We start from the raw sequence: 54,437 nt of genomic DNA on the forward strand, positions 1-54,437 counted from the left end.
ACGTGCCTGGCCGCACGTCATGGCTGAGATCGAGGCCCCATATTGGACTCAGACAGATGAAGCGAACCAAGAAAACCAGTTCGCACTGTATAGGAGCCCGATAGCCACAATGGAGACCCGTATCGCCGCCCTCGCCGCCGCCATCGTCCTTGGCGTTGCTCCGATCTCGTCCGCCATGGCTTTCGAAAGGCCGTCCCGTTACACCGCCTTCTCGCCCTCCGACGTCGAAACGACCGGTTCGCTCGAGTTTCGCAGCGTCGCCCCCCTGCGAAACCCCTACAGCTGTCCGATGAGCTCGGCCGCCGAGGGCAACGCCAACCAGCAGAACTTCCCCACCCAGCAGTACGGCCAGACCTCGGGCGGAAACCGCTGCTGATCGGACACCCCAACCCGACCGGACACCCCGAGGAAACCCCCATGCTGCTGAAAGGCTTCTCCTACGCCATGATCGCCGCCTTCGCCGGCGGACTCGTCTTCACCCTCGTCGGCTCGGCCCAGACCTTTCTCAACCTCTGAGCCGTTCCCGACCGACAAGATCTCACACCGACCCGCCCGGCCTCCGCCGTGGCGGGTCGCGNCCTCGTCGGCTCGGCCCAGACCTTTCTCAACCTCTGAGCCGTTCCCGACCGACAAGATCTCACACCGACCCGCCCGGCCTCCGCCGTGGCGGGTCGCGCCATGCGCGCCCGGGGGCGACCATGTCCGACCCCCTCGTCGTCCTCCCGATGCCGCCCGCCCGGGAACACAACGACCGCCGGGACGTCACATCCGGTCACAGCGGGACCGGAACGGGCAACACAGAGCGATGGCGCACAGGGCGGAACAAGACGGCGGCCAAGATGAGGGACAAGACGAGGCGGGCACCGCGAAGGACCTGCATCCGCGCAAGTTCGACCTGCTCAACCTCACCCTAGTCGACGTGAATGGCGGGCTGCGGCCCTATCTCAACGTCTTCCTGCTGGTGCACCGCGAATGGAGCGCGACCACGGTCGGCCTCGTGATGACCCTGGCGGGGCTCGTCGGCGTCGGCCTGCAGGCCCCCCTCGGGGCCGTCATCGACCGCGCGCGCGACAAGCGCTGGGCCATCGTGGCCGCTCTGATGGCGGCCTCCGCCGGGGCGGTGGTCATTGCCCTCTGGCCGCAATTCTGGCCGGTGCTCCTCGCCTTCACGGTCCTGACCGCGGCGGGCAGCAGCTTCACCCCGACCATCGCGGGCCTCACCCTCGGCATCTTCCCGAACGCGCGCCTGTCGCGCCGGATGGGCCGCAACAGCGCCTGGTACCGGGCCGGCAACGTCGTCATCGCCGTCCTGATCGCGCTGGTCGGTTACGGCTTTCCCGACCGGGCGGTGTTCTTCCTCGTGCCGGCCCTGTCGTTCGCGGCCGCCGCGGCGGTCCTGTCAATTCCCCGGGACATCGTCGGGCGGGAGCTCGCCGAGGGGGTGAAGCCGAAGCCGCGCTCGGGGGCCGCCTTCAAGGTGCTCCTCGGCAATCGCCCGCTCCTCGTCTTCGCCGCCGCGATCTTCCTGTTCCAGCTCGCCAACGGGCCGATGGCTTCCCTGGTCGCGCAGAAGATCTCCCTGGTCCACGAGACCTGGTCGGCCGCCATCACCTCGACGACCATCGTGGCGGCGCAGGCGGTGATGCTGCCCATGGCCATCCTGGTCGGGCGCTTCGCCGACGGCTGGGGCCGGAAACCGATCCTCCTGTTCGCCTTCGCGATGCTGCCGGTGCGCGCGCTGCTCTACACCCTGTCGGACGACGCGATCTGGCTCTTCGCGGTGCAGGGCCTGGAGGGCGTCAGCACCGGCCTCTACAGCGCCATCAAGCCCCTGGTGATCGCCGACCTCATGGAGGACAAGGCCCGCTACAACCTCGCCTCGGGGGTGATCGCCACGGTCCAGGGCGTCGCCATCGCCCTCTCGAACGTGCTGGCCGGGAGCATCGTCGATTGGAGCGGCTTCACGGCGGCGTTCCTCGTCTCGGCGGCCATCGGCATCGGTTCGGCGCTCCTCCTCACGCGCATGCCGGAGCCTTCGGCGGAGCGGGCCTGAGAAGGTCCCGGCCGCCGCAGGCGATGCGCAGGCCCACGGGACCCGATCCCCGGAGCCGCCGCGTCAGTACGCCCCGGGTCCTGTGGCGAGGCCCGCGAGGGTGAAAAGGTCGACGGAGAGCTTGGCGCCGACGACGAGGGCATCGGGGATGTTCTTTGGGTAGGCGGGGAAGCGGGTCTGGTCGGGGTTGATGATGTACTGGAGGTTGGGGGTGAGGCGGACGGCGGGGGTGACCTGGATGCCGTAGTTGAGCTCCATCATGATCTGCTGGCGGGGCAGGGCGCGGTCGAGGCCGAGGGTGCCCTGGACGGCGGCGATGTTGGACAGGGCCAGGGGCGAGAAGCGCTGGGTGTTGACGACGAAGCCCAGGGTGTCGAAGGGCCGGCCCGCGAAGGTGCCGGTCTGGAGGGCGCCGATCTCGAGGAAGTAGTCCTCGACGAGGCGCCCGGAGGTGCCCGCCATGGCCACGCCGAACAGGGTCAGACCCTGGACGGCGCCGGGATCGGGGCGCCAGACCATCTGGTCGAAGCGCGCATAGACGCCCGAGCGTCCGAAGCGGGTGGCGGGGGCGAGGCCGGTGAGGACGGCGCGCTGGCCGGTGATGTCGCGCACGGGGTCGGCGTAGTCGGAGGCGTCGTACCATCCGCCGATGCCGTAGTTGCGGGGCAGGGGGTCGTTGGCGAAGGTGGTGGAGTAGCCGAGCTCGAACGGCAGGATCGCGCCGGTGGCGCCGCGGGTGGAGAGGTCGAGGCCGTTGTCGCCGGGCTGCTGGTGGCGGGGATTGACCTCGTAGACGCCGGCATGGACGAAGACCCGGTCGGTGAGCCAGGCCTTGGCGTGGGCGCCCCAGCTGGAGACGGGCCAGAAGGTGAAGTTCGAGGTCTTGAAGACGAAGGTCGGGTTTCCGCAGGCGGAATTGGACTGGAAGTTGCAATAGAGCGGCGAGTTGAGGAAGGCGATGTTGGCCACGAGGCGGCCGAACTCGACCACGAGGCGGTCGTCGAGGAGCTTCTGCTCGTAGCTGAGCAGGGTGAGGCGGGTGGTCTGTCCGCCGCCGTAGATCTCCTGGACGGAGGTGTTGTTGCCGATGAAGTCGCCCGCGAGGTTGTCGCCGTGGCGGTTGGTGACGGCGATGTGGAGGGCGCCTCCGGCGAGGCCGGCGATGCGGTCGAGGTCGGCATCGATGCCGAAGAACAGCTGCCCGGCATAGGCGCTGCCCTGGCGGATGCCGCCGACGGGATTGGCGGCGGCCTGGCCGGTGTAGTTGGCGCTGAGGGTGAGGCCGTGGCCGAGGTCGAACACGCCGGTGGGAAGGGTGGCGGGCGTCGCGCTCTGGCCCAGGGTGTCCGCCGCCCCGGCCGCGCTCTGCGCTCCGGTGATGTCCTGGCCGTCGGGACGGGGCGGCAATCGGCCCGGAGAGCGCAGCGCCGGGCGCTGAACCGTGTCGGGAACGCCGAACCCGGCGGCGGCCGCATCCTGCGCCTGTGCCTGCGGTCCGAGCATCAGCGTTACCAGTCCCAGGCCGATGGCAGCCGTCTTCAATCCCGTGCCCATCTGTCGTCCCCTCATGGTCCGTGGTGTTCGCGTGGCCGGTCTTGGTGCCGGGTTGGGTGGTCGTAGTCCGATCGTTCGCAGCCCCGGCGCGGGTTCCTCCCCCACGGAGGGGGGACGGCCGGGCTCAGGCGGCGCGCGTCTTGAGCAGGCCGACGAGCAGCCCGGTGACGAGGGTGCCGACCACCAGGGCGATCAGGGCGCCGGGGACGTTGGTCACCGCGTTGGGGATCGGCAGGACGAAGAGGCCGCCATGGGGCACCTTCAGTTCGACCCCGAGGCTGAGCGCCACGGCGCCGGCCAGCGCCGAGCCCGCCACCATGGCGGGGATCACCCGCAGGGGATCGGCCGCCGCGAAGGGAATCGCCCCCTCGGTGATGAAGGCGGCGCCGAGCACCGCGGCCGCGCCGCCGGCTTCGCGCTCGGCCTGCGAGAAGCGTCCGGGGAACAGGCGGGTGGCGAGCGCGATCCCCAGGGGGGGCGTCATCCCGCCGATCATCACGGCGGCCATGGGCGCGGTGATGCCCGATGCGATCAGCGCGGCGGCGGAGGCATAGGCGGCCTTGTTGACCGGGCCGCCCATATCCACCGCCATCATGCCGCCGAGCACCAGACCGAGCACGACGGCGCTCGCCCCCTGCATGCTGCGCAGCCAGTCCGTGAGCGCCGCCAGGATGGCCGCCACGGGCACGCCGACGACGTAGACCATGAGCAGGCCGGTGACGGCGGTGGCCAGCAGCGGCAGGATCAGGACCGGCTTCAGGCCCTCCAGGTTCCGGTGCAGGCGGATGTGCCGGTTGAGGAAGGCGGTGGTGGTGCCGGCGATGAAGCCCGCCGCGATGCCGCCGAGGAAGCCCGCCTGCAGGTTGGCGGCGAGCATGCCGCCGATCATCCCCGGCGCGATGCCGGGCCGGTCTGCGATGGAGAAGGCGATGTAGCCGGCCAGCACCGGAACGATCAGCGCGAAGGCCGCCTTGGCGCCGATCTCCCCCAGGGCGAAGCCCAGGGTGCCGGCGTGGTCGGGCTTCATCGCGTCGATGCCGCCGACGGCGAAGGCCAGGGCGATGAGCAAGCCGCCCGCCACCACGAAGGGCAGCATGAACGAGACGCCGGTCATCAGGTGCTTGTAGGCGCCCGCCTTCTTCTCCTCCGCCGCCGCCGGACGGGCCGACCCGTCCGCCGCGGTGGTCCCCGCGTCGGGCTGGCGCTGCGCCTCGGCGAAGGCCGTGGCCAGCAAGCCCTTGCCGTCGCGGATCGCCGCCTTGGTGTTGGTGGCGTAGAGCCGCTTGCCGGCGAAGCGCGTCCGGTCGACCCCGGTATCGGCGGCGATCAGCACGAGGTCGGCCGCCGCGATCTCCTCGGCGGTCAGGGCGTCGCGGGCGCCCACCGACCCCTGCGTCTCGACCCGGACGGCGTAGCCGAGGGCCTCGGCCGCCGCCTGGATGCCCTCGGCGGCCATGAAGGTATGGGCGATGCCGGTGGGGCAGGAGGTGATGGCGACGATCCGCCGGCGTTCGCTCGGCGCCCCGTCCGTCGCCGCGGCCGCCTCGCCCGCCCCCCCGAGGAACCGGTCGAGCACCGCGTGGGCGTCGGTGAGCACGTCCTCGATGCGGATCCGGGCCCGGCGCATGGCCCCGAAGCGCCCCTCGTCGAGGTCGCCCTCGCCCACCAGCAGCACCGCGTCGGCCCGGGCGATGGCGCCGGCGCTCAGGGCGGTGCCGGGCACGCCCTTGCCGCGCAGTTCCAGGTCCAGGGGCTGGTTGCGCCGGCCCGCCGCCTCGCGCAGGGCCTCGCCGGCCAGCACCGCGTGCAGGCCGAGATCCCCACCGCCCACCACTGCGAGCACCTGCGTCATGGCTTCCTCCCCATGGTTTCCTCACCTTGCGGCGCGTCCCGGCCCGCCGGTGCGTCGTCGTGCTGCGTCGAAGGTCCGTGCCTCAGGCCGAGGCCGTGAGGGGCTCCACCCGTACCGCCGCGCCGAGGGCCACGACCGTGTCGCGGGCGGGCAGGTTGGCGCCCGCAAGCCCGAGCTTGCCGGCCGCGAAGGCCAGGGCGAGCCGGGCGGTGGCGGTCCGGTCCAGGCCCGCCTGCAGGCCCGCGACGAGGCCGGCCACGAGGGCGTCGCCCGCGCCCACCGTGCTGGTCACCCGGGTCGCGGGCGGATGGGCCAGGTCCGTGCCGTCTGCGCTGGCGAACAGCGCCCCCTCGGCACCGAGCGAGACCACCACCAGGGGGATGCCGCGGGCCACCAGGCCCCGGGCCGCCGCCGCCACCCCGGCCAGATCCGGCAGGGACCGCCCGGCCCACTCCTCGAGCTCGTGCCGGTTGGGCTTGACCGCGAAGGGCAGGGCCGCGGCCGGGGCGGCCAGGGCCGCCGCCAGGGCGGGGCCGGAGGCGTCGAGGACGAGGCGGGCGCCCAGCGGCCGCAGCTCGGCGGCGATCTCCGCGTAGATCGGCGGGGCCACGCCGCCCGGCAGGCTGCCGGCCAGCACCACCAGGGTGCCGGGCTCCACGGCCTCGCGCAGCATCGCCCGGACGGCGGTGAGGCTGCCGGCCTCGACGGCGAGCCCCGGCAGGTTGATGTCGGTGGTGTCGCCGCCGGTGCCGTCGACCAGCTTCAGGTTGGTCCGGGTCTCGCCCGGGATCCGGACGAAGCGATCCGCAATGCCCTTGGCCGCGAGCAGGGCCTCGAACGGCCCGGCATTGTCCTGCCCGAGCAGGCCGGCGGCGGCCACCGGCACACCCCAGTCGGCAAGGCAGGCGGCGACGTTGACGCCCTTGCCGCCCGCATCTGAGCGGGTGCTGCGCGCCCGGTGGACGTGGCCGGGCCGGAGGACGTCGAGGATCACGGTCCGGTCGAGGGCCGGGTTGAGGGTGAGGGTGACCACGCGGGTCATGCGGGCTCTCCGTCGAGGAGGACGGCCAGGGCCCGGACCGCGGCCGCGTCCTCCTGGGCGCAGGCCCGGGCGGCCAGGGCCCGCAGCGCGCCCATCTCGCTCGCCCGCAGGCGCGCCTCCACGGAGGCCACGTCGCGCGGGGTCATCGACAATTCGTCGACCCCGAGGCCGGCGAGCAGGCAGGCGCCGAACGGATCGCCGGCGATGCCGCCGCAGACGCCGACCCAGCGCTTGTGCCGGGCGGCGCCCTCGCAGGTCAGGTGGATCAGGCGCAGCACTGCCGGATGCAGGGAATCGGCCTCCGGCGCGAGCTCGGTGTTCTGGCGGTCGATGGCCAGGGCGTACTGCGTCAGGTCGTTGGTGCCGATCGAGAAGAAATCGCAGTGCCGGGCCAGGGCGTCGGCCTGGATCGCGGCGGCCGGCACCTCGATCATGATGCCGAGCGGCAGTTCCGGCGCGTCGAGTTCGGCCCGGATGCGGTCGCAATGGGCCCGGAGCGCGAGCACCTCCGGCACCGAGGTGATCATCGGGAACATGATCGACAGGGGGGCCCCCTTGCCGGTGGCCGCATCGGCGGGAATTCCGTCCCTCGCCGCCCGGTAGAGGGCCCGCAGCTGCGGTTCCATCAGGTCGGGCCGGCGCAGGAGCAGCCGGGCGCCGCGCACGCCCAGGAAGGGGTTCTCCTCCCGGGGCAGGTGCAGGTGGGCCACCTGCTTGTCGCCGCCGATGTCGAGGGCGCGCACGATGAGGGGACGGCCGGCGAGGGCGTCCAGCATCGCCCGGTAGGTGGCGTACTGGTCGTCCTCGGTGGGCGTGTCGCCACGCTCGAGGAACAGGAACTCGGTGCGCATCAGGCCCACGCCCTCCGCGCCCTGGTCCAGGGCGAAGGGCACCTGCTCGGGATTGTTGACGTTGGCCCCGATGGCGACCGCGTGCCCGTCCCGGGTGCGGGCGGGCAGAGCGCGCGCGCGGGCCTCCTCCTCGGCCTTGGCGCGCTGGCGCGCGCTCCAGTCCCGGGCGGAGGCGAGGTCGGCGGCGCTCGGATCGAGGTAGAGCCGGCCGGTGCCGCCGTCGAGGATCGCGGGGGTGTGGTTCTCTAGGGCGAGCAGGGCGGGGCCGCCCGCCACCAGGGCGGGAATGCCGAGGGTGCGGGCGAGGATCGCGGTGTGCGAGGTCGGGCCGCCCTGGGCCGTGGCGAGGCCGATCACCCGGGTGGGATCGAGGCCCGCGGTGTCGGACGGAGCGAGATCGGGGGCGATGAGGATGCAGGGTACGTCCGGCAGGTCGTGGCCGCTCTTGAGCGACGGGTCGATCTGCGCCAGCACCCGCCGGCCGACGTCGCGCAGGTCCGCCGCGCGGGCGGCCAGCACGGGATTGCCCAGGGCCGAGAGCCGGCCGGCCATCCGCTCCACCGCCTGGTTCCAGGCGAAGGCGACCCCGTGGCCCTCCACCATCAGCTGGCAGGCCAGGGTGATCAGGTCCGTGTCCGGGATGAGCTCGCCCTGGGCCCGGAAGATGCCCGCATCGGTCTTGCCGAGGCGGCGTTCGGTGTCGTCCGCCAGCGCCCGGAGCTGGCCCTCGGTGGCGGCGAGGGCGGCGTGCAGGCGGTCGCCGCCCGACGTCAGGGGCTCGGGCTCGTCCCGGACCGTGACCTCCGTCTGGCTCAGCACGTGGATGGGGCCGATGGTGAGGCCGGGGCTCGCGCCGAGGCCCGCCAGCACCCGCGGCGTATCGGCGGGATTCCAGCCGGCCACCGGGCCGGCCGCCCGGGCGGCGGCGTCCGCCGCGGCCTTGGCGGCGGCCTTCTCCCCCGCGCTCAGGCCCGTCACCGCCGCGCAGATCCGGGCGAGGGCGCCGGCCTCGTCGTCGCCCTCCGCCGAGATCGTCACCCCGTCGCCGCAGCGCAGGCCGAGCTGGAGCAGGGCGATCAGGTTCTTGGCGTCGGCCACCTCGGCGCCGTGGCGCACCTGGATCCGGGCGGGACAGTTGCGGGCCGTCTCGACCCAGTGGGCGGCCGGGCGGGCGTGGAGGCCGGTGGGATAGTCGACGGTCCAGTCGAAGCGCTGCCTGAGGTCGCCGGCCGGGCCGGCCGCGCCGGGGGCGGGCGCGTCCTCGGTGAGGGCCGCGGCGATCTCCTCCTTGCGGGTGGTAATGCGCAGGGCGGCGAGGCGCACCTCGTCCTGGATGAGCCGGGTGAGGCGGCGCAGGATAGTGATGTGGGTGTCCGACTGCGCCGCAATTGCGACCACCAGGTGGGCGACCTGGCCGTCGTGCCATTCGATCCCGCCCGGAACCTGCAGGACCGCCAGCCCGCTGGCGCGGACGTGGTGACGGTCGTCGACCATGCCGTGCGGGATGACCACGCCGTGGCCTAGATAGGTGTTCGCTACGCCCTCGCGCCGCAGCATACTGGCCTCGTAGGGCGCATCGATGCAGCCGGACGCGACGAGGAGCTGGGCCGCCGCGCGGATCGCCGCTTCCTTGCTGGCCGGGGCCGCGCCCAGCTGGATCAGCAGGCGCGGAGGTAGGATCGGCGTCGGCGCGAGCATGGCGTGCTCCTCCCGGAAAAACGGTTGTTGAAATGCTCGTTGGCACTATGAAAACGTTTTCACAATCGGTGTCAACGCGATTCGGCGCAATAATGCCGTATCGCCGCTTGCCGATGGTGGGACGGGATGCCAGAACGACGTCATGACGCTGAAAACGTTCTCCGCCAGATGAGTGCCAGTATTCGTGACGTGGCGCGCGCCGCCGGTGTCTCGACGGCCACGGTCTCCCGAGCTCTCGGTCGAGGGCCGGTCAGCGACGTCCTGCGCCAGCAGGTCGAGGCAGCGGTTCGGGCGACCGGATATCGCCCGAATCTGTCCGCGCGCCGCCTGCGCTCGCAATCGACGCAGACCATCGGCTTGATCGTCGCCGATATCCGCAATCCGTTCTTCACGGCGGTGAGCCGGGCGGTGGAGGACGCGGCCTACGCCGCCGGCATGCGGGTGATCCTGTGCAACACCGACGAGGATCCGGAGCGCGAGCGCCTGTACCTCCGGCTGATGGAGGAGGAGCGCGTCACCGGCGTGATCTTCGCGCCCACGCGCGGAACGGCGGAATCGCTCAAGGCCGACAGCCTCGACGTGCCGGTGGTTTTCATCGACCGCACCGGCCCGGCGGGGACCTACGACAGCGTCGTCCTCGACAACGCGGCGGCCACCGGCGCCCTGGTCGATCATCTCTGGGAGCGCGGCTATCGCCGGATCGGGGGGCTGTTCGGCTCGACCAGTTCCACCGCGCAGGAGCGGCAGGCCGCCTACGAGGCGGCGCTCCGGCATCGCGGCGCCGAGCCCCTGGCCCGCGTGGCGCCGCCCACCGCGGAGGCGGCCGAGGCCACGCTCACCCGCTGGCTGGCCGAGCCGGACCGGCCCGACGCGCTGATCCTGTCGAACGGCCTGACGCTGATGGGCGCGGTGCGCGCCGCGCGCACGCTCGCCCTCGCGGTCCCGGACCAGCTCGGCCTCGCGGGCTTCGACAACGACCCCTGGACCGACCTGGTGGAGCCCGGTCTCACGGTGATCGAGCAGCCGGTGGCGCAGATCGGCGCCCAGGCGATGGCCCTGCTGTTCGACCGGCTGAAGGCGCCGGGCGAGGCCGTCCGCAAGGTCACCCTGAGTGGCCGGCTGGTGGTCCGGGGGTCGTCGGGGCGCGGCTAGCTCCGCGCCCGCCGCAGGGGGCCCGAGGCGTCGCCGGCCCGGTCTCGCCCCGGCGCCGGATCCGTCGCGGGGCGGACTCAGCGCAGGGTCGGCGACTCGCCGGGCTGCAGGGGCCGGTCCTCGTCCGGCCCGCTGACGGCGTTCAGGCGCTCGAGATGCTCGAAGACATGCGCGAAGGCGTCCGTGACGGCCTTCTCGAAGGCGCCGTCGGACCGACCCTGGGCGGCCTTGAGGGCGCTGAGCAGGGCTTGATGCGTTTCGGTGTCATGCGACATGGCTGTCCTCCCGACCGGACGGATGGCCCGCCCGGGGGAGCAAGCGCCCGCAGGGATCGCCGGTTCCGAGGGGCCGGACCCCGTGCGGTCCCGCAGACCCGATCGGCGCGGCGCGGCCCCTCGCGCATCCGTCATCGAACCTTGGCCGTCGGCACTCGTTGTCCGCCGGCCCCTGCAGGCCGGAGACACACCCTCGGCATGCGTTCCCGTTCCCTTCTCGTCGGCTCCTTCGTCCTCCTCGCCGCCGGGGCCGGCCTCGCCGGCTTCGGCCGCTTCAGCTACGCGCCGACGCCGTCGCGGGAGGCCCTCGCGAACCCCGACCGCTACCCGATCTCGACGGCCTACGACGTGCTCGGGCGCCGCATCGGCCGGGAGGAGGCCGCGACCCTGCGCACCACCGAGGCGGGGCGTCGGACCCTGTCGCCCGAGGCCGGCGCCTTCGCCATCGACGAAGCCGTCATCGCGCGCGGGCGGGAGGCCTTCTACACCGAGACCTTCGGGAACGAGGTCTTCCTCACCGACGTGATGGGGATGCTCGACGGCGCCCTGACGCCCTACGAGGTCGCCCGCGCCGTGCTGCTGCTGGGCGGGACGGCCACCCACAACCTCCAGGTCCGCGTCGCCCAGGACGTGCGGATCGGCGAACGCCAGTGGCGCAAGGGCGACCTGGTCTCGACCGGCCTCGACGTCGAAAAGGGCGGTTTCGGCATCATCGGTCTGAAGACCTTCTACGACCGGGGCCACCTGCGCCTCGGCATCACCTGCGCCCTCTGCCACGCGGCGGTCGATCCCCGCTCCGGCAAGGTCGTGGAGGGGGCGCCGAACGCCGACCTCAATGCCGGGCTGCTCCTCGCCCTCTCGGCCAACGCCTCCGCCTACTTCATGCACGGCAGCGTCGACCTCGCGGCCGTCGCGGGCGATCCGTCCCGCACGGTCCCGACCGCCGGGGGAGGGACCGCGGTGCTGCCGGACCGGGACAAGCTGGAGGCGGCGGCCAAGGTCGAGGTCGCGAGCTGGCCGCCGGGCAGCTTCGATTCCTCCGCCGACCGGGTGACGAACCCGACCTCGATCCCGTCGAGCTTCTCGGCCTACGGCGAGCCCTACAGCTGGAGCGGGCGCGAGGCGGTCGGGCCCTTCCACGGCCTGTCGTCCCTGAACAACAACGTGCACGCGGCCAATTCCGACACGACCCAGCTCGCCGCCGCCGCGCCCCGGCTGTTCGGCCTCGATCCGGACCTCTACCTCGGCATCCTGTTCCAGGGGGCGGTGAACCCGGCCCTGCGCTACGACCCGACGAAAGCCACGCGGCCGAGTGCGATCCTGGCCGCCTTCGACCCGACGCCGGGCTCGCCCGGCCTCAACCGCTACGCCGTCCTGCCGAGCTTTCCGGCGACCAACTACATGACCGACAACGGGCTGTTCGCTTCCGCGGCCGGGGAGCCGGCGAACTTCGCCAACAACGCCATGTCGGCCTTCCAGAACCTCCTGCGTCCGCCGGCCGCCCCGAAGGCTGGGGCCGAGGCCGGCCGCGCGGTGTTCGCGCGGGCCGGCTGTGCCGGCTGCCATGCTGGCCCGGCGCTGACCAACAACCGGATCGTGCCCGTGGGCGAGATCGGCACCGAGCCGACCCGGGCCCGCGCCGGGGCCAAGATGGAGGCGCACCTCGCACCGCCGTCGATGTTCGCGACCGACACGCCGTTCCCCCTGCCGGCCGATCCCAGGATCGTGCCGATCCCCCTGGAGGGCGAGGCCCTGAAGCAGGTCCGGCTCGGCTGGGCCCATGCCGGCACCGAGGGCGGCTACAAGGTCCCGAACCTTGTCGGCCTCGCCTGGTCGGCGCCCTACCTGCACGATGGCGGCGTGGCGGTGGGGACCGACCCCGCCGGCCAGCTCGGCGTGCCCGGCACCCTGGAAAGCGGCCTCGCGCCGGACCCGCGCAACAGCCTGCGGGCCCTGGTGGACCGGGACCTGCGCGGGCGGGTCGTGGCCGCCAACCGCGCCTCCGCCACCGCACGCACGGCGCGCGTGACGGGCGAGGGGCACCCCTACTGGGTCGATGCCGCGGCCGGCTTCGGCCCCGCCGACCAGGAGGCGCTGCTGGGCTACCTGCTCTCCATCGATACCCTGACGCAGGACGTGCCGGTGCCATGAACCCGGCCGCGGACACCCACGAGGACACGACGATGCCCACGACCGGAACCACCGAGGGGCCCCCGCGCCTCGAACGCAAGGCGGTCGCCGCCGTGGTGCTCGGCAACGCCCTCGAGTTCTACGACTTCACCATCTACGCCTTCTTCGCCAAACCCATCGGGGAGGCGTTCTTCCCCTCGCAGAACGCCACCGACAGCCTGCTCGCCTCCCTGGCCCTGTTCGGCATCGGCTACGTCATGCGGCCCATCGGCGGCATCCTCATCGGAGCCTTCGCGGACCGGGCGGGACGCAAGCCCGCCATGCTGATCACCATCGCGCTGATGGCCATCGGCATGGTGATGCTGGCGGCCGCCCCCGGCTACGCCACCCTGGGGGGCTGGTCGCAGGTCATCGTCATCGTGGGCCGGCTCATCCAGGGGCTCGCGCTGGGGGGCGAGGTCGGCCCCTCCACCGCCTACCTCCTGGAGGCCGCGCCGGGGCAGCAGCGCGGCTTCGTGGCGAGCTGGCAGATCGCCAGCCAGGGCTGCGCCGCGCTGATCGCCGGCCTGGTGGCCTCGGCCCTGACCTACGCGGTCGGCGACGACGCCATGGCCAGCTCGGGCTGGCGGGTGATGTTCGCGCTGGGCATCGGCGTCGTCCCCGTCGGCCTGATCATCCGCAGCCACCTGCCCGAGACCGCCGGCGAGCGCGCCGACCCGGCCGCGGCCGAGTCCACGCTCGCGGTGGTCCGGCGCCTGGTGCGCGAGCACGGCCGGATGCTGGTCCTGACCTTCCTCGTCATCGCGGCCTCCACCGTCTCCAACGCGGTGGGCACCAACATGCCGGTCTACGCCCAGGCCACCCTCGGGCTCACCGAGACGGTCTCCACCGCCGAGCCGATCGCCCTCGGCCTCGCCTCCATCGCCTTCCCGCTCCTCGGCGGCTGGCTGGCCGACCGGTTCGGCCGGCGCCCGGTGATGATCTGGCCCCGCGCGCTCATCGTGGTGCTGACCGTGCCGGCTTTCGCCTGGCTCGTGCGCGACCCGACCGGCCCATCGGTCTACGCCGTGACCTTCCTGCTCTCGGCCCTGTCCTCGATCAACGCGGCGGCGATCATCGTGGCGATTCCCGAAGCCCTGCCGCGCCCGGTGCGCAGCGCCGGCCTCTCCATCGTGTACGCCTTCTCGGTCTCGATCTTCGGGGGCAGCACGAACTACCTCGTGAACAAGCTCATCGCCGTCTCGGGCGACAAGCTGGCCCCGGCCTACTACCTCGTGGCCTTCAGCATCGTGGGCACGATCGCGGCTCTCCTCATGCCCGAGACCCGCGGCCGGGACCTCGAGGCGAACGCGGAGGCGCGCTGAGCGGCGGCCGGCGCGCGCCGCCCCCGTCAGCCTCGGACAAGATAGGCTCCCTAAAGCTTCGGTCATGAATGATCGGGACCGGAGCCGGCCGTGACAGGCGTCTACCTCTTCGACTTGGCCTCGCAGCAGGCGCGCTACCTCGCGGTGCGTCAGTCGACCATCGCGAGCAACGTCGCGAACGCCAACACGCCCGACTACAAGGCGCGCGACGTGGTGCCGTTCTCCGAGGTGATGGCGCGCACGGCCTCCGCCGGCATGGCCTTGACGGAAAGCGCCCACGTCACCTCCGTCGAGGGCCGCATCCCGACGAAGCCGGTCTCGGCCGCCGAGGCCTGGGACGCGCTCTCGACCTCGAGCTCGGTGAGCCTGGAGCAGGAGATGCTCAAGGCCGGCGAGGTCAGCCGCGAGCACAACCTCAACATGGGCATCGTCAAGGCCTTCGACCGGATGCTCAAGGCGGCGGTGAAGAGCTGATGATCGACCCCCTCGCCGCCTCCACCCGCCTCGCCAGCGCCGGCATGGAGGCGCAGTCCCTGCGCCTGCGCATCGCCGCCGAGAACGTCGCCAACGCGCAATCCGTCGGCGATGGCCCCGGGGCGGACCCCTATGCCCGCAAGACCGTGACCTTCCGGTCCGCCCTGGACCGGGCCGCGGGCGGCCCCACCGTGGCCCTGCGGCGGATCGGCACCGACGACGCGCCGTTCCGCATCGAGCGCGACCCCGGCAACCCGGCGGCCGATGCCGAGGGCAACGTGAAGATGCCCAACGTCAACGTGCTGGTGGAGATGGCCGACATCCGTGAGGCCAACCGCTCCTACGAAGCCAACGTCCAGGTGATCAAGCAGGCCCGCGCCATGGTCGCCAGCGTCATCGACCTCCTGAGAACCTGAGACCCGCGATGATCGAAGCCCTTACCTCGCTCGCCGCCTTCGACCGGGCCACCGGCATCACCCGCACCGACTCGGCCGCGCCGCTGGCGCGCACGAGCTTCCCCGTGATCCCGGCGGCCGCCACGGCCGGTCCCGCCACCGATTTCGGGGACGTCATGGCGCAGCTCGCCGGGGGGCTGCGCACCTCCCTGCGCACCGGCGAGGCCACCGCCATCTCGGGCATCCAGGGCAAGGCCTCGACGCAGCAGGTGGTCGAGGCGGTGATGTCGGCCGAGCAGAGCCTGCAGACCGCCATCGCCGTCCGGGACAAGGTGGTCGCCGCCTATCTCGAGCTCAGCCGCATGCCGATCTGACGATGGATCGCGTGGACAACCCTGCCAAACGCTTCGACGGGACCGGGACACCATGAGAGCGCTCGCCATCGCGGCCACGGGCATGAACGCCCAGCAGATGAACCTCGAGGTCATCGCCAACAACATCGCCAACCTGAACACCACCGGGTTCAAGGGGGCGCGGGCCGAGTTCACCGACTTGCTCTACCAGGCCGAGCGCCAGCAGGGCGTGCCCAACCAGGCCGGCCAGGAGCCGGTGCCGGAGGGCGCGATGCTCGGCCTCGGCGTGCGCACCGCCGCCATCCGCAACCTGCACCGCCAGGGGCCGCTCGCCAACACCGCCAACCAGCTCGACCTCGCGGTGAACGGCCGGGGCTACTTCCAGATCACCAACCCCAACGGCGAGATCAACTACACCCGCGCCGGGGCCTTCAACCGCAACAACACCGGCCAGATCGTCACCCTGGAGGGCTACGCCCTCGACCCGGCGGTCCTCATCCCCAACGGCGCCGTCGACGTGGTGATCAACCAGTCGGGCCAGGTCTTCGCCAAGGTGGACGGGCAGGTGCAGGCGCAGAACCTGGGCCAGATCACCCTGGCGAACTTCGCCAACGATGCCGGCCTGGAGCCCCTCGGCAACGGCCTCTACCGCGAGACCGCGGCCTCCGGTGCCCCCGTCACCGGCGTGCCCGGCGACCCGAGCTTCGGCAAGCTGCAGCAGGGCTACCTGGAGAGCTCGAACGTCGATCCCGTCAAGGAGATCACCAACATGATCACGGCCCAGCGCGCCTTCGAGATGAACTCGAAGGTGATCCAGGCCGCCGACGAGATGGCCGGTACGATCTCCAAGGGCATCCGCTAAGAGGTCGGGCGGCGGCGCCGCCTAGCCCCATACCCCCACCTCCGCGCGGCGGCGACGGGCGGCACCGGCTCTCCGCCGGGGCCGTGGCCGCCCGTTCGGGCATTCTCCAAGGGCGCGACCACGTCATGGGTATTCACCTTCCGGGCCTTTCCCCGCGCAGCCGGTGCCGCCTCGCCGCCGTCGGGCTCGCGCTGCTGGCCGGGCCGGCCGCGGCCGAGGACCTGATGCTGCCGGTGCCGACGGTGACGATCTATCCCGGCGACACCATCAAGCCGTCGATGCTGCGGATGCAGGCTTATCCGGAGAGCTTCAAGGCCCGCACCGCCGTGGTCGACGCCGCCCTGGCGATCTCCGGGCGCGTCGCCAAGCGGATGCTGCTCCCGGGCGAGCCGGTGCCGGTCAACGCCATCGACGATCCCCGCCTCGTCAGCCGGGGCACCCCGACGCAGATCGTGTTCGAGGAGCAGGGCCTGCTCATCACCGCCGTCGGCGCGCCGCTCCAGAACGGCGGCCTCGGCGACGTCATCCGCGTGCGCAACACCGACACCAACCGCATCGTGCTCGGCACCGTGATGGCCGACGGCCGAATCCGGACCGGGGACCATTGATGCGCCGCCTCCTGGCCAAAATCCTCACCAAGCTCCCGGCTCTCGCCGCGGCCCTCCTCCTGGCCCTGCCCGCGCCCGCCCTGGCCGGCACCCGGATCAAGGACATCGCCACCCTCAAGGGCGTGCGCGACAACCAGCTCGTGGGCTACGGCCTCGTCACCGGCCTGCAGGGCACCGGCGACACCCTGCGCAACGCCCAGTTCACCGAGCAATCCCTGCAGTCGATGCTCGATCGCATGGGCATCAACGTCCGCGACGCCCGCCTGCGCACCCGCAACGTCGCCGCCGTGATGGTGACCGCCGACCTGCCGCCCTACACCGGCACCGGCTCGCGCATCGACGTCACCGTGACCTCGCTGGGCGACGCCACCTCCCTCAAGGGCGGCACCCTGCTGATGACGCCGCTGATGGGCGGCGACAGCCTGACCTACGCCGCCGCGCAGGGGCCCCTCGCGGTCTCGGGCTTCAGCGTCGGCGGCCAGGCCGAGACGGTGACCCAGGGCGTGCCGACGGCCGGGCGCATCCCCAACGGCGCCCTGATCGAGCGCGAGGTGCCGGGCACCTTCCGGGACCTGCCGGAACTCGTGTTCGAGCTGAAGAACCCCGACTTCAAGACCGCCACCATGGTGGCCGACGCCATCAACGCCTACGCGCTGGCGCGCTTCAACCGCCGGGTCGCGGCCCCGCGGGATCAGCGCGCCATCGCCTTGATGCGGCCGAGCAACATCGCCCAGACCCGGTTCGTGGCCGAGATCGGCGACCTCACCGTCAACCCCGACACCCCGGCCCGCGTCGTCGTCGACCAGCGCACCGGCACGGTGGTGATCGGCCGCAACGTCCAGATCTCCACCGTGGCGGTGACGCACGGCAATCTCACGGTGCGGGTGACGGAGGCCCCCGAAGTCTCGCAGCCGGCGCCGTTCTCCAACGGGCAGACGGCGGTGGTGCCGCGCACGGAGGTGGCGGTCAACGAGCAGTCCGGCCGGATGGCGATCATCGGCGGCTCGGACCTCCAGACCCTGGTGCGCGGCCTCAACAACGTCGGCCTCAAGCCCAGCGACATCATCTCGATCCTCCAGGCGGTGAAGACCTCCGGGGCGCTTCAGGCGGAGCTCGTGGTGCAATGAGCGCGGCCAACGGCCATCCCCTGCCGGGCGCGGCGGCCCGCCTCGTCGTGCGCCCGCCCGGCCTGACCCGGCCCGCCCTCTGGCTCGCCCTGATGGCGCTGCGGGTCCTGCTGTTCGTCGGCCTCCTGTTCGTCGGCGTCCTGGCGCTCGCCGCCTTCGGCCTCGGCCCGGCCGGCGCCGTCGAGGGCGGCCGACCGGCGATCTCGGGGATGAACCCGGGCCCGCTCCCGAAGGCCGCGGCGAAGCCGGCCGCGCCCCGCCTCGCCGTCGCGGCCAAGCCCGTGGCAGACAAGCCCGTCGCCGGCGTCATCCCACCGGTCGGCCCGGCCGAGCCCGTCACGGTGGTGTCCCAGCCGATCGAGACCACGGGGGCGATCGATGCCAAGGGGTCCGATGCCAAGGGGTCCGATGCCAAGGCGTCCGAGGCCAAGGCGTCCGAGGTGAAGCCCGCCGAACCGGCGCAGGTCGCCGAAATCCGGGCCCCCGAGCCGGAGCCGGTCAAGCCCGCGCCGAAGCCACCGGCCTATTGCGCCAGCATCGCGGACGCCGCCGCCGACGCCCGCTTCGCCTGGCAGAAGGAGCAGCTGGCGACCCTGGAGAGGCAGGTCGAGGAGCGGATCGCCGCCCTGGAGGCCAAGCGCGCCGAGTACGAGACGTGGCTCGCCCGCCGCGACGCCTTCCTGGCCAAGGCCGACGAGGGCGTGGTGGCGATCTACACCAAGATGCGGGCGGATGCCGCCGCGCTCCAGCTCGCCAACATGCCCGACGAGGGCGCCGCTGCGATCCTGACCAAGCTCAACGCCCGGAACGCGAGCGCGATCCTGAGCGAGATGGAGGCCGCGCGCGCCGCGCAGCTGGCCCGCATGATGACCGAGATGGGCAAGACCGGCGCGGGTAAGACCGAGCCGGGCAAGAAGCCCCGCACGAGCGAGAAATCCTGATGCTTCCCAACACGTTCCGGGCCGGCCTGATCCTGGTGCTGGCGGCGCCCGCCCTCGGCGCCTGCAACACGCCGGTGGACCGGATCGGCCAGGCGCCGCTGCTGACGCCGATCGGCACCGGCCTGCAGCCGCCACGCGAGGCCTTGCCGACCACCTACGGCTCCCTCGGGCGCCGGACCTACCACTCGACCTGGGCGCCGGGCAGCGCGGAGATGTTCCAGGATCCACGCGCCCGCAACATCGGCGATGTGATCACGGTCTCGATCCTCATCGACGACAAGGCGCAGTTCGGCAATTCGAGCGACCGCTCGCGCAGCCAGAAGTCGGGCCTCGGCTTCGATTTCGGCTACGGCGTCTCGGCCCTGAAGGACACGGCCACCGCGGATGCCGGCATCCGCTCCTCCACCGAGACCAAGGGCGCCGGCAACATCGACCGCTCGGAGGTGCTGCGCCTCCAGGTCGCCGCCATCGTCACCGAGCAGATGCCCAACGGCAACGTCGTCATCAGCGGCTCGCAGGAGGTGCGGGTGAACAACGAGGTCCGCGTGCTGACCGTGGCGGGCATCGTCCGGCCGCGGGACATCTCGCGCAAGAACACCATCGACTACGACAAGATCGCCGAGGCGCGCATCTCCTATGGCGGGCGCGGCCGCATCTCGGACGTGCAGGCGCCGACCTTCGGTCAGCAGGTCTTCGAGACCCTGGCGCCGTTCTGAGACCTGGGGGGCGGGAGCGGAACCATGGCGGCCAAGGACGACAAGACGGCGGCGAAGAAGGGCGGCGGCAAGGGCTGGATCCTGGCCCTCGCCCTGACCAGCCTCGTCGCCATCGGCACGGGCGGCGGTCTCGGCCTCTACCTCCTATCCACCGTCGAGAAGGCGGTGGACGGCAAGAAGAAGGACGAGGAGGACAAGGCGGTCAAGGTCCTGAAATACACCGGCGACCTCGCCCTGCGCAGCGTCGGCTCGGTGGTCACCAACCTCGCCGACACCAACGACGCCTGGGTCCGCCTCGAATCCTCGGTCGTGTTCAAGACCGGCGCCGTGCCGAACCCGGACGTGGCGCTCGCCGAGATCCGCTCCGACATCGTCGCCTACCTGCGCACCGTCTCCCTGAAGCAGATCGAGGGTGCCAGCGGGCTCCTGCACCTGCGCGAGGACCTCAACGAGCGGGTGGCCCTGCGCACGAAGGGGCAGGTCCGCGAGCTGATCGTCGAGATGCTGGTGGTGCAGTAGGGGCCCATGACCGTGCCGACCCTCTCAAGATCCGTCACCGCCGGCCTCGCCCTCGCCGCCGGACTCGGCGCCGGCCTCGCCCTCGCCGGGCCGGCGCTGGCCCAGTCGGCCACGGGCCTGCCCGCCCTCGATGCGCTGCTGCCGGCCGGGAACGGGGCGGCGAGCGGGCGCATCCTGCAGCTCGTGGCGCTGCTCACCGTGCTGTCGCTGGCCCCCGGCCTCCTCGTCATGGTGACGAGCTTCACCCGGTTCGCCATCGCGTTCTCGTTCCTGCGCTCGGGCCTCGGCCTCCAGAGCACGCCGGCCAACATCTTCCTCGTCAGCCTGTCGCTGTTCATGACCTTCTACGTCATGGCGCCGACCTTCGACCGGGCCTGGGAGGAGGGACTGAAGCCGCTCACGGAGAACCGGATCTCCGAGGTGGAGGCGATCCCGAAGCTCGTCGAGCCGTTCCGGGAGTTCATGACCCAGCATGTCCGCCCGAAGGACCTCCAGACCTTCACGGATCTGGCCAGCCGCAACATCCCGAAGGCCGAGGGGGGGGAGAAGATCGACCTGCGCATCCTGATCCCGGCCTTCATGATCTCGGAGCTGCGCCGCGGCTTCGAGATCGGCTTCCTGATCGCCCTGCCGTTCCTGGTGATCGACATGATCGTCTCCACCATCGTCATGTCGATGGGCATGATGATGCTGCCGCCCACGGTGATCTCGCTGCCGTTCAAGGTGCTGTTCTTCATCCTCATCGACGGCTGGAACATGCTGGTGGGAGGCCTGGTCCGGTCGTTCTTCTAGCGCTTCGGCGGCGCGGGCCGCCTGGCGCGTCGCGACGCAATCTCCGCGCAAGGCTGGCGGGCGACAGGACGGGATCGGATCGCGGATCCGAAGCGGAGCAGCCCACCGAATGTCCGGTCTTCAGCACGCCGAACGGCTCTGGAACAACATCCTCGCCCTCGGCGGACGGCGCATCGCCGCCCTGTCGCTCATCGGCGTGGTGGTGTTCCTCGCCGTCGGCCTCGGCGCCTATTACCTGAGCCGCCCGGCCCAGGAGCCGCTCTACACGGGTCTGAGCCGCGAGGATGTCGGGCGCATCGGCAGCGTCCTGAAGGACGCCAACATCCCCTTCGACGTCAGCGCCGACGGCGCGGCGGTGCTCGTCGCCTACGGCCACACCGCCCAGGCCCGGATGCTGCTCGCCGAGAAGGGCCTGCCGCAGAGCGCCAAGTCCGGCTACGAGCTGTTCAACGACCTCGGCTCGCTGGGCATGACCTCGTTCATGCAGGAGGTGACCCGCGTGCGCGCCCTGGAGGGCGAGATCGCCCGCACCATCCAGGGCATGAAGGGCGTGAAGGCCGCCCGGGTCCACATCGTGCTGCCCGACCGGGGCTCGTTCCGCCGCGACCAGCAGCCCCCCTCCGCCTCCGTGGTGGTACGGACCGAGCCCGCCGACGACGTCAGCGGCGCCCAGTCGATCCGCCACCTCGTCGCCTCCGCGGTGCCCGGCATGAAGCCCGACCGCGTCACCGTGATCGGCTCGGACGGTTCGCTCCTGCTCTCCGGGGACGATGCCAACGCGGTGCCCACCGGCAAGATGGCGACCCTGGAGAAGACCATCGGCCACGAGGTCCAGGACAACATCCGCCGGACGCTGACCCCCTATCTCGGCGTCGGCAACTTCGAGGTCAGCGTCGCGGCGCGCCTGAACACCGACAAGACGGTGCAAAACGAGACGATCTTCAATCCCGACCAGCGTGTCGAGCGCTCGACCCGGGCCGTGCGCGAGACCGAGAACTCGCAGAACCGCAACGCCGGCCAGCGGCCCACCACCGCGCAAGCGAACCTGCCCGACCAGCGCGCCCGCTCGGATGGCGGCGACACCGCCAGCAACGAGACGCAGAAGCGCGAGGATCTGACGAACTACGAGATCTCCTCGAAGACGATCCAGACGGTGAGCGACGGCTACAACATCAAGCACATCTCGGTGGCGGTCCTCGTCAACCGCGCCCGCCTCGCCGCCTTGGCCGGGCCGGATGCCAGCAAGGCCGCCATCGACGCGCAGGTCGCCGAGATCGAGCAGCTCGTCGGCTCGGCCGCGGGCTTCAACAAGGAGCGCGGCGACAACGTCAAGGTCGCCGCCGTCGGCTTCGTCAATGACGGGCAGCCCCTGGAGCCGGTGGCCCCCCTCAGCCTCACCGACGTGCTGATGCGCCAGTCGGCGACCCTCATCAACGCCGGCACCATCCTGCTGGTCGCCGGCCTGCTGATCTGGTTCGGCCTGCGCCCCGCCATGCGGGCCATCCTGGAGATCCCGGCCGCCCAGCAGGAGGAGGCCCGCGCCCTGGCCGCGGCGGCGGAGGCCCAGGCCGTCGCGGCGGCCGCGCCGAACGCGGCGCTCGCGGGTCCCAACGCCGCCCTCGGCGCCGATTCGGACGCCGTCCCGAGCCTCGCGGCCCCCGGCCAGAGCCCGGTCGCCAGCATGATCGAGGACCTCACCGAGAAGCTGAACCGTTCGCCGCAGAAGAGACTTGAGCAGATGATCGAGGCCGACGAGGTGCAGGCCGCCGAGATCCTGAAGCGCTGGCTGCTGCGTGAGGCCGCGTGATGGCCCCCGTGATCGCCCGCCTCCTGCCCGACTTCTCCGACGCCGTGGTGCCGGTGCGCGGCGCCCCCGCGCCCCACACCGCCGCGCCCCGTCCCTCCGAAGGGCTCGCGGCCCTCCTGCGCAAGCCCGTGGAACCGCCCGAGGACCGCGAGGCCCTGCTCCGCGCCGCCGAGGCCCGGGGCCTGGAGCGCGGACGCGAACTCGGTCGGGCGGAGGCTGCGGCCGAGTCCGCCTCGGTGATCGCCTGCTTGCAGGCCGATCACGCGGCCCGCCTCATCGAAATGCGCCAGGCCTGGTGCGTCGAAGAGGGCGATCGCCTCGCGGCCGGCTTCGCCGACGCGCTCCAGGCCCTCGGCGCCGGACTCACCGACCGGGTGGGGCATCTCCTCGTGCCCGTGCTCACCGAGGCCCTGCGCCGCCAGGCCGTCGACGAGCTGGCCCAGAGCCTCGCCCGCATCCTCGGCGAGGCCCGCGCGCCCGTGCGGGTGAGCGGACCGGCCGACCTCCTCGACGCGGTGGCGGGCAAGCTCGGCCCCTTCGAGGCCACCCTCGCGTTCCAGCCCTCCGAGGCCGTGGACGTCACGGTGCAGGCCGACCAGACCGTGATCGAGACCCAGCTCGGCGCCTGGGGCCGCCTCATGACCGCCGCGGTCCAGGGAGCCTGACCCGATGGCGGACGAGGGCCACCACGAGATCATCATCATCCGGCGCCACGGCGACCACGAGGACGGTCACCACGGCGGTGCCTGGAAGATCGCGCTCGCCGACTTCATGACCGCCATGATGGCGCTGTTCCTGGTGCTGTGGCTGATCGGCTCCACCACCAAGGAGACGAAGTCGGCCATCGCCGAGTACTTCAACCCGGTGAAGCTCGCCGACGTGAGCTTCGATCGCAAGGGCCTGCGCGATCCCCAGAACAAGCCCGGCGAGCCCACGCCGGAGGAGGGCAAGCCCGACGGCGGAACCGGCGACAGCAGCGCCGACGGCAAGGGCGGCCAGTCCGACGCGAAGTCGGACGCCAAGACCGACGGCAAGAGCGCCTCCGGGCCGCCGGGCAGCCGCGCCCGCGAGGCGGCCCTGTTCCAGGACCCCTACGCCGTCCTGGCCAAGCTCGCCGCCGAGCTCGAGCCCGGCCCGGAGACGGCCTCGGCCGACGCGGTCGTCACCGAGACTGGCGAGCCCGGCATCAAGGGCGGCGAGGCCGCCCGCGATCCCTTCGATCCGCTCTACTGGCAGGTGGCGCCCCTCGCCAAGACACGCATCGAGCAGGCCGGGTCCACCGGGACGGTGACCCCCCTGCCGCAGGAGGCGCGCCCCGACGTGCGCGCGGCCGCCCCCGGGGCGAAGCCGGCCGTGATCAAGGTCGCCTCGGCCCTGCCGGGCGAGACGGACGCCAGGGTAATGGCGCTCCTGGCCAAGGCCGAGGCGCCCAAGACCGAGGCGTCCAAGACCGAGGCGTCCAAGACCGAGGCGCCCAAGGACGCGAAGGCTGCGGCCGAGGCCAAGTCGGCCGCCGAGAAGTCCGCCGCAGAGAAGGCGGCTGCGGAAGCCAGGTCCGCGGAGGCCCGGGCGGCCGAGGAGGCCCGGCAGGCGGCCGATGCCGCCGAGACCGCGACGCTGGCCGAGATCAGGGCCGAGATCGCCAAGGTGCTGCCGATGCAGGGCGGCGCGCCGGCGCCCCGCACGGAGGTCCGCCGCACCGGCGAGGGCATCCTCATCAGCCTCACCGACGAGGTGAACTTCGCGATGTTCAGCGTCGGTTCGGCCGAGCCGCAGGCCAAGGTGGTGCGGGCCCTGGAGCAGGTCGCCCGCATCCTCAAGGACCGGCCCGGCCGGATCGTCGTGCGCGGCCACACCGATGCGCGCCCCTTCCGTTCGGAGGTCTACGACAACTGGCGGCTGTCCTCGGCCCGGGCACAGATGGCCTCCTACATGCTCGTGCGCGGCGGCGTGCCCGACGCACGCCTGGAACGCATCGAGGGCTATGCCGACCGTCAGCCGCGCAACCCCGCCGATCCGAAGGCGGCCGAGAACCGGCGCATCGAGATCCTGCTGCGGGCGCGGCCCGAGTGATGCGGGCCGCCGGGATGCGCCGCGCGCGGATCGCCTGCGTCCTGCTCGCCGGCCTGGGCTTCGTCCCGGCCGCCTGGGGGGCGGACTCCCACGGCGCGGGGGATCACGGCGGAAGCGATCACGGCGCCGCCCCGGCCGCCCCGATCGAGCCCCTGCCCGTGGCCCCGCGCCCGGTTCCGGTGGAGCTGGTGCGCACGCTGCAGCTGCTCCAGGACCGGATCGCCCAGGGCTCGGCCCAGGCCCATCAGGGCCAGCGCGCCTTTCTGTCCCTGGCCAAATCGCGCATGCTCGGCCTCGATCCCGAGACCTGGGCCGACCCCGTCAGCGTGCACGCGGCGGTGACCTTCGGGCTCGGCGGCGGCGGCCCGGGGCTGCTGCGCCACCTCGTCGCCTCGGGCAAGGTGCCGGAGGCCGAGCGGCCGGTGGTGTTCGGCGCGCTCGCCTATCTCGAGGGACGCGAGAAGGAGGCCCGCGCCCTCCTGGTGAAGATCGACCCGCTGGTCGTGCCGGTGAGTCTCGGCGCGCAGCTCGCCCTGGCGCAATCCGCTCTGGTGGTGCGCGACGATCCCACCCAGTCGATCCGCCTCCTCGACCTCGCGCGCCTGCTCGCCCCCGGCACCCTGGTGGAGGAGGGGGCACTGCGCCGCGAGATCTTCGTGCTGGCCCAGGCCAACGACCTGGCGAAATTCGAGACCCTGGCGGTGCAGTACCTGCGGCGCTTCCGCCACTCGGTCTATGCCGGCAACTTCCGCCAGCGCTTCGCCGCCGCGCTCACCCGACTCGACTTTGCCGGCGACGACGTCCGCTTCGCCCGCCTCCAGGCCATGCTCGACGAGATCGAGATCGAGGGGCGGCGCGAGCTCTACCTCCTTCTCGCCCGGGCCGCCCTCGATCAGGGCAAGACCACCACGGCGGTGTTCTCCGCCGAGCGCGGCGCCACCCTGGCGGAGCCCGGCTCGCCGGAGGCGGTGCGCGCGCGCCTCTATCGCGCGGCGGCCCTCCTCGTCGTGGAGGGGCGCTTCGACGAATCCGTCGAGACCCTGCGCATGACCGACCGCACCGTGCTGGACTCCGCCGACCGCGACCTCCTGGACGCCGCGCTCTCGACCGCCCGGGAGATCCGGGCCGGGCCGCCCGCCCCGATCCCGGTCCAGGCGGACCCCACGGGTCCCCGCGTCCTGCCGGTCGCGCCATCCATTGCCCGGGCGCAGGACGCCATCGGGCGCATCGACGAGATCATGCGCAGGAGCGAGCGTTGAACACCCTCGGTGCCACCAGTCCCGGCCCCCGCGCCCTGTCGGACGCGCCCGGCCCCCGCGGCGCAGGCTCGGAGACGCCGGAGGCGCCCCGCGATGCCTTCGGGGCCGTGCTGGGCGCCCTCGGGGGAGGACGCAACGCGGACGAGACGCCCACGCCGGAAGCCGATCGGCCGGGCCGCCGCCGCGACGACGAGGCCGCCCCGGCCCCGTCCGGCGAGGAGACCGATCCGCTGGCCCTGCTCGCCCTCGTGGTTCCGACGGCCGCCCTCGCCGCCGGCGCCCCGGCGCCGAAGCCGCAGGCGATCACCCTCGAGACCCTGGTGGCCCGCGCCTTGCCGGCCCAGGCCCCGGGGCAGGCCGTGGCCAGCGGCCCGGCGACCCGGCCCGGCGGACCGGACGGTCCGGCCGGGACGGACCCGCTGGCCGGGGCGGACCTGCTTCCGGGGGCGGACCTGCTGGCCGGGACGGACCCGGTCGCCGCCGGCCGCGTGCCGCAGGCCGCGGGCGCCGAGGCGCGGACCCGCATCGCCGTGCTCCAGCGCGAGACCCACTTCGCGCCGGTGCTTCCGAGCCTCCTCGGCGGATCGCGGGCGGCCGTCCCGGCGCCGGGCGCGCCCGGCCTGCCCGATGCTGCGGCGCTCCTGCCCGCCGCCGCTGGGGGGCTGCCCGCCGCCGCGGAGGGCTTGGCCGCCGCCGCGGGGGGCTTGGCCGCCGCCGCGGGGGGCCTGGCTCCCGGCGAAGCCGCCGCTGCGGTCGGCCCGACCCCGGCTGCGCCGCCCACCGGCCCGGCAAACCTGCCCGCATCGGGCGCCCCCGTCCTTCCGGCGCAGCCCCCGACGCAGGCCGCCCTCGTCTCCGCGACCGCGGCGGCCGCCCCCGCGCGCGCGCCGGGATCGCTCTCGGGCGACGCCGGCATGCCCGCGCGCGATCCCGTCCGTGGCGGCGCGGGACCGGGCGGGACCGAGCGGCCCCCCGCGACGCCCTCTGCGATCCTGCGCGTCGATCCGGTGGCGGCGTCCGCCGAGACCGGCACCGCGGCCGCGCGCGCGGCCCGGAGCAGCCTCGCGCCGGCCCTGCCGGGCGTTGCCGACGCGAACCTGTCCACCCCCCTGACCCTGCCGGCCGGGTCCCTGTCCGGCCCGGCCGCCGCGCCGGCCCAGCAGGTGGCCGCCGCTATCCTGGCGGAGCTGCCGCGCGGACCGGCCGGGGCCGTCCCCGGCGCGCTGCCCGGGGCTCCGACGGGGGAGGGCCCCCTGAAGCTCCTCACGCTGCAGCTTCATCCGGCGGACCTCGGCACCGTTCTGGTGCGGATGCGCCTGCGCGACGGCCAGCTCGAGATGAGTCTTCAGGCCAGCCGCGAGGACTCGGCGCGCCTGCTCCGCGAGGGCGGCGAGGTCCTCAACGATCTCCTGCGCCAGGGCGGCTACCGGCCCGAGAGCGTCACCGTCACCGTCGCGTCGCCCCCGGCCGACGGCCGGGGCGCATCGGGGAATCCAGGCTCGCAACAGGGACAGGGCGCACAGGGCGCACAGGGCTTCCCGGGCCAGGGCGAGTCCGGTGCGAACCAGGGCCGCCCCACCCCGGACCAGGCCGGGCGCCGGTCCTCCCCGGGCGGCGATCCGGCCGCCTCCGACCTTCACGAGCGGATGCATGAGAGCGTTTCGAGCAGCCCTGATCGCAGCGGCGTTTACCTCTAGCCCCGGCCTGGCCGTCTCCGGTCTGGGCGGGGCGCTGGCCAACAGCGCCCCGCCGGTGCCGGGAAAGGCTGCGGCGCTGCCGGCCTCGGCCAATATCTGCGAGCGCGAGATGGCGGGGGCCTCGGCCAAGCACGGGGTGCCGCTCGGCGTCCTCTACGCGGTCGGCTTGACGGAGAGCGGCCGGCGCGGCTCGCTGCAGCCCTACGCCATGAACATCCAGGGCCGGGCCTATTTCGGCACCAGCGCCGCCGACGTGATGAGCCAGCTCGCCCAGGCGCGGGCGAGCGGCATCAAGCTCGTCGACCTCGGCTGCATGCAGATCAACCACCACTATCACCGCGAGAAGTTCGCCAGCCTGGAGGCGATGATCGATCCGCGCCAGAACGTCGAGTACGCGACCCTGTTCCTGAAGCAGCTGAAGGCGCGCGAGGGCAGCTGGACCCTGGCGGTGGCGCGCTATCATGCGGGTCCGAACAACAATCCGGCCCAGAAGCAGTATGTCTGCCGGGTCATCACCAACATGGTGGCCACGGGCTTCGGCGCCTGGACGCCGGGGGCGCGCAGCTTCTGCCAGTAAGGGGCGCGCGCGTTGGGGACTCCGTCGGAGCGTCCTTTCGCGCCACGCCCCCGTCCGAGCCCCCTTGTGGCCTGGACGGCCTCCGGGGCCCGCCAGGTGGCGCCGACTTTGCGAGCATCCCGGCTCAGGAAGGAACGCCCATGGCCTTTGCCTGCACCATCCCCGCGGTCGCCACCCTCCAGCAGGACGACGCGACCGTGCGCATCACGCGGTGGGATTTCGCGCCCGGTGCGGTCACCGGCTGGCACGAGCACGGATGGCCCTACTTCGTCGTGATGCTGGTGGCCGGGACCCTCAGGGTCCACGACGGCGACCGGGTCACCGACAGCATCCTGGAGGCCGGACAGGCCTATGCCCGCCCGGCCGGCATCCGGCACGACGTGATGAACGGCTCCGACCACCCGATCGCCTTCGTCGAGATCGAGGTCAAACGCCCGGAGGCCCTGGTCACGACGGCGGAGCCCGGCGACGGGCCGTCCCCGCCGGCAGGGTCCTGAGCCGTCCCGGGGCTCGGGCGCGTCCTCACGCGGAGGCCGCCCATCGCTCCTGCATCAGCTGCATCGACGGCGGCAGGCCGAGGACACGGCGATAGACGGCGATGCGCCGCAAGGCCTTCTGCTGTTCCCGACCCGATTGGGCGCGACACATCCGTTCCGCGGACCCCAGCAGCATATCGGCGTCACGGGCTGGCAGGGCCGCCAGGGTCTGGAGCGCGGGGAGAGCCGACCGGGACATGTGCATGAACACGGAACGTCCGGCGCGCCGGCTTTCGGCCGTCACGGCTGCGTGAGCGGGCGAATTTGGTAAATAGATTCCTCCGCCCCTCGGCGTTTGGGGAGGACGACGCGCAAGGGGCGGGCCGCTGAATCACGGCGACGGCCGCGCCCGATCAGGGATCGGCCGGCGAGCCGCTCTTGCAAGCACAGGCGCGCGATCGGTGGGGCGGATGCTGATGAACCGCGGCGCATGTGCTGTTTCTCACCTGATAACATCAAAATACGATTGAGAGACGCGAAAATTAAATTTGCGCGGCCAAATATTCCATTTCAAGCCTATGCGCTGAAGACATGGCTCTTGGCGTCGAAGCCTCCGAACCCTCCTCTGGAGCATGCGTTATAGTGGTCGGACGCTGAGGCCTTCGCATTATGGTGCGTTGCAAAATGAGCAAGTCGCAGCGCACAAAAATGTGGTTTCATCTCCTCAACGGCCGGCACGTCGCCAGCCAAACCGGAGATTTCAGATGCGCGCGACCCGCCTCTTCGCCTTGACCGTCCTCGCGTCCGCCACCGTCGCCACCGGCGCGGCCATGGCGGGCGAGGCCCTCTACCTGACGCCCCCGCTGTTCCGTGAGCAGGCGCGCGAGACCCAGCAGGTGCGGACCCTCAGCGACCTGACCACCACCCCTCAGCCCGTCGCCCCCGCGAAGGCCGCCACCGCCCCGCAGAGCGCGCTGGCCGGCAGCGAAGTCGAAACGACGGGCTCCTTCTGAGGAAGAGACCGACCGCCGCGACCCTGCAGTCCATCCGCCGAGGTCGTCGAACCCGGGCTCATCGGGCGATCCCCTGAAGGATCCGCCCCGGTGGGCCCGTTTCGTTGTGCATCGGCGTCGCGGCAGGCGGGGCTCAGCCGACGAAGGTGTAGCCCATGAAGCGCTTGGCCTCGATCGGGTCGTAGCCGAGGCGCTGGCTGAGCTTCTTGCGCAGCTTGCTGACGTGGCCCTCGATGACGCTCTCCTCGACGCCGTTGCTGTAGACGCCGTAGACGATGTTGTAGATCTGCGACTTGGTCATCCGCCGGCCCCGGTTGCGCACCAGGCACTCCAGGATGTGGCGCTCGCGCCGCGGCAGGGGCAGCACCGCGCCGTCCACCTCGGGATCGCGGCCATCGAAATGTACCTTCAGGCGCTCGGGCTCGGGCGGCGCCTCGCGGACCGGGCTGGCCTGCGCGTTCACCCGGCGCCAGATCGCCTCGGAGCGTGCCAGGATCTCCCGGATATGGACGGGCTTGGGCAGCACGTCGTCGATGCCAGCCTCGAAGAGCTGCAGGGTCTGGTCAAGGGAGCGCACGTCGCTCAGGGCGATGATGGGCGCGCGCGACAGCTTGCGGATCAGCGTGGCGCACTTCGCCCGGCCCTCGAAATCGCCCAGGAGGAAGCCCTGGATCGCCTCGCGGTCGATCCGGGAGGAAGACTGGAACCAGTGGGTGAATTCCTGCGGGTCGAGGCCGAGGGAGGAGATGCCCTCGCGGTCGAAGCTCGCCTTGTAGCCGGAATTCACCGAAGGCCGCTCGTCGACCAGGACATACATCGGCAATCTCCGGATGATCTTGCGACGGTCGGGGGTATGCTGGGTTACAACTGGACAGCGAAACAATCAGGGGTCGGTACGGAGCCTTGCACGTCGCTCCTCAAGTCCAGCCTGGCCGAGGGAATCGCCTATCATTTAGCAATGTCGGGCATCGCCGGCGCCGTCAATGAGGTTCGGGTCACACGCGGATGTGATCGCGCGATCGGCGCGTCGACAAACGGTCGCGGTGCGGGCGAGGAGCTGCGAGGACGCGGCCGGGCCGGATCGATCGGGCCGGTGCGCCCGGCCTCCGCTCAGGCGGCGGCGCGGGTCAGGCGGGCCCCGGCGAGGGCCGTCTCGAAGCCGTCGAGGCAGAAGGTCGGGCCCTGGTCGGCCAGGATCCGCTGGATCGCGACGCCCACGTAGACGCCATCGAGGATGAGCTTGAAGAACACCGTCACGGGTTCGGTGACGAACTCCATGTCGAGCACCACGGTGAGCGAGCGGCCCCAGTCGAACCGGACGTCGGCCCCGTCCGCGTACGCGATGGTCGCTTCCTTGAAGAACGGCTCGGCGGAGGAGGCGACGAGGTCGGCGATGTTCCCGTGCCGGGCGGCCTGCACCCAGCCGATCAGGATGCCGCCGTCGAGGAGGCAGAGTTCGGCGATGAAGTCCCGGATCGCGTTGGCGAAGACGCGCTCGGCATCGGCGAGCACGTCCGGGACGTCCACGCACAGGGCTCCGGGGGAGGAAGGCGCCTCGGTCATCAGCGAGCCTTCGAGAACAGGAAGAACAGGATCTGAGCCACTGCGCTGTAGAACTCCGCGGGAATCATCTGGTCCACCTCGACACTGTCGTACAGGGACCTTGCGAGAGGCTTGTCTTCCACGACCGCAATGCCGTTCGCCTCGGCGATTTCTCGGATGCGGAGCGCCACGAGGTCCTTTCCCTTGGCGAGAACGAGAGGCGCGGGCTGTTCGTCGCGCGCATACCGGAGCGCGATCGCGTAGTGCGTCGGATTGGCGATGACCACGGTGGCCTGCTTCACATTGGCGAGCATGCGCTTGCGGGAGCGGTCCTGGGCCAGGGAGCGCAGGCGGCTCTTCACCAGGGGATCGCCCTCGGTCTGCTTGTGCTCGTCCTTGAGGTCCTGCTTCGACATCCGCAAGGAGCGCTGCCAGCGCAGGCGCGACCAGACCAGGTCGGCGGCCACGATGACGATGGTGGCGATGCAGACGACGGAAACGAGCCGGATCGAGACGGTGAGGATGAGGTCCGGGATCTGGCTCGGGTCGGTGAACATGGCACTCACGGCTTTGCTGCCCTCCGAGCGCAGGAGCAGCAGGCAGACGAGACTGATGCTTAAAAATTTAAGGACCGATTTCAGGAACTCGAGCTGACCCGCTTTTCCGAAGATTCGTCCCCAGCCCGCCGCCGGCGAGATGCGCGACCATTGCGGGCGGATGCGTTCGCCCACGAGGCTCGGCACGTTCTGGATCAGGGCGGAGACGAGGCCGCAGAGGCCGAGGATCAGCACGACCGGGATCAGGAAGCGTGCGGCCGCCACCGCGGTTCCTTCGAGAATCCGGGCGACGTCCTGATTGTTCTCCAGGGCGAAGCCGCGGGGATGGTCGAAGAAGGGCGCGAGCGCCTGCATCAGGGGCGTGACCGCGTCGCGCACGACGAAGCTGAGGGCGATGAGCAGGCCGAGGATCGAGGCGAAGATGGGGGCCTCCCGGGAGAACGGGACGTTGCCCTTCTCGACGGCCTCCCGGATCTTCCGCTCGGTGGCGGCTTCGGTCTTGCTCTCCTGATCCTCGTCGGACATCGCTCACGCCGGGTCGGGCCACCGTCCCTAGCGGACGAGGGCCTCGACCTCGTCCCCGGAATTGATCTCTAGCTCGCCGCGCCCGGCCATCTCGAGGGCGAGGTCGGTGATGCTGCGGCGGGCCTCGGTCACGTCCTTCTGCGCGGCCGGCTCGCCGCCGTTCAGCTCGTGCTCGACCATGCGGCGGACGCGGGCGGAGAGGGCGCCGAGGATGACGCCGCGGAACTCCGCGTCGGTGCCCTTGAGCGCCAGGACCAGGCGGTCGTTGGGCACGGCGTCGAACAGCGTGGTCCGGGCACGGGGCTGGAGCTTCACGATGTCGTCGAAGGTGAAGAGCAGGCCTTTGAGGATCTCCACGGATTTCGGGCGCGACTCGGACAGGCTGGTGAGCACCTCGTCGATCTGGGTCCGCTCCATCTTGTTGATGATGTCGGCCATCTTCGCGTGGGTGTCGGCCCCGCCGTTGCGGGCGCCGCTGGCGAGGAGGTCCTCGTGCAGGGCGCGCTCGACGGTGGCGATCACCGCGTCGCAGACCGGCTTGAAGCTCAGCATCCGCCGCATCACCGTGTTGCGGGTGGGCTGGGGCAGGTGGGCCATCACCTTGGCGGCCGCCGCGGGCTTCAGGCGGGACAGCACGAGGGCCGCGGTCTGGGGATGCTCCTTGATCAGGTAGCTCGCGATCACGCCCTCGGAGACCGTGGTCAGGCGCTCCCAGACCGAGCGCGTGGCGTCCCCCCGGACGTCGGCCAGGATCTCGGCGACCTGGTCGGCGGGGAGCAGGCCGGTGAGGAGCTTCTCCACCTCCGACGCGGTGCCGACGAGGCGCCCGTCGGCGGCGAATTCGTGCGAGAACATCTCCACGATGTCGTCGAGCTGGTGGGCGCTGACGGTGCCGAGCTGCGTCGCCGAGCGCGTGATGCGCCGGATCTCCTCGGGATCGAAGTACTTCAGCAGGCGACCGGCCGCCGGCTTGCCCATGGCGAGCAGCAGCGCCGCGACCTCGTCCACGGGGTTGAGCTGCCGGTGGACGCCCTGCGTCCGGTGGGGGATCGGCACGCTCGCCACGGGTTCGTCCTCAGCCGTTCTGGCCGGCATCGGCCGGGCCGACGATCTCGGTGAGGGAGACCCCGAAGCGGGAATTGTCCTCCTCGACCACGACGATCTCGCCCCGGGCGACGACGCGGCCGTTGACCGTGACGTCCACGGGCTCTCCGACCCGGTGATCGAGGGGCACGATGGCGCCGCGCCCGAGCTTCATCAGGTTGGCCACCGGCATCGTCGCCGAGCCGAGGACCACCTGGATCAGCACCGGGATGCGCAGGATCGAATCGAGGTTGCGGCCATCGCCGATCCGCGCGTCGCCGGCCGCCGACCCCTCGGGCGCGACGCTGGGCGAGACGGTCGGAAAGACCGGGGCGGTGCCGGTGGACGCGAGGTCCGCATCGTCGAAGGGGCTGTTGCTCATCGTCCGCTCGTCAGGGGCTGCAATCGAACGTCAGGGGAAGAGTCGTCTGGCAGCGGAAGGGAAAGGATCGGGGAAACGCGGCCGGGGCGCAAGCGGATCGGCCGGCCTCAGCCGAGTTGGGGGGCGCGTGTGGCCGCAAGATCGCGTCGGCTCGCCTCCAATTCGGCGAGGGTCTGGCGCGCCTCGCCGATGCGCTGGTCGAGGGCCTCCAGGATCTCGCGTCCCTCGGTGCTGAAGTTGCGGACCGCGTCGCCCGCCTGGGCGAGGGCCTGGCCCGACTGCGTCAGGATGCGGCCGTACTCGGCCTGGGTCCGGTCGAGGCGCTTCAGCTTGAGGTACATCGGCACCACGCAGGCACTCGTCGCCACGAGGGCCACGAGGAGAATGGTGTCAACCCACGGTGTCATCGGGTGTGCCTTCCTTGTCCTGTGCGATGGCCTCGTCGACCCGCAGCACGTAGGAGCCCTGCGCCTGGCCCATGTGGCACCAGAACAGCGGGCGGTCGTTGCCCTCGAGCTTCACCCGGGTCGAGGGCGTGGCGTCGAGGCCGATGATCTGGCCGACCTTGAGGTCGGCGATCTCGCCCAGCGTCAGCAGGCGCTCCTCGAGCACCGCCCGGAGGGTGACTTCCGCTTTCTGCACCTCGGCGGCGATCTGCTGCGTCCATTTCGGGTCGCGGGCGGCCGTGTCGCCGGTGAGCACCTTGGACAGGGCGGGCCGCATCGGGTTGATGACCGATTGGGGCAGGATGAGGAACATCTCGCCGCCGCGGTTGAGCGCCTGGATGGTGAACTTGGCCTCCACCGCCTTGTTGTTGCGCCCCCCGATCACGGCGAACTCCATCCGGGTCTCGGTCCGCTCCAGGCGGAACGGCGTCGCGGAGACCAGGGAGAACGACGATTCGAGCGCGCGGCCGACCTGTTCGAGGATGGTCTGGGCGAGCCGGATCTCGAGGCTGGAGAAGGCGCGCTCGTCCTCCACCGGCGGCTCGGCCCCGTCGCTGCCGAACAGGGCCTCAACCATGGTGAAGAGGAAGTCCCGGTCGAGGCCGATGAGGATGTGGCTGTCCCATTCGGGGGCGTGGAAGATGCCCGCCACCGCGTTGTTCTCGTAGGCGTCGAGCATCTCGCCGAAGCGGCCGCTCGCGAAGCCGCTGAAGGCGAAGTAGACCGGCGAGGCGACGAGGGGCTTCAGGTTGTCCGAGCAGCCCGAGGTGAGCCGGTCGAACACCACGTTCAGCATCGGCATGCGGTCGAGGGACAGGCCCCCGGCCTCGATCAGGCGGGCGCGGATGTCGGTGGCGTTCCCGGTGGGGCCGTCCATGCTCAGGCGGCCTCCCGCTGGGCGCCGCCGGTGACGGTGGCGTTCTCGACCTCGTCAATGGTGGGACGATCGCCGAGCGAGATGCCCTTGCGCCCGTGCTCGACGGCGATCTGCGGCACTGCTCCGCTCATGTGGGCGATCAGGCTCTGCTTCACGATGATGTAGACGTGGTTCTGCTTCTCGCGGATGGTCTTGATCTTGATCGCGAAGGGGGCCAGCACGCCGTAGGACATGAACACCCCGAAGAATGTCCCCACGAGTGCGGCGCCGATGAGGCCGCCGAGGATCTGCGGCGACTGGTCGAGGGCGCCCATCGCCTTGACGATGCCGAGCACCGCCGCCACGATGCCCAGCGCCGGCATCGCCTCGGCCACCGTGGTCACGGCGCCGTAGGGCTTGAGGCGGTCCTTGCGGTAGCCGCTGATCTCCTCGTCCATCAGCGCCTCGATCTCGTGGGCGCGGGCGTTGCCGATCAGGATCAGGCGGGCATAGTCGCAGATGAACAGCACGAGGTCGGCGTTCTTGGCCACGTCCGGGTAGGCCTTGAAGATCTCGGAATTGGCCGGGTCGTCGAGATGCGGCTCGACCTCGTTGCGGGGCTTGGTCTTCAGCTCGCGGATCAGGGCGTGCATCAGGCCGAGGAGCGCGAGGTAGTCCTTGCGCTTGGGCACCTTGCCCGTGAGCGCGTCGAGGCTGGCCTTGCCCGTATCGACCACCGTCTTCATCGGGTTGGCCATGACGAAGGTGCCGGCGCCCATGCCGCCGATGATGACGAACTCCCAGGGCTGCCAGAGCACGACGAGGTGGCCGCCCATGGCGACGAAGCCGCCGAGCATGCAGCCGATTGCGATGACGAGGCCGATCAGAACGCCCAAGGCTCAACGCCTCCGATGGGAATGTGGAATCCGATGCAGCGGACCTACGCAGGATGGCTTGCGCGGGGCTGGGTGGGCGGGGCGCGGGGGCGGGTGAGCCGCGAAAACGCACCGGCGGCCCGGCCGCGCGTTAGGGAGGAACCCGATACAGCAGCGAGACACGCCATGAGCAGCAGCGCGACCCCCGACAACGACCACGAGCCCGCCACCGTCAACGTCTCGGAGCCCTGGACCCTGGCCTACTGGGCCCGCCGCTTCGAGGTGCCGCGCGAGGACGTCGAGGCCGCCGTCGCCGCGGTCGGCCACGAGCCCGCGAAGGTCGCCGCTGAGCTCGGCCGGCCCTGGCCCTTCGCGGGCAGCGGCATCGTCTGAGGCGCGCGCCCTAGCGCCGCCCGGTCGAACCGAACCCGCCGGTGCCCCGCGCACCGGCCTCCCCGGAGGGCGGCACCGCGTCCGAGGCGTCGCGGAGCGTGAGCGCCGGCCGGGCCACGCGGGTGAAGACGAGCTGGGCGATGCGGTCCCCGGGCTCGATGCGCAGGTCGGTCCCGCCGGGATTGCGGTTCCAGGCCGAGATCATCAGCGGCCCTTCGTAATCGGCGTCGATCACGCCGGTGCCGTTGCCGAGGACGAGGCCCTCGCGATGGCCGAGGCCGGAGCGCGGAAAGACGAGGCCACACCAGCCCGGGTCGCCGATGGCCAGGCTGAAGCCCGCCGGAATCAGGGCCGGCGGCCCCTGGGGCGCCAGCGCCAGCGGCGCGTCGAGGCAGGCATGCAGGTCGAGGCCCGCGGCGGCCGCCGAACCCCAGCGCGGAAAGCCCCAGCCGGAGAGGCGGTCGTCCAGGAGGCGGATCTCGATGGCGAGGACCGCGCTCACGCCGTCCGGGCCGCGATGGCGTCGGCCAGGGCCACGGTGCGGGCGGCTTCGGCCGCGTGCAGGCGCTCCACCATCTGGCCGTCGAGGCCGATGACGCCGCGGGTGCGGTTCTCCGGTTCGGCGAAGGCGGCGAGGATGCGCCGGGCCCAGGCGATCTCGGCCTCGTCGGGGCCGAAGGCGGCGTTGGCCGGGGCGATCTGGTCGGGATGGATCAGCATCTTGCCGTCGAATCCGCAATCTCGGGCCTGCGCGCACTCGGCCGCGAAACCGGGCGCATCGCGAAACGCGTTGTAGATGCCGTCGATGACGTCGATCTCGTAGGCGCGCGCGGCCGCGATCACGCTCATCAGCCAGGGCATCAGGGCGGGGCGGCCCGGCACGCCGAGGCGCAGCCGGCTGGCCTTGGCCAGATCGTTCGGCCCCACCATGAGGCAGGCGAGCCGGGTGTCGACGTCCCGGGCCGAGCTGGCGATCTCGGCGAGGTGCAGGATCGCCATCGGGCTCTCGATCATGGCCCAGGTCCGAGTCCGGTCCGGGGCGCCGAGGCGGCGCAGGCGCGAGCCCACCGCCACCAGGGCGTCGGCCCCCGTCACCTTCGGCACCACGATCGCGTCCGGCCCGGCCGGCGCGATGGCGGCGAGGTCGTCCGCGCCGTCGGGCGTGTCGAGGGCGTTGATCCGCACCACCACCTCGCGCGGGCCGAAGCCGCCCTCGGCCACGGCGCGGGCCACGGCCTCGCGCGTCGCGGCGCGGGTCTCGGGGGCCACCCCGTCCTCGAGATCGATCATCACCACGTCGGTGGGGAGGGTGCGGGCCTTCACGAGCAGGCGCGGATTCGACCCTGGCATGGCCAGGACGCTGCGGCGCGGGCGGATCTCGGTCATGGCGCATCCCTCGAGGCACGGTCGGGAATCGGGCGCCGCACGTCCGCCCCCGGCGGCGCGCCGTTCCGGTCGAGGCCTCGACCAGCAGCGACTCGCCCTCGGCCCCGGCGATAGCCTCCCGCGAATCCCGATTCAAGGCGGCGGCGCGGACCGAGCGCCGGCCCGTCCTCCCCGGAAAAGCGCGTCGGCCGCGGCCGGTCCGCCCCTGTCCGGGGCCCGTGTCATCGAACTGTCGCGCAATCGTCATACCGCCTTAGCCCAACCGACCGTATGGCGCGGTGCACAACGGCTCACGGGCGCCGCGCCCGGGCCGATGCGCGCTCCTCAAGGAGACCACAGATGAAATTCACGACCCTCGCCGCCCTCGTGGGCCTCGGCCTCGCCACTCTCGCCCCCGCTCAGGCGGCCGAGATCACCGGCGCCGGCGCCACCTTCCCGTTCCCGGTCTACTCCAAGTGGGCCGAAGCCTATCGCAAGGAGAGCGGCCTCGGACTGAACTACCAGTCCATCGGCTCGGGTGGCGGCATCAAGCAGATCCAGGCCAAGACCGTCGATTTCGGCGCCACCGACGCGCCGCTGAAGGGCCCCGCCCTGGAGAAGGACGGCCTCGTCCAGTTCCCGACCGTCATGGGCGGCGTGGTCACCGTGGTGAATATCCCGGGTGTCGAGCCGGGCAAGCTGAAGCTCACCGGCGAGGTCATCGCCGAGATCTACGCCGGCAAGATCGCCAAGTGGTCGGACGCCAAGATCGCCAAGCTGAACGAGGGGCTGAAGCTCCCCGACGCCAACATCACCCCGGTCTACCGGTCCGATGCCTCGGGCACGACCAACATCTTTACCACCTACCTCTCCCAGGTCTCCGAGCCCTGGAAGAAGGAGTACGGCGCGGCCACCACGATCAGCTGGCCGGTGGGCCAGGGCGGCAAGGGCAACGAGGGCGTCACCGCCACCGTCAAGCAGGTCCCGAACGCCATCGGCTACGTCGAGTCGGCCTACGCCAAGCAGAACAAGCTGAGCTACGCCCTGATCCAGAACAAGGCCGGCAAGTTCCCACAGCCCGACGACAAGGCCTTCCAGGCCGCCGCCGCCAGCGCCGACTGGAAAGCCGCCCCCGGCTTCGGCATCTCGCTGACCAACGAGGGCGGCGAGGGCGCCTGGCCGATCACCGCCGCCACGTTCATCCTGGTCCACAAGGATCCGGCCGACGCGGCCCGCACCGCCGAGGTGCTGAAGTTCTTCGACTGGGCCTACAAGAACGGCGACAAGCTCGCCGTCGACCTCGACTACGTGCCGCTGCCCGACACCGTCGTCAGCCAGATCCACGACGCGTGGAAGGAGATCAAGGGCAAGGACGGCAAACCCGTCTTCAACATGTAGGCCCGTCCTCACCCGGGAAGCCGAACCTCGCGGGCGCTCCGCCCGCGGGGCTAGGGGGCGAGCCGCCGTGCCCCCGTGACCGCGACCGACGGGCCCGGCGTCGCGATGCCGGGCTCCCCCTTCGCCACCCCCTATCGCCACCCCTTGGCAACGATCCGGTGATCCCCCCTCGCGCCGACGACCGGCGCAGGGTAGGACGCCGCCCGGTGAAGAGAAGACATTCGGATGGCCGCCTTGACTGACCAGATCGCCCTGACGCGGGGCCGCGCCGCGGCCCGCAAGACGCCCGGCGGCCTCGGCGACAGCCTGTTCCGCGCGGCCTCCTACGGCGCGGCGATCCTGGTGCTCCTGTTTCTGGCCGGCATCCTGGTCTCCATCGCGTACGGCGCCTGGCCGGCCTTCCAGGAATTCGGCCTCGGCTTCATCACCTCCAGCGTCTGGAACATTGGGCAGGAGCAGTACGGCGGCCTCGTGGCCATCGTCGGGACCCTGGCCTCGGCCGTCCTCGCCCTGCTGATCGGCGTGCCGCTCTCCCTCGGCATCGCCGTCTACCTGACGCAGCTCTGCCCCGGCTGGGCCCGCAAGCCCGTCTCGATGACCATCGAGCTCCTCGCCTCGGTGCCGAGCATCATCTACGGCATGTGGGGCCTGTTCGTGTTCGCCCCGCTCTTCGCCCGCTTCGTGCAGGTGCCGGTGTCGAACCTCGTCGAGGGCATGCCGATCGTCGGCACCCTGTTCTATGCCCGCGTCCCCTCGGGCGTCGGCATCCTCACCGCGGGCATCATCCTGGCCATCATGATCGTGCCCTTCGTGGCCTCGATCACCCGCGACATGCTCGACCAGATCCCGACGGTGCTGCGGGAGAGCGCCTACGGCATCGGCTGCACCACCTGGGAGGTGGTGCGCCACGTGCTGGTGCCCCAGGCCTCGGTCTCCATCATCGGGGCCATCATGCTGGGCCTCGGCCGGGCGCTCGGCGAGACCATGGCGGTGACCTTCGTCATCGGCAACGCCAACCGCCTCTCGGGCTCGGTCTTCGACCCGGGCTCCACCATCGCCTCGCGCATCGCCAACGAGTTCAACGAGGCCGACGGGATGCAGCTGAACGCCCTGATGGCCCTCGGCTGCATCCTCTTCGTCATCACCTTCTTCGTCCTGATCGTCGCGCGCCTCCTCACCCGCCGCGCGAAGGTCGCCTGAGGCCAGCCTCACCGAGTCGTCAGGAGCCGCATCATGGACGCCGCGAACCCCCTCACCACCGCCGCCCCGGCCCGGATCAGCCGGGTCCGGCCCGGCCGCCGGGTCGCCGACCGGATCCTGATCCTGGCGAGCACGATCGCCACGCTGGTGGGCATCGTCGTGCTCGGCTCGATCCTGTTCATGCTGGTGGTCGAGGGCATCAAGGGCGTCTCGCCGACCCTCTTCACCGCCCCGACGCCGGGGCCCGGTTCCGAGGGCGGCGGCATCGCCAACGCGATCCTCGGCAGTCTGGTGATGACCCTCCTGGCCATCCTGGTGGCGACGCCCGTCGGCGTGATGGCGGGGACGTTCCTGGCCGAGTACGGCCGCAACTCGAAGATCGCCGACGTCATCCGCTTCCTCAACGACATCCTGCTCTCGGCGCCCTCGATCCTCATCGGCCTGTTCGTCTACACGCTGATGGTGCGCCCCATGGGCTCCTATTCCGGCTGGGCCGGCGCGGTGGCGCTGGCCATCATCGCCACCCCGGTGATCGTGCGCACCACCGAGGACATGCTGCGCCTCGTGCCCTCGACCCTGCGCGAGGCCGGCGCCGCGCTGGGCGCCCCGCCCTCCATCGTCATCCGGAGCATCACCTGGCGCGGCGCCAGCGCCGGCATCGTCACCGGCATCATCCTGGCCCTGGCCCGCATCGCCGGCGAGACCGCGCCGCTGCTCTTCACCGCGCTCAACAACAACAGCTGGTTCGCCCCCAACCTGATGGGCGGCGTGCCGAACCTGCCCGTGATGATCTACCAGTTCGCCCTCTCGCCCTATCCGAACTGGCAGCAGCTCGCCTGGGCCGGCGCCCTCCTCATCACCGTCACGATCCTCGCCCTGTCGATCGTGGCCCGCTTCGTCATCAAGACCGAGCGGTCGCGCTGATCACCCGCGCGCCGCCTGTCCCCGCCGCTTCGCCCGATAGGATCTTGAACCGATGAACGCCGCCCCCGGGATCACGTCCGCGCAGCTCACCGGACGCCACAAGGCCGACGAGTCCTCACCGGTCCGCATCGCCGTCAAGGACCTGAACTTCTACTACGGCAGCTTCCACGGCCTGAAGTCGGTCAACCTCAACTTCCACGACCGCCAGGTCACGGCGCTGATCGGCCCGTCGGGCTGCGGGAAGTCCACCCTGCTGCGCACCTTCAACCGGATCTACAGCCTGTATCCGGACCAGCGCGCGGAAGGGGAGATCCTCCTCGACGGCCAGAACGTCCTGGATTCCGGGGTCGACTTGAACGAGCTGCGCTCGCGCATCGGCATGGTGTTCCAGAAGCCGACCCCGTTCCCGATGTCGATCTACGACAACGTCGCCTTCGGCCTGCGCCTCTACGAGAAGCTGCCCAAGGCCGACCTCGACATGCGCGTCGAGGAATCCCTGCGCAAGGCCGCCCTCTGGGACGAGGTGAAGGACAAGCTCAAGCAATCCGGCATGGGCCTCTCGGGCGGCCAGCAGCAGCGCCTCTGCATCGCCCGCACGGTGGCCCAGCGCCCCGAGGTGATCCTGTTCGACGAGCCGACCTCGGCCCTCGACCCGATCTCGACGGGCCGCATCGAGGAGCTGATCGAGCAGCTGCGTTCGGAATTCACCATCGTCATCGTCACGCACAACATGCAGCAGGCGGCGCGCATCTCGCAGTTCACCGCCTTCATGTATCTCGGCGAACTGGTGGAGTTCGGGCCCACCACGCGCATCTTCATGAATCCGGAAAAGCGCCAGACGCAGGACTACATCACCGGCCGCTTCGGCTGATCCTCCGCCGGCCGGTCTCGGCCCGCGTCCCCCATCACCGCCAGGGCGGGCCCCGGACAGGCGGGCCCGATCGAGGAGCGAACCCCATGCCCGACCACATCGTCAAATCCTACGATACGGACCTCGAGGACCTGCGCCGCTCGATCTCCGAGATGGGCGGCATCGCCGAGAAGATGATGACCGAGGCCGGCGAGGCCCTGGTGCGCCGGGACGCGCCCCTGGCCCAGGCGGTGATCGCCGCCGACGCCCGCCTCGACACCCTCCAGCGCGAGATCGAGGAGCGGGCGATCCTGCTCATCGCCCGGCGCCAGCCCCTGGCCATCGACCTGCGCGAGACCGTGACGGCGATCCGCGTGTCGAACGATCTCGAACGCATCGGCGACCTCGCCAAGAACGTCGCCAAGCGCGTCGTGGCGATCGCCGACCAGATCCAGCCGCAGAAGATCGTCATCGGCGTCCAGCACATGAGCGACCTGGTGCAGGAGCAGCTCAAGGACGTCCTCGACGCCTATGCCAGCCGCGACACCAAGGCGGCCCTCGACGTCTGGGAGCGCGACGACGCCATCGACGCCCTCTACAATTCCCTGTTCCGCGAGCTCCTGACCTACATGATGGAGGACCCGCGCAACATCTCGTTCTGCACGCATCTCCTGTTCGTGGCCAAGAACATCGAGCGCATCGGCGACCACACCACCAACATCGCCGAGACGATCCACTACCTCGTCACCGGCGAGAATCTCCTGGCCGAGCGCGAGCGCCCGAAGAACGACGCGTCCAACTACGCCACCGTGGACATGCCCGGCGCGGCCTGACCCCCGTGCCGCTCTGATCGAAAGCGCACGATGAGTACGCGTATCCTGATCGTCGAGGACGAGGAGGCCCTGACCCTCCTCCTCCGCTACAACCTCGAGGCCGAGGGGTTCATCGTCGACTCGGCCGCCCGCGGCGACGAGGCGGACCTGCGCCTGCAGGAGCAGGTGCCCGACCTCGTCCTGCTCGACTGGATGCTGCCGGCCCTGTCGGGGATCGAGCTCTGCCGCCGCATCCGCGCCCGGCGCGAGACCGAGCGGCTGCCTGTCATCATGCTCACGGCGCGGGGCGAGGAGGGCGACCGCATCCGGGGCCTCGGAACGGGCGCCGACGACTACATCGTGAAGCCGTTCTCGGTGCCGGAGCTCCTCGCCCGGGTCCGCGCCCTGCTGCGCCGGGCCAAGCCGGCCCACGTCGCCAACCTGCTGGTGGCCGGCGACATCGAGCTCGACCGGGTCAGCCACCGCATCCGCCGGGAAGGCCGCGAGATCCATCTCGGGCCGACCGAGTTCAAGCTCCTCGAATTCCTGATGCAGAGCCCCGGCCGGGTGTTCTCGCGCGAGCAGCTCCTCGACGGCGTCTGGGGCCACGACATCTACATCGACGAGCGCACGGTCGACGTCCATGTCGGGCGCCTGCGCAAGGCCCTGAACCGCCCGCGCCAGAGCGACCCGATCCGCACGGTCCGCGGCTCGGGCTACTCCTTCGACGAGATGTTCGAGGCCGAGGCCGAGTAGCCGATCCCGAGGCGCGCCGGCCCAGCCGTCAGGCGGACAGCCGGGCCCGCCGCCTAGGCGAAAATCATCGCGTCGGTGGGCAGGTGGACGGTGAAGGCCTTGCCCTCGTCGACCCAGCCCGGACCGGCGGCGCCGTGGTTGATGCCGTTGGCTTCCTCGGCACTGCCGGCGAAGTGATGCTGGCCGGTCTGGGTGTTGTAGAAGCGCTCCAGGGTCAGGCCGCCGGGGGCGCCCGCATCCGCGTAGGCCTCGAAGGCCACGCCCTCGTACGTGTAGGTCGGCGCCGTCTTGACGACCTGATCTCGCTCGGCGACGCTCGTCGTGAAGAAGTGGGCGTTCGAGGCCGTGTCGAAGAACCGGAACACGTCCACCGTGTCGGCGCCCTGGGCCGGGGCCGCCCACGGGGTGCCCTCGTAGGTGAACCACGGCAGCGTCTTTTCGATCTGCGCCTTCTCGGCCGTGCTCGTGGTGTAGAAGTGATCCCCCGTACGGGTGTCGTAGAACCGATAGACCGCCGTGACGGCGGTGCCGGCGACCGGGCTCGTCTGTGCCGCCGCGGCCACCACCGGGGCGGGCGGCGCACCGTACAGGGCCTGGATCCCGGCGATGTCGCCGGCCGCCAGGGTCGTGATGCCCCTGTCGAGGATGGCGTTCATCACCTCGGGCTTGGCGTCGTAATGGTCGAGGCCGAGCGCGTGGCCGATCTCGTGCAGCGCCACCAGGGAGAGATCCACGTTCTGGGTGCCGACGATGCGGGCGCCGGAGGCGTGCCAGCCCTCGCCGCTGTCGAAGGTCACCTCCGCGGACTGCATGCGCTGGCCGCTGTAGGAATAGGTGGCGTAGCCCAGGGTCTTGCCGAGCCCGTCGATCCCCCCGAGGGTGAAGTCGATCTGGGCGTTGGCCGTTGCGGCCACCTGCTGGAAGGCGATGTCGGCGGCGGCGGCCCAGGTAGCGAAGGCGGCCTGGAGGAGGCTCACGAAGCCGGTGGGGATCGTGCCGTCGACGGCCCAGGTGACGGTGCCGCCGCCCGTGCCTGCCGCGCCCGTTCCCCAGCGCGGACCTTCCAGCGCATAATCCCCCATCGACCGCCCTCCCGTGCGTTCGGGCCAGGGTCGGCGGCAGAGGTTGCGAAATCCTTACCGGACCGGCCGCCACGCGTCGGGGCGGCACGTCCTCACACGATGCTGCGCACCACGCCGCCATCGACGCGCAGCGCCGCCCCGCTGGTGGCGCTGGCGGCCGGGCTGCAGATGTAGGCGACCATGCTGGCGACCTCCTCGACGGTGGCGAGGCGGCCGATCAGCGAGGTCGGGCGGTGCTCGGCCACGAAGGCGCGGCCGGCGGCGTCGAGGTCGACCTCGCCCCCGGCTCCGCCGTCCTGCCCCTGCGCCATGCTCTTCATGAAATCGGCGACCCCCTCGGACAGGGTCGGCCCCGGCAGCACGCTGTTCACGGTGACGCCGCTGCCCGACACGGTCTCGGCGAGCCCCCGGGCCACGGCGAGCTGGGCGGTCTTCGTCATCCCGTAGTGGACCATCTCCACCGGGATGTTCACGCCGGATTCGCTGGAGATGAAGACCACCCGGCCCCAGCCGCGCGCGACCATGCCGGGGGTGTAGGCCCGCGCGAGGCGCACGCCGCTCATCACGTTGGTCTCGAAGAACCGCTGCCAGTCCTCGTCCGGGATCTCGAAGAACGGCTTCGGCTCGAAGATGCCGGTGTTGTTCACCAGGATGTCGACGTCCGGCAGGCCGGCGACCACGCGGGCCGCCCCGTCCGGACTGGCGACGTCCCCGGGCGCCCCGATGAAGCCGGCACGGCCGGTCTCGCGCTTCAGGCGGTCGACGGCGTCGCGGACGCGGTCCTGCGTCCGCCCGTTGATCGCCACGTTGGCGCCGAGTTCGCCCAGGGCCTTGGCGATGGCGTAGCCGATGCCGCTGGTGGAGCCGCTGACGAGGGCGCGCTTGCCGGAAAGGTCGAGGTTCATGGGATCGTCCTTCGGAGAGGCACTGATCCGGGTCAACGCGCAGGTCGGGCCCTGGTGCGATCGCGGCGGATGCGTCAGGCGCGGGGCTGGCGCCGCAGGACGCTGGTCACCGCCCCGAGGCTCGCCAGCGCGACGGCGCACCACAGGGTCGCGGTCACCGGCCCGGCCGGCGGGCCGCCCTGGTGCAGGCCGAAGATCACCGCCACCAGGGCCGCGCCGAAGGATTGTCCGGTGAGGCGGGCGGTGGACTGCATCCCGCTCGCCCCGCCGCTGCGGTCCCGCGGGGCGCTGGTGATGATGACCTTGTTGTTGGGCGACTGGAACAACCCGAAGCCGAGGCCGCACAGGGTCAGGCGCCAGGCGATGTCGGGATGCGACGCGCCCGCGGGGAGGAGGGCCGTCGCCGTCAGGCCGGTGGCCATCAGGGCGAGGCCGAGGCCGCCGAGCAGCCCCGGGGCGTAGCGGTCGGCGAGGCGCCCCGAGATCGGGGCCATCAGGGCGATGGCCAGGGGCCACGGCGTCATCAGGAAGCCGGTCTGGGTCTCGGAGAGGTGCAGGACGTCCTGGAAGTAGAAGGGCAGGGCGACGTAGGCCATCATCTGGGCCGCGAAGGAGGCGACCGAGCTCGCCATCGACAGGGCGAAGGCGGGAATCCGCAGGAGGTCGACGGGCAGGAGCGGGCGCGCCAGCCGGGTCTGGGTCCGGACGAACACCGCGCCGATCGCCAGGGCCGCCCCGATCTCGGCCAGCGCCACGCCCCGGGTCACCGGGTCGCCGAGGCCGTCGACCCCGATGATGAGGAGCCCGAAGGTCACGGCGTTGAGGAGGGCGCTGCGGACGTCGAAGCGCCCGCCGCTCCGGGGCGTCACCGGGAGGGTGCGGGCCCCCACCGTCAGGGCGATCAGCCCCACCGGCAGGTTGACCAGGAACAGCCAGGGCCAGCTCGCCACCGACAGGATGGCGGCCGCCACCGTCGGACCGGCGGCGGAGGCCATGGCCACCACCAGGGCGATGTTGCCGACGCCGCGCCCGATCATCCGCTGCGGGTAGATGAAGCGCACCAGGGCGGTGTTCACGCTCATGATGCCGGCGGCCCCGAGCCCCTGCGCGATCCGCGCGGCCACCAGGGCTTCGAAGCTGGGGGCGAAGGCGCAGGCGACGGACGCCGCCGTGAACACGGCGAGACCGGCGAGGTAGATCCGGCGATAGCCCAGGATGTCGCCCAGGGCGGCCAGGGGCAGCAGGGCGGCCGTCACCGCGATCTGGAAGCTGTTGGTCACGAAGATCGCCGCGGAGGGCTCGACCCCGAGGTCCTTGGCCATCACCGGCAGGGCGACGTTGACGATGGCGCCGTCGAGGACCGCCATGGTCATGGCGAGGCCGATCGCGAGGAGCGCCAGCATGCGTTCGCGCACCGGAATGCCGTCCAGTCCGGGCTCGGGCGGTGTCCGGGGCGGGAGATCCTGGTGCGGGAGATCTTGACCCTGGGAGGGATCCTGATCCCGGGACGTCGTCCGGTCCGGGGAGGAAGGTCGGCTGCGCGGATCCGGGCCGGGAACGTCGGTGGTCATGGCCGAGCCCTGGGACGCCGGGCCGGAAACCGCAAGGGCCGGGGAAACGCGGCGTGTCGTTTGTCACCGGGATCGGGCGACGCTGGTGTGGAACCTGCGCTATGTCAGCCCGGTGCGTAGGATTGCGCGCCGTTGCCGGGACCCCACATGGACGCGCTCCTCAAACTCTCCGCCCTGCTGCTGGCGGCCCTGCTGTCCGTGGCGACCGCCGCCGCCCAGCCGAGCGCCAACGACACGGCGCCCCTCGGCATCGCCCTGGAGGGCTTCGCCTACCCGTACCCGGTCTTCTATGTCGAGCGGATGCGCGACGGCGAGCGCCAGCGCCTCGCCTACATGGACGTGCCCGCGGAGGGACAGGCCAACGGCCGGACCGTCCTGCTGCTGCACGGGCGCAACTTCCCGTCGAGCTACTGGCAGCCGGTGATCCAGGCCCTGACCCGCGCGGGCTACCGGGTGCTGGCCCCGGACCAGCTCGGCTTCGGCAAGTCGGCCAAGCCCGTGGGGCCCTACACCTTCGACGCCATGGCGGCCGACACCGTGGCGCTGCTCGACTCCCTCGGCCTGGCGCGGGTCGACGTGGTGGCCCATTCCATGGGGGGGATGCTGGCGGTGCGCCTCGCGCGCAATGCCCCGACCCGGGTCAACAGCCTCGTCCTCGAAGCGCCGATCGGCCTGGAGGATTACCGGTTCACGGTGCCGCCGGTCTCCGACGCCACCCTGCTGCGCCTGGAGGGCGACGCCACGGCGGAGTCCTACCGCCGCCAGCTGATGACGAACTACGCCCTGTCGCTGCCGGCCTCCGCCATCGAACCCTTCGTGTCGCTGCGCGAGCGGGTGAAGGGCTCGGGCGAGTATCCGCGCTGGCTGCAGTCCTTCGTCAATGCCTACCAGGCGATCTGGGGGCAGCCGGTGGTGCACGAGATCCCGCTGCTCCCGGTCCCGACCCTCTTCATCATGGGCGAGAACGACCACAACGCCCCTGGCAAGCCCTTCGCGCCGGAAGCCCTCCGGGCCGGGATGGGGCGCAATGCCGAGCACGCGCGGACGCTGGCCGGCCGGATGCCGAACGGCCGCGCCGTGGTGCTGCCCGGCATCGGGCACCTCGTCCACATGGAGGTGACGGACCAGTTCAACAGCCTGACGCTCGAATTCCTCGACGGCCACTGAGCGCCGGGCCACCACGACGGGAGAGACGACATGAGCGTGCGCATGGATGTCGGCGTGATCGGCCTCGGACGGATGGGCCGCGGCATGGCGGCGAGCCTGGTCCGGGCCGGGCACAGGGTCCGGGTCTGGAACCGCTCGGCCGGCGCGGCCGACGGGCTCGACGGGGTGGTCCCGGTGGCGAGCGCCGCCGAGGCCTTCGCCGGGGATGCGGCCATCACCATGCTGGCCGATGACGCGGCCCTGCGGGCGGTGATCGTGGAGGGGGGCCTCCTCGACGGCGCCGCGCGCCCGGGCCTGCATCTCTCGATGAGCACGATCTCGGTGGCCCTGGCGCAGGAGCTCGCCGCCATCCACGCCCGTGCCGGCGTGCCCTACATCGCCGCTCCGGTCTTCGGACGCCCGGACGTCGCCGAGGCCGGCGCCCTCAACATCGTGGCGGCGGGCGAACCGGCGGCCATCGACCGGGCCGGGCCGCTCCTCGACGCCCTGGGCGCCCGGACCTGGGGCTTCGGGCCCGAGCCGCACCGGGCCAACGCGGTGAAGCTTGCGGGCAACTTCATGCTGATCGCGGCGATCGAGGCCATGGGCGAGGCGGCCGCCCTGGCCGAGGGCCACGGGGTGACGGGGGCCGACCTCCTCGACCTCCTGACGAACACCCTGTTCGCTTCCCCCGTCTACAAGAACTACGGCGCGCTCATCGCGGCCCGGCGCTACGAGCCGCCGGGGTTCAACCTCAAGCTCGGCGCCAAGGATGTCGGACTGGCGCTCTCCGCGGCCGGGGCCGCCGGGGTGCCGATGCCCTTCGCCAGCGTGCTGCGCGACAACCTCATCGAGGCGATGGGCCACGGCGACGCCGAGAAGGACCTCGCGGCCCTCGCCGAGGTCGCCCGCCGGCGGGGCCGGACGGCCTGAGGGCGGTTTCCGCCTTCAGCGGAAGACGAAGAGCGACACGCCGACCACCACCGGCACCAGGGCGGCGAGGCCGATGAACAGCGGCATGACCCAGCCGCCGCCGGTCTCTTGCCTCGCAGCCTCCCGCGCCTTCGGCGGCGCGGCCTCGGTCTTCCGGGCGAGCGCCACGCGGGCATGCGAGGGGGCGTTGCCGGCCGCCTCGTCGTCGGTGCCGAGCTGCGACAGGCCGGGGTCGTACTGGGCGATCTTGTCCCCGGTCCGGCCGCTGTCGATGTCCGCCTTCAGCATGGCGGTGGTGGGCCGGTCGGATTCGGGCGGCGTCGCGACCGCGAGGTTGCCCGGGGACGGGGGTGTTTCGGATCGTAAGGTCATGGGGGGCTCCGTGTCCGGGGGCGGACCTGTGGGGAGGCAACGCGCCATGGCCTCGCCCGTTCGTCGCCCGCTCTGACGCAGCACCGCGCCACGCCTCGGGGGCCCAAGCCGCGCCACGGGCGAAAATCGCGTCCCCGTCCGAGGTGACCGGGGTCCGGCCCCTGTGCTTTCGGCGGGAGAGCGCGGCATCGGCCCGGGTCACGAGCCTGTCGCCGGACTCGCCCGCCCGGAGGGCCGCGATCCCGCAGGAACAGGTCCGGGCGCCGACGACGGGCAGGGGCGTCCAGCGCGCCGTCGGGGCGCCGCCGGCTGTCGAGGCCGGTGAGCAGATCGGTGCGGGCCAGGCGCTCGACGGGAAGGACGCATCGGAGACGGCCCGCAGCGTGGCGCGGTCCTCCGGTGCGGACCACGCTTCGACGATCTCCCGGAACGCCTCCGTCGCGCGGACGTCCGGCAGGATCGCGTCGATCCGGTCGATGACGGCCCGCCCCCAGGGCGTGCGCGCCCAACACCCGGCTGAAGCGCGGGGCCGGATTCTCGGTCATGGGCCACCCAGGGCCGGGGCTCGCCCAGCGCCCGAGCGGAGGAGGCCGCGATGTCGGCGTGACCGATCACGTCGTCGAGGCGTCCGTTCTGGAACGACCGGAAGGCCTCGTCGAACGCGGAATGCCCCTGCGGCGCGCCCGCGCCCTGCAGGATCGGGTCGATGGCGAGCCCCATGGACCGGTTGCGCAGGACGCTGGTGCGCAGCCCCGGATGCTCCGTGAGCAGGCTCCGCAGCCAGAGGCTCCCTCAGCGGCGAAGATGGCCCAGCGGCAGGGCGGTCGTGTACTTCACCTGTCCCAGGGCGAAGCTGGAACGGATGCTCGCGACGCCGGGAATTCGGGTGAGGTAATCGAGCACGAGCTTCTGGAACTGGCCCAGATCCTCCACCACGACGCGCAGCATGTAATCGGCCTCGCCGCTCATCAGGTAGCACTCCATCACCTCGGGACGGTGGCGCACCGCCTCGTCGAAGGCCGTGAGCGCGGTCTGGGTCTGTTTCTCCAGCGTGACGTGGACGAAGACGTTGACCGCCAGCCCGAGGGCGATCGGATCGGCCACCGCGACGGAGCGCTGGATGACGCCGCTGGCCTTCAGGTCGTTGACCCGGCGCCAGCACGGCGAGGTCGAGAGCCCGACCTCCTGGGCCAGCTCGGCGACGCTGATCTCGCTGTCCCGTTGCAGGCGTTCGAGGATGCGCAGGGAGGCGTCATCCAGCATGATCGACCGCGGCGGCATGATCTGTCTCCAAACCGGATGCATGCGGCATGTTTTGCCGATTTTGCCGGTCTAACCGGAAAATCGGGACGAACATACCGCCGAGCGGGACATAAACATCCAGGGCTGCGGCCTCGTCCGCGATCTGTCCGCGGACCCCCTCATGGTCAATTCCTTCTCCCCACCCTTGGCCTCGCCACCCTTGGTCTCGCCACCCTTGGCGCCGGCCCGTCCCCGCATCCGGGTTCCGATGGGGGCCTGGCTCGGCCTGATGGTGCTGCTCTGGGGCCTGAGCTGGCCGGCGATGAAGCTCTGCCTCGACGCCGCGCCGCCCCTCTGGCTCGCGGCCCTGCGCTTTTCCAGCGCCGGCGCGGTCCTGTTCGGGCTCCTCGGCCTCGCCGGCCGCCTGCGCTGGCCGCCCAGGGCCGACTGGCCGGTGCTCGCCAGCGTCGGGCTCCTGCAGATGATGGCCTTCACGGCCCTCGGCCTGATCGCGATGCGCCACACCGATGCGGGCCGGGCGGCGCTGCTGGCCTACACGACACCGATCTGGGTCCTGCTCGGCGCCGGCCTGGTGCTGCGCGAGCGCCCGTCGCGCCGGCAGGGCGTCGCGATCCTGCTCGGCCTCGTGGGCGTCGCCGTGGTCTGCTCGCCGATGGGCATGGATTGGACCGATCCCGACGTGCTCCTCGGCAACGGCCTGCTGCTCGTCTGCGCCCTCTGCTGGGCCGGGGTCATCCTGCATGTCCGCCGCCACCGCTGGCGCGCGCATCCCCTCGACCTCGCGCCCTGGCAGATGCTGCTGGCGGCGGTCCCGCTCGCCGTCGCCGCCTTCACGGTGGAGGGGCCGCTCGCCGTCGCGTGGTCGCCACGCCTCGTCGGGCTCCTGGTCTTCATCGGGCCTGTGGCGACGTCGCTCTGCTTCGTGATCTTCGCGACGATCGGCCGGCGCATCGACAGCTTCACCATGGCGAACGCCACCCTCGGGGTTCCGGCGGTGGGCCTCCTGTCCTCCGCCCTGCTGCTGGGCGAGCGCCTCGGCCCTGCCCTGCTCGTCGGCCTCGGCTGTCTCGCCGCCGCCCTGGTCACCGCGGCGTAGGATGCGCGTCGCGCCTGACCCGGACCGGTCGAGTCCATCCCGGACCCTCGCCCGCGCGGACCCTCGGCCGGAGGCAGGGAGCCGGATCTGGTCCCACTCGTGCTTCCGGAGCCGCGACGGGCACGGGATGGATCGACGCGACATGCAGGACGACGAGACACGGGTGGAGAGCCGGGACCGGGTGGGCTCGATCTGCCGCTCCCTGCGCCGGGCGATCGTCGAGCGGGCGATCATGCCCGGCGACCGCCTGCCCGAAGATGCGCTGGGCGAGCGCTTCGGCGTCAGCCGTACCATCGCCCGCCAGGCCCTCGGGCAACTGGCGGGGGAGGGGCTGGTGGAACTGCGGCGCAACCGCATCGCCGTGGTGGCGACTCCGAGCTGGGCGGAGGCGCGCGACACCTTCGACGTGCGCATCAGCCTGGAGCGCCTCGTGGTCGCGCGCCTCGCCGGGCAGCTGACGCCCGCGCAGCAGGCGGCGCTCCACGCGCACATCGCCCGGGAGGAGGCGGCGCAGGGCGGGGCCGACGGCGCCTCGATCCGCCTGGCCACCGAGTTCCACCTGCTGCTCGCCCAGATGACCGGCAGCCCGGTGCTGGAGCGCTACGTGGCCGAACTCGGCTACCGCTGCGCCCTGGTGCTCTCGCTCTACAGCCGGCCGCATTCCGCCGAATGCGGGGTCGCTGAGCACCGCGCCCTCGCCGCCGCCCTGATCGCGGGCGACCCCGCGCGGGCCGTGGCGCTGATGGACCACCACCTCGACGCGGTGGCCGAGCGGGCGCGCATCGTCGCCGCCCCGCCGCGCGAGCGCGACCTCGGCCGCCTGCTCGCGCCCTATATCGAGCCCGTGGGCGGCTGAGCGCCCCTCGCGTCGAATCCGTCTGATCCCTTCGGGCTGGCGGAACGGGGCTTCGCGCGAGCGCCGCGCCGGCTCGGCGATCCGGGCGCCGCTTCGCTCGCGCGCAGCCTGCTTCAGGTGTTCAGGTCGTGCCGGCTGAGGAGGCGCTCGGCGCTGTCGTTCCAGACCTCCATGGTCACGATCAGGCCGTCCCGCACCGTGAAGCGGTCGACGTAGCGGTTGCCCTCGAACGGCGTCCCGTCCGGCCATGCGCCGTAGAGCGTGCCGAGGCTGTAGACCGTGGTGACGCCGTGCCCCGGCACCACGTCGAGGCGCTCCATCCGCTTCTTCACCCAGGCGTAGCGCCCGGCATTGAAGGCCGTGACCTCGCGGGGATGCCCGAAGGTGCGCCCGCCCGTGAACACGATGGTGATGCCCGGCGCCATGTAGGTCGCCGCCCGCTCGGGGTCGGGCACCATCGAGGCTTCGAGATAGGCGGTGACGTTGGCCGCGTCGCGGGCGGTGGTGTCGGTCATGGTCGGGCCTCCGGTGACACGCCCCTCCCTGCCGCAAACGCCGCCAAAGTGCATGCAACAAGTGTATGCACTTTGGCGCATCCGCAGGCACTGAGCGGGGTCTGGCGAGAATCCCCGTGCAAATTCAAGGCCGAAGCGGCTGGCATGGGGGTTGCGGGGTGGGGCAAGACGCAGCCGCCGGAGAGACCCCATGCCCCGCCGACCCCTGTCCAGCCGACCCCTGTCCGGCCGATCGACGCCCCTGACCCGCCGCCTCGCCCTGGGGGCCTGCGGCGCTCTGGGCGCCTGCCTCGTTCTGGGGCTCTCCGGCGCGGCCCGGGCCGCGGAGCCGATCCGGATCGGCCTCGTCACGGCGCTGAGCGGGCAGTCGGCGAAATCCGGCGAGGCGATCTCCCGCGGCATCGGGCTCGCCATCGACGAGGTCAACGCCCGCGGCGGCGTGCTCGGGCGGCCTCTGGAGCTGGTGGCGCGGGACGACGAGGCCAACCCGTCGAAGGGCGTGCTCGCCGCCCGCGAGCTGATCCAGCGGGTCGGCGTTGTGGCGCTGGTCGGCGGCCTCGACACGCCGGTCTCGATGGCGCTGGTGCCCATCGCCAACCAGATGAAGGTGCCCTTCCTCGGGCCCTGGGCCGCCGGCACCGGGATCACCCGCAACGGGGCGGCCGACAACTACGCCTTCCGGGTCTCGGCCGTGGACGCCCTGGTGGACGAGGCCCTGGTCGCCTACGCGGTGAAGACCCATCGCGCGAAGAAGCCCGGGATGATCCTGGTCAACAACGCCTGGGGCGAGTCGAACCAGCAGGGCCTGACCGCGGCGCTGAAGGCCGCCGACCTGCCGGCCGCCGGCATCGAGAAGTACGAGGCCGCCGACCTCGACATGGTGCCCCAGCTCACCCGCCTGCGGGAGGCCGGCGCCGACACCCTGTTCCTCGTCGGCAATGTCGGGCCCTCGGCCCAGGTGGTGAAGTCCCTCGACCGGATGGGCTGGAGCGTGCCGGTGGTCTCGCACTGGGGCCCGGCCGGCGGGCGTTTCGACGAGCTCGCCGGGCCGAGCGCGGCAAGAGTCCACTTCAT

General features: G+C 71.8%; 57 protein-coding genes (1 of these 57 running past the window's edge). 35 read left to right on the forward strand and 22 right to left on the reverse strand.

The genetic code is table 11. The features are described 5' to 3' along the window. The first annotated feature begins 109 nt into the window (after positions 1-109). Together ASF41_RS21445 and ASF41_RS21450 are read left to right on the forward strand one after the other, a co-directional pair. Entirely contained in the window at positions 110-376 is a 267-nt protein-coding gene (locus ASF41_RS21445) for a hypothetical protein (protein WP_056496882.1), read from the forward strand. 429 nt (positions 377-805) lie between these two features. Beyond that, on the forward strand, positions 806-2,053 hold the full coding sequence (locus ASF41_RS21450) for an MFS transporter (RefSeq protein WP_056496886.1): 1,248 nt from the start codon (positions 806-808) through the stop codon (positions 2,051-2,053). A 63-nt stretch (positions 2,054-2,116) separates the two neighbouring features. On the opposite strand, the gene ASF41_RS21455 is transcribed toward ASF41_RS21450, so the two are convergent. From ASF41_RS21455 to ptsP, 4 genes are all read right to left on the reverse strand, one after another. After that, positions 2,117-3,622 (reverse strand): carbohydrate porin, encoded by a 1,506-nt coding sequence (locus tag ASF41_RS21455; RefSeq protein WP_244479745.1) that lies wholly within the window; start codon positions 3,620-3,622, stop codon positions 2,117-2,119. Positions 3,623-3,731: 109 nt separating this feature from the next. Next, a complete protein-coding gene (locus ASF41_RS21460; protein WP_056496891.1) occupies positions 3,732-5,459 on the reverse strand; it encodes a fructose-specific PTS transporter subunit EIIC in 1,728 nt (575 codons plus the stop codon). A gap of 82 nt (positions 5,460-5,541) precedes the next feature. After that, positions 5,542-6,501, reverse strand: coding sequence for a 1-phosphofructokinase (pfkB, locus tag ASF41_RS21465; RefSeq protein ID WP_056496894.1), 960 nt, complete (start codon positions 6,499-6,501; stop codon positions 5,542-5,544). Beyond that, positions 6,498-9,050, reverse strand: coding sequence for a phosphoenolpyruvate--protein phosphotransferase (gene ptsP / locus ASF41_RS21470; protein WP_056496897.1), 2,553 nt, complete (start codon positions 9,048-9,050; stop codon positions 6,498-6,500). The genes pfkB and ptsP overlap by 4 nt, the downstream gene beginning before the upstream one ends. 168 nt (positions 9,051-9,218) lie before the next feature. On the opposite strand from ptsP, the gene ASF41_RS21475 reads away from it, so the two are divergent. Next, on the forward strand, positions 9,219-10,202 hold the full coding sequence (locus ASF41_RS21475) for a LacI family DNA-binding transcriptional regulator (RefSeq protein ID WP_056213236.1): 984 nt from the start codon (positions 9,219-9,221) through the stop codon (positions 10,200-10,202). 77 nt (positions 10,203-10,279) lie between these two features. On the opposite strand, the gene ASF41_RS21480 is transcribed toward ASF41_RS21475, so the two are convergent. Then, entirely contained in the window at positions 10,280-10,477 is a 198-nt protein-coding gene (locus ASF41_RS21480; protein ID WP_056379892.1) for a hypothetical protein, read from the reverse strand. A 198-nt stretch (positions 10,478-10,675) separates the two neighbouring features. Here ASF41_RS21480 and ASF41_RS21485 point away from each other — a divergent pair, with 198 nt between their 5' ends. The 19 genes from ASF41_RS21485 (at position 10,676) to ASF41_RS21575 (ending at position 28,668) form a co-directional block, all read left to right on the forward strand. Further along, positions 10,676-12,628, forward strand: coding sequence for a hypothetical protein (locus tag ASF41_RS21485; protein WP_056496900.1), 1,953 nt, complete (start codon positions 10,676-10,678; stop codon positions 12,626-12,628). A gap of 32 nt (positions 12,629-12,660) precedes the next feature. Continuing rightward, entirely contained in the window at positions 12,661-13,971 is a 1,311-nt protein-coding gene (locus ASF41_RS21490; protein ID WP_056497331.1) for an MFS transporter, read from the forward strand. 90 nt (positions 13,972-14,061) lie between these two features. Beyond that, positions 14,062-14,445, forward strand: coding sequence for a flagellar basal body rod protein FlgB (flgB, locus tag ASF41_RS21495; protein WP_056213241.1), 384 nt, complete (start codon positions 14,062-14,064; stop codon positions 14,443-14,445). Then, on the forward strand, positions 14,445-14,861 hold the full coding sequence (flgC, locus tag ASF41_RS21500; protein ID WP_056213243.1) for a flagellar basal body rod protein FlgC: 417 nt from the start codon (positions 14,445-14,447) through the stop codon (positions 14,859-14,861). Before flgB ends, flgC begins: the two co-directional genes overlap by 1 nt. An 8-nt stretch (positions 14,862-14,869) precedes the next feature. Further along, positions 14,870-15,214 carry a flagellar hook-basal body complex protein FliE gene (locus ASF41_RS21505; RefSeq protein WP_056496904.1) on the forward strand — a complete coding sequence of 115 codons (345 nt, stop codon included), beginning with the start codon at positions 14,870-14,872 and terminating at the stop codon, positions 15,212-15,214. 52 nt (positions 15,215-15,266) lie between these two features. Next, positions 15,267-16,055: a flagellar basal-body rod protein FlgG gene (gene flgG, locus ASF41_RS21510; protein ID WP_056213247.1), complete on the forward strand. Its 789-nt coding sequence runs from the start codon at positions 15,267-15,269 to the stop codon at positions 16,053-16,055. Between the two features lie 125 nt (positions 16,056-16,180). Beyond that, positions 16,181-16,663, forward strand: a complete 483-nt coding sequence (gene flgA, locus ASF41_RS21515; RefSeq protein ID WP_056213249.1) for a flagellar basal body P-ring formation chaperone FlgA — start codon at positions 16,181-16,183, stop codon at positions 16,661-16,663. Further along, a complete protein-coding gene (gene flgI / locus ASF41_RS21520) occupies positions 16,663-17,790 on the forward strand; it encodes a flagellar basal body P-ring protein FlgI (RefSeq protein WP_056349625.1) in 1,128 nt (375 codons plus the stop codon). Before flgA ends, flgI begins: the two co-directional genes overlap by 1 nt. After that, the gene (locus ASF41_RS26730; protein WP_244479746.1) at positions 17,787-18,731 is read left to right on the forward strand and encodes a MotE family protein; all 945 of its coding nucleotides are present in this window, start codon (positions 17,787-17,789) and stop codon (positions 18,729-18,731) included. Before flgI ends, ASF41_RS26730 begins: the two co-directional genes overlap by 4 nt. Beyond that, on the forward strand, positions 18,731-19,447 hold the full coding sequence (flgH, locus tag ASF41_RS21530; protein WP_055957344.1) for a flagellar basal body L-ring protein FlgH: 717 nt from the start codon (positions 18,731-18,733) through the stop codon (positions 19,445-19,447). The genes ASF41_RS26730 and flgH overlap by 1 nt, the downstream gene beginning before the upstream one ends. Before the next feature lie 24 nt (positions 19,448-19,471). After that, on the forward strand, positions 19,472-19,966 hold the full coding sequence (locus tag ASF41_RS21535) for a flagellar basal body-associated FliL family protein (protein WP_056213255.1): 495 nt from the start codon (positions 19,472-19,474) through the stop codon (positions 19,964-19,966). Between the two features lie 6 nt (positions 19,967-19,972). After that, entirely contained in the window at positions 19,973-20,758 is a 786-nt protein-coding gene (gene fliP / locus ASF41_RS21540) for a flagellar type III secretion system pore protein FliP (protein ID WP_056277206.1), read from the forward strand. 109 nt (positions 20,759-20,867) lie between these two features. Further along, positions 20,868-22,565: a flagellar basal-body MS-ring/collar protein FliF gene (gene fliF / locus ASF41_RS21545; protein ID WP_056496906.1), complete on the forward strand. Its 1,698-nt coding sequence runs from the start codon at positions 20,868-20,870 to the stop codon at positions 22,563-22,565. Beyond that, on the forward strand, positions 22,565-23,230 hold the full coding sequence (locus ASF41_RS21550; RefSeq protein ID WP_056379902.1) for a hypothetical protein: 666 nt from the start codon (positions 22,565-22,567) through the stop codon (positions 23,228-23,230). The genes fliF and ASF41_RS21550 overlap by 1 nt, the downstream gene beginning before the upstream one ends. Positions 23,231-23,234: 4 nt before the next feature. After that, the gene (locus ASF41_RS21555; RefSeq protein ID WP_056496909.1) at positions 23,235-24,638 is read left to right on the forward strand and encodes a MotB family protein; all 1,404 of its coding nucleotides are present in this window, start codon (positions 23,235-23,237) and stop codon (positions 24,636-24,638) included. 14 nt (positions 24,639-24,652) lie between these two features. Beyond that, positions 24,653-25,897: a chemotaxis protein MotC gene (locus ASF41_RS21560; protein ID WP_244479747.1), complete on the forward strand. Its 1,245-nt coding sequence runs from the start codon at positions 24,653-24,655 to the stop codon at positions 25,895-25,897. Beyond that, complete coding sequence (locus ASF41_RS21565; protein ID WP_056496915.1) at positions 25,894-27,594, forward strand: flagellar hook-length control protein FliK; 1,701 nt, start codon at positions 25,894-25,896, stop codon at positions 27,592-27,594. Before ASF41_RS21560 ends, ASF41_RS21565 begins: the two co-directional genes overlap by 4 nt. After that, positions 27,548-28,171 carry a transglycosylase SLT domain-containing protein gene (locus ASF41_RS21570; RefSeq protein ID WP_082487038.1) on the forward strand — a complete coding sequence of 208 codons (624 nt, stop codon included), beginning with the start codon at positions 27,548-27,550 and terminating at the stop codon, positions 28,169-28,171. The genes ASF41_RS21565 and ASF41_RS21570 overlap by 47 nt, the downstream gene beginning before the upstream one ends. Positions 28,172-28,311: 140 nt before the next feature. Next, complete coding sequence (locus ASF41_RS21575) at positions 28,312-28,668, forward strand: cupin domain-containing protein (protein ID WP_056277227.1); 357 nt, start codon at positions 28,312-28,314, stop codon at positions 28,666-28,668. Between the two features lie 25 nt (positions 28,669-28,693). Here the strand turns inward: ASF41_RS21575 and ASF41_RS21580 are convergent, their stop codons facing one another. Then, on the reverse strand, positions 28,694-28,912 hold the full coding sequence (locus ASF41_RS21580; RefSeq protein WP_056213272.1) for a hypothetical protein: 219 nt from the start codon (positions 28,910-28,912) through the stop codon (positions 28,694-28,696). A gap of 499 nt (positions 28,913-29,411) precedes the next feature. Here ASF41_RS21580 and ASF41_RS21585 point away from each other — a divergent pair, with 499 nt between their 5' ends. Beyond that, positions 29,412-29,660 carry a hypothetical protein gene (locus ASF41_RS21585; RefSeq protein ID WP_082504734.1) on the forward strand — a complete coding sequence of 83 codons (249 nt, stop codon included), beginning with the start codon at positions 29,412-29,414 and terminating at the stop codon, positions 29,658-29,660. 133 nt (positions 29,661-29,793) lie between these two features. Here the strand turns inward: ASF41_RS21585 and ASF41_RS21590 are convergent, their stop codons facing one another. The 8 genes from ASF41_RS21590 to motA all read right to left on the reverse strand — a co-directional run bounded on the left by ASF41_RS21590 (position 29,794) and on the right by motA (position 35,947). Further along, positions 29,794-30,477 (reverse strand): response regulator transcription factor, encoded by a 684-nt coding sequence (locus tag ASF41_RS21590; protein ID WP_056496918.1) that lies wholly within the window; start codon positions 30,475-30,477, stop codon positions 29,794-29,796. Between the two features lie 293 nt (positions 30,478-30,770). Further along, positions 30,771-31,223: a hypothetical protein gene (locus ASF41_RS21595; protein ID WP_056496921.1), complete on the reverse strand. Its 453-nt coding sequence runs from the start codon at positions 31,221-31,223 to the stop codon at positions 30,771-30,773. Next, entirely contained in the window at positions 31,223-32,284 is a 1,062-nt protein-coding gene (gene flhB, locus ASF41_RS21600; RefSeq protein ID WP_056496924.1) for a flagellar biosynthesis protein FlhB, read from the reverse strand. Before flhB ends, ASF41_RS21595 begins: the two co-directional genes overlap by 1 nt. Positions 32,285-32,311: 27 nt before the next feature. After that, a complete protein-coding gene (locus tag ASF41_RS21605) occupies positions 32,312-33,349 on the reverse strand; it encodes a flagellar motor switch protein FliG (RefSeq protein WP_056497334.1) in 1,038 nt (345 codons plus the stop codon). A gap of 10 nt (positions 33,350-33,359) precedes the next feature. Further along, a complete protein-coding gene (gene fliN, locus ASF41_RS21610; protein ID WP_056277231.1) occupies positions 33,360-33,749 on the reverse strand; it encodes a flagellar motor switch protein FliN in 390 nt (129 codons plus the stop codon). 107 nt (positions 33,750-33,856) lie between these two features. Then, a complete protein-coding gene (locus ASF41_RS21615; RefSeq protein WP_056213282.1) occupies positions 33,857-34,156 on the reverse strand; it encodes a hypothetical protein in 300 nt (99 codons plus the stop codon). Continuing rightward, a complete protein-coding gene (locus tag ASF41_RS21620; protein ID WP_056213285.1) occupies positions 34,140-35,072 on the reverse strand; it encodes a flagellar motor switch protein FliM in 933 nt (310 codons plus the stop codon). Before ASF41_RS21620 ends, ASF41_RS21615 begins: the two co-directional genes overlap by 17 nt. Positions 35,073-35,074: 2 nt before the next feature. Beyond that, on the reverse strand, positions 35,075-35,947 hold the full coding sequence (motA, locus tag ASF41_RS21625) for a flagellar motor stator protein MotA (RefSeq protein ID WP_056213286.1): 873 nt from the start codon (positions 35,945-35,947) through the stop codon (positions 35,075-35,077). Between the two features lie 165 nt (positions 35,948-36,112). Here motA and ASF41_RS21630 point away from each other — a divergent pair, with 165 nt between their 5' ends. Next, positions 36,113-36,319 carry a DUF3606 domain-containing protein gene (locus ASF41_RS21630; protein WP_056213289.1) on the forward strand — a complete coding sequence of 69 codons (207 nt, stop codon included), beginning with the start codon at positions 36,113-36,115 and terminating at the stop codon, positions 36,317-36,319. A gap of 10 nt (positions 36,320-36,329) precedes the next feature. Here ASF41_RS21630 and dut read toward each other — a convergent pair whose 3' ends face one another. Together dut and ASF41_RS21640 are read right to left on the reverse strand one after the other, a co-directional pair. After that, positions 36,330-36,821 (reverse strand): dUTP diphosphatase, encoded by a 492-nt coding sequence (gene dut, locus ASF41_RS21635; RefSeq protein ID WP_056496927.1) that lies wholly within the window; start codon positions 36,819-36,821, stop codon positions 36,330-36,332. After that, positions 36,818-37,705: a CoA ester lyase gene (locus ASF41_RS21640; protein ID WP_056496930.1), complete on the reverse strand. Its 888-nt coding sequence runs from the start codon at positions 37,703-37,705 to the stop codon at positions 36,818-36,820. The genes dut and ASF41_RS21640 overlap by 4 nt, the downstream gene beginning before the upstream one ends. A gap of 339 nt (positions 37,706-38,044) precedes the next feature. Between ASF41_RS21640 and pstS the strand changes: the two genes are divergently transcribed. The 6 genes from pstS (at position 38,045) to phoB (ending at position 43,624) form a co-directional block, all read left to right on the forward strand. After that, positions 38,045-39,082: a phosphate ABC transporter substrate-binding protein PstS gene (pstS, locus tag ASF41_RS21645; RefSeq protein ID WP_056213297.1), complete on the forward strand. Its 1,038-nt coding sequence runs from the start codon at positions 38,045-38,047 to the stop codon at positions 39,080-39,082. A 225-nt stretch (positions 39,083-39,307) separates the two neighbouring features. Then, on the forward strand, positions 39,308-40,282 hold the full coding sequence (gene pstC, locus ASF41_RS21650; RefSeq protein WP_056496932.1) for a phosphate ABC transporter permease subunit PstC: 975 nt from the start codon (positions 39,308-39,310) through the stop codon (positions 40,280-40,282). A 33-nt stretch (positions 40,283-40,315) separates the two neighbouring features. Further along, on the forward strand, positions 40,316-41,206 hold the full coding sequence (gene pstA / locus ASF41_RS21655) for a phosphate ABC transporter permease PstA (RefSeq protein ID WP_056213301.1): 891 nt from the start codon (positions 40,316-40,318) through the stop codon (positions 41,204-41,206). 52 nt (positions 41,207-41,258) lie between these two features. Beyond that, the gene (pstB, locus tag ASF41_RS21660) at positions 41,259-42,077 is read left to right on the forward strand and encodes a phosphate ABC transporter ATP-binding protein PstB (protein WP_056213304.1); all 819 of its coding nucleotides are present in this window, start codon (positions 41,259-41,261) and stop codon (positions 42,075-42,077) included. A gap of 86 nt (positions 42,078-42,163) precedes the next feature. Next, a complete protein-coding gene (gene phoU, locus ASF41_RS21665; protein WP_056213306.1) occupies positions 42,164-42,889 on the forward strand; it encodes a phosphate signaling complex protein PhoU in 726 nt (241 codons plus the stop codon). A gap of 30 nt (positions 42,890-42,919) precedes the next feature. Continuing rightward, entirely contained in the window at positions 42,920-43,624 is a 705-nt protein-coding gene (gene phoB, locus ASF41_RS21670; RefSeq protein ID WP_056496935.1) for a phosphate regulon transcriptional regulator PhoB, read from the forward strand. A 53-nt stretch (positions 43,625-43,677) separates the two neighbouring features. Here phoB and ASF41_RS21675 read toward each other — a convergent pair whose 3' ends face one another. From ASF41_RS21675 to ASF41_RS21685, 3 genes are all read right to left on the reverse strand, one after another. Further along, positions 43,678-44,706: a matrixin family metalloprotease gene (locus tag ASF41_RS21675; RefSeq protein ID WP_056496938.1), complete on the reverse strand. Its 1,029-nt coding sequence runs from the start codon at positions 44,704-44,706 to the stop codon at positions 43,678-43,680. Positions 44,707-44,798: 92 nt separating this feature from the next. After that, a complete protein-coding gene (locus ASF41_RS21680) occupies positions 44,799-45,611 on the reverse strand; it encodes an SDR family NAD(P)-dependent oxidoreductase (RefSeq protein ID WP_056496941.1) in 813 nt (270 codons plus the stop codon). A 74-nt stretch (positions 45,612-45,685) separates the two neighbouring features. Continuing rightward, the gene (locus tag ASF41_RS21685; protein WP_056496943.1) at positions 45,686-47,014 is read right to left on the reverse strand and encodes an MFS transporter; all 1,329 of its coding nucleotides are present in this window, start codon (positions 47,012-47,014) and stop codon (positions 45,686-45,688) included. 315 nt (positions 47,015-47,329) lie between these two features. Between ASF41_RS21685 and ASF41_RS21690 the strand changes: the two genes are divergently transcribed. Both ASF41_RS21690 and ASF41_RS21695 read left to right on the forward strand, forming a co-directional pair. Continuing rightward, complete coding sequence (locus ASF41_RS21690; RefSeq protein ID WP_056496947.1) at positions 47,330-48,349, forward strand: alpha/beta fold hydrolase; 1,020 nt, start codon at positions 47,330-47,332, stop codon at positions 48,347-48,349. 42 nt (positions 48,350-48,391) lie between these two features. Continuing rightward, positions 48,392-49,261, forward strand: coding sequence for an NAD(P)-dependent oxidoreductase (locus tag ASF41_RS21695; RefSeq protein ID WP_056497337.1), 870 nt, complete (start codon positions 48,392-48,394; stop codon positions 49,259-49,261). A gap of 15 nt (positions 49,262-49,276) precedes the next feature. Here the strand turns inward: ASF41_RS21695 and ASF41_RS21700 are convergent, their stop codons facing one another. Together ASF41_RS21700 and ASF41_RS21705 are read right to left on the reverse strand one after the other, a co-directional pair. After that, positions 49,277-49,633 (reverse strand): hypothetical protein, encoded by a 357-nt coding sequence (locus tag ASF41_RS21700; protein WP_056496950.1) that lies wholly within the window; start codon positions 49,631-49,633, stop codon positions 49,277-49,279. 792 nt (positions 49,634-50,425) lie between these two features. Then, on the reverse strand, positions 50,426-50,914 hold the full coding sequence (locus ASF41_RS21705; RefSeq protein WP_056213324.1) for an Lrp/AsnC family transcriptional regulator: 489 nt from the start codon (positions 50,912-50,914) through the stop codon (positions 50,426-50,428). Between the two features lie 142 nt (positions 50,915-51,056). On the opposite strand from ASF41_RS21705, the gene ASF41_RS21710 reads away from it, so the two are divergent. Together ASF41_RS21710 and ASF41_RS21715 are read left to right on the forward strand one after the other, a co-directional pair. After that, complete coding sequence (locus tag ASF41_RS21710; RefSeq protein WP_056496955.1) at positions 51,057-51,992, forward strand: DMT family transporter; 936 nt, start codon at positions 51,057-51,059, stop codon at positions 51,990-51,992. Positions 51,993-52,134: 142 nt separating this feature from the next. Beyond that, a complete protein-coding gene (locus ASF41_RS21715) occupies positions 52,135-52,848 on the forward strand; it encodes a GntR family transcriptional regulator (RefSeq protein ID WP_056213328.1) in 714 nt (237 codons plus the stop codon). Between the two features lie 113 nt (positions 52,849-52,961). On the opposite strand, the gene ASF41_RS21720 is transcribed toward ASF41_RS21715, so the two are convergent. Then, on the reverse strand, positions 52,962-53,363 hold the full coding sequence (locus ASF41_RS21720; RefSeq protein WP_056496958.1) for a nuclear transport factor 2 family protein: 402 nt from the start codon (positions 53,361-53,363) through the stop codon (positions 52,962-52,964). Positions 53,364-53,553: 190 nt separating this feature from the next. Here ASF41_RS21720 and ASF41_RS21725 point away from each other — a divergent pair, with 190 nt between their 5' ends. Next, positions 53,554-54,437, forward strand: partial view of an ABC transporter substrate-binding protein gene (locus ASF41_RS21725; RefSeq protein WP_056496961.1) — the 5' portion only. The gene runs 343 nt beyond the window's last position; 884 of the gene's 1,227 nt are visible here — the first part of the coding sequence; the start codon lies at positions 53,554-53,556; the stop codon falls past the right edge of the window.

Origin of the sequence: Methylobacterium sp. Leaf111, from assembly GCF_001423285.1 — a bacterium.
Classification (GTDB): Bacteria; Pseudomonadota; Alphaproteobacteria; order Rhizobiales; family Beijerinckiaceae; genus Methylobacterium.

Bases quoted from the DNA above. Each gene is read 5' to 3' on its own strand.
- ASF41_RS21475 (WP_056213236.1), top strand. From the start codon at position 9,219: ATGAGTGCCAGTATTCGTGACGTGGCGCGCGCCGCCGGTGTCTCGACG.
- pfkB (WP_056496894.1), bottom strand. From the start codon at position 6,501: ATGACCCGCGTGGTCACCCTCACCCTCAACCCGGCCCTCGACCGGACC.
- ASF41_RS21485 (WP_056496900.1), top strand. From the start codon at position 10,676: ATGCGTTCCCGTTCCCTTCTCGTCGGCTCCTTCGTCCTCCTCGCCGCC.
- flgI (WP_056349625.1), top strand. From the start codon at position 16,663: ATGCGCCGCCTCCTGGCCAAAATCCTCACCAAGCTCCCGGCTCTCGCC.
- phoU (WP_056213306.1), top strand. From the start codon at position 42,164: ATGCCCGACCACATCGTCAAATCCTACGATACGGACCTCGAGGACCTG.
- flgA (WP_056213249.1), top strand. From the start codon at position 16,181: ATGGGTATTCACCTTCCGGGCCTTTCCCCGCGCAGCCGGTGCCGCCTC.
- pstC (WP_056496932.1), top strand. From the start codon at position 39,308: ATGGCCGCCTTGACTGACCAGATCGCCCTGACGCGGGGCCGCGCCGCG.
- fliP (WP_056277206.1), top strand. From the start codon at position 19,973: ATGACCGTGCCGACCCTCTCAAGATCCGTCACCGCCGGCCTCGCCCTC.
- fliF (WP_056496906.1), top strand. From the start codon at position 20,868: ATGTCCGGTCTTCAGCACGCCGAACGGCTCTGGAACAACATCCTCGCC.
- pstB (WP_056213304.1), top strand. From the start codon at position 41,259: ATGAACGCCGCCCCCGGGATCACGTCCGCGCAGCTCACCGGACGCCAC.
- pstS (WP_056213297.1), top strand. From the start codon at position 38,045: ATGAAATTCACGACCCTCGCCGCCCTCGTGGGCCTCGGCCTCGCCACT.
- ASF41_RS21620 (WP_056213285.1), bottom strand. From the start codon at position 35,072: ATGGACGGCCCCACCGGGAACGCCACCGACATCCGCGCCCGCCTGATC.
- ASF41_RS21490 (WP_056497331.1), top strand. From the start codon at position 12,661: ATGCCCACGACCGGAACCACCGAGGGGCCCCCGCGCCTCGAACGCAAG.
- ASF41_RS21560 (WP_244479747.1), top strand. From the start codon at position 24,653: ATGCGCCGCGCGCGGATCGCCTGCGTCCTGCTCGCCGGCCTGGGCTTC.
- ASF41_RS21690 (WP_056496947.1), top strand. From the start codon at position 47,330: ATGGACGCGCTCCTCAAACTCTCCGCCCTGCTGCTGGCGGCCCTGCTG.
- ASF41_RS21550 (WP_056379902.1), top strand. From the start codon at position 22,565: ATGGCCCCCGTGATCGCCCGCCTCCTGCCCGACTTCTCCGACGCCGTG.
- ASF41_RS21535 (WP_056213255.1), top strand. From the start codon at position 19,472: ATGGCGGCCAAGGACGACAAGACGGCGGCGAAGAAGGGCGGCGGCAAG.
- pstA (WP_056213301.1), top strand. From the start codon at position 40,316: ATGGACGCCGCGAACCCCCTCACCACCGCCGCCCCGGCCCGGATCAGC.
- ASF41_RS21580 (WP_056213272.1), bottom strand. From the start codon at position 28,912: ATGCACATGTCCCGGTCGGCTCTCCCCGCGCTCCAGACCCTGGCGGCC.
- ASF41_RS21685 (WP_056496943.1), bottom strand. From the start codon at position 47,014: ATGCTGGCGCTCCTCGCGATCGGCCTCGCCATGACCATGGCGGTCCTC.
- fliN (WP_056277231.1), bottom strand. From the start codon at position 33,749: ATGAGCAACAGCCCCTTCGACGATGCGGACCTCGCGTCCACCGGCACC.
- ASF41_RS21555 (WP_056496909.1), top strand. From the start codon at position 23,235: ATGGCGGACGAGGGCCACCACGAGATCATCATCATCCGGCGCCACGGC.
- ASF41_RS21700 (WP_056496950.1), bottom strand. From the start codon at position 49,633: ATGACCTTACGATCCGAAACACCCCCGTCCCCGGGCAACCTCGCGGTC.
- ASF41_RS21680 (WP_056496941.1), bottom strand. From the start codon at position 45,611: ATGAACCTCGACCTTTCCGGCAAGCGCGCCCTCGTCAGCGGCTCCACC.
- ASF41_RS21445 (WP_056496882.1), top strand. From the start codon at position 110: ATGGAGACCCGTATCGCCGCCCTCGCCGCCGCCATCGTCCTTGGCGTT.
- ASF41_RS21695 (WP_056497337.1), top strand. From the start codon at position 48,392: ATGGATGTCGGCGTGATCGGCCTCGGACGGATGGGCCGCGGCATGGCG.
- ASF41_RS21505 (WP_056496904.1), top strand. From the start codon at position 14,870: ATGATCGAAGCCCTTACCTCGCTCGCCGCCTTCGACCGGGCCACCGGC.
- ASF41_RS21615 (WP_056213282.1), bottom strand. From the start codon at position 34,156: ATGACACCGTGGGTTGACACCATTCTCCTCGTGGCCCTCGTGGCGACG.
- ASF41_RS21455 (WP_244479745.1), bottom strand. From the start codon at position 3,622: ATGAGGGGACGACAGATGGGCACGGGATTGAAGACGGCTGCCATCGGC.
- ASF41_RS21450 (WP_056496886.1), top strand. From the start codon at position 806: ATGGCGCACAGGGCGGAACAAGACGGCGGCCAAGATGAGGGACAAGAC.
- flgH (WP_055957344.1), top strand. From the start codon at position 18,731: ATGCTTCCCAACACGTTCCGGGCCGGCCTGATCCTGGTGCTGGCGGCG.
- ASF41_RS21480 (WP_056379892.1), bottom strand. From the start codon at position 10,477: ATGTCGCATGACACCGAAACGCATCAAGCCCTGCTCAGCGCCCTCAAG.
- ASF41_RS21640 (WP_056496930.1), bottom strand. From the start codon at position 37,705: ATGACCGAGATCCGCCCGCGCCGCAGCGTCCTGGCCATGCCAGGGTCG.
- flgC (WP_056213243.1), top strand. From the start codon at position 14,445: ATGATCGACCCCCTCGCCGCCTCCACCCGCCTCGCCAGCGCCGGCATG.
- ASF41_RS21460 (WP_056496891.1), bottom strand. From the start codon at position 5,459: ATGACGCAGGTGCTCGCAGTGGTGGGCGGTGGGGATCTCGGCCTGCAC.
- ASF41_RS21705 (WP_056213324.1), bottom strand. From the start codon at position 50,914: ATGCCGCCGCGGTCGATCATGCTGGATGACGCCTCCCTGCGCATCCTC.
- ASF41_RS21585 (WP_082504734.1), top strand. From the start codon at position 29,412: ATGCGCGCGACCCGCCTCTTCGCCTTGACCGTCCTCGCGTCCGCCACC.
- flgG (WP_056213247.1), top strand. From the start codon at position 15,267: ATGAGAGCGCTCGCCATCGCGGCCACGGGCATGAACGCCCAGCAGATG.
- ASF41_RS21675 (WP_056496938.1), bottom strand. From the start codon at position 44,706: ATGGGGGATTATGCGCTGGAAGGTCCGCGCTGGGGAACGGGCGCGGCA.
- ASF41_RS21570 (WP_082487038.1), top strand. From the start codon at position 27,548: ATGAGAGCGTTTCGAGCAGCCCTGATCGCAGCGGCGTTTACCTCTAGC.
- ASF41_RS21630 (WP_056213289.1), top strand. From the start codon at position 36,113: ATGAGCAGCAGCGCGACCCCCGACAACGACCACGAGCCCGCCACCGTC.
- ASF41_RS21590 (WP_056496918.1), bottom strand. From the start codon at position 30,477: ATGTATGTCCTGGTCGACGAGCGGCCTTCGGTGAATTCCGGCTACAAG.
- flhB (WP_056496924.1), bottom strand. From the start codon at position 32,284: ATGTCCGACGAGGATCAGGAGAGCAAGACCGAAGCCGCCACCGAGCGG.
- ASF41_RS21720 (WP_056496958.1), bottom strand. From the start codon at position 53,363: ATGACCGACACCACCGCCCGCGACGCGGCCAACGTCACCGCCTATCTC.
- phoB (WP_056496935.1), top strand. From the start codon at position 42,920: ATGAGTACGCGTATCCTGATCGTCGAGGACGAGGAGGCCCTGACCCTC.
- ASF41_RS21710 (WP_056496955.1), top strand. From the start codon at position 51,057: ATGGTCAATTCCTTCTCCCCACCCTTGGCCTCGCCACCCTTGGTCTCG.
- ASF41_RS21595 (WP_056496921.1), bottom strand. From the start codon at position 31,223: ATGACCGAGGCGCCTTCCTCCCCCGGAGCCCTGTGCGTGGACGTCCCG.
- ASF41_RS21575 (WP_056277227.1), top strand. From the start codon at position 28,312: ATGGCCTTTGCCTGCACCATCCCCGCGGTCGCCACCCTCCAGCAGGAC.
- ASF41_RS26730 (WP_244479746.1), top strand. From the start codon at position 17,787: ATGAGCGCGGCCAACGGCCATCCCCTGCCGGGCGCGGCGGCCCGCCTC.
- ptsP (WP_056496897.1), bottom strand. From the start codon at position 9,050: ATGCTCGCGCCGACGCCGATCCTACCTCCGCGCCTGCTGATCCAGCTG.
- ASF41_RS21715 (WP_056213328.1), top strand. From the start codon at position 52,135: ATGCAGGACGACGAGACACGGGTGGAGAGCCGGGACCGGGTGGGCTCG.